We start from the raw sequence: 57671 nt of genomic DNA on the forward strand, positions 1-57671 counted from the left end.
TAACTATTTTATAGAAAGAAAGTAGTAAAATCCTTTACTTATCAACTTTAGTTGATAAGTAAAGGATTTTTATTATATGGATAAAACTAGAAATGATAATTTTTTTCTTATTCTTTTTAATAAAAAATCAACAATGCCTATTAATTTTCTTTTGTATTAAAATGGTTGTTCTTTTAAAATTTTGATATAATGTTTTTATGTTTGATACAAAAAATGAAAAAGAACTCATTGCAATTGGTCAACGAATTGGCCAACAATTACAAAAGAATGATCTAATTATCTTGACTGGTGATTTAGGTTCAGGAAAAACAACTCTTACCAAAGGGATAGCAAAAGGTTTAGAAATTGATCAAATGATTAAAAGTCCAACCTATACCATTGTTAGGGAATATGAGGGCCGCCTACCTTTGTACCATTTAGATGTTTATCGCATTGGTAATGACTCGGAGTCTATCGATTTGGATGATTTTGTTTATGGAAATGGTGTTACTGTTGTTGAGTGGGGAGAGCTGATTTTAGAAGATTTACCCAGTGATTACTTACAAATTACAATCAGTAAGACCAAAGCAGGTAGGAGCTTGGAGTTAACTTCTAATGGAGTCATTTCAGCTAAGCGTTTGGAGGCGATTTTAAATGCCAAAAATTGAGATTGACTTTTCTGTTGCACAATCAAATGATGCTCATTCACTTATCGCTTTTTTAAATCATGTCGGTAAACAAACTGACTATATGACACTGGATGAGACAGGCACTAAGATGTCTTTGTCTGAAATGACTACCTTTATTCAGGAGAGTCAGAATGCTCAAAATAAATTGTGTATACTAGCTAAAGCTAATCAAGGTATTATTGGAATATTAAATATTAGTAATGATTCTCATGAGAGAGTTGCTCATATTGGCGAATTGTTCATAGTGATTGATAAAGATTACCAAGGTTATGGATTAGGTCAACTATTAATGGAAGAAGCTATGGATTGGGCTAAAAATTACAGCCAATTGAGAAGATTGGAATTAACGGTTCAAAAAAGAAATCTAGTTGCAATTCATTTGTATCAAAAATTTGGTTTTATAATAGAAGGTACCAAACAAAGAGGTGCTAAAACAAAGAATGGAGAATTTCTTGATGTTTACCTGATGGGTAAACTGATAGATTAAAAAATATAATGACTATTGGGAAAAAAATCTTTTTAATGCTAAGTGCCATTATCATAATAAGTGTAATAGCGATTGGAGTCTATACGACATCAGCTTTTAATTTTTCAACAGATGCCTTATCAAAAACCTTTAAGGTGTATAAAACTTCTGAAGAAACTAGTCAAGCTATAAAACAAACAAAACCATTTTCTATTTTATTAATGGGGGTTGACACAGGTTCTGCTAGTCGTACTTCTAAGTGGGAAGGCAATAGTGATACCATGATTCTCGTCACTGTTAATCCTAATACTAATAGGACAACCATTACCAGTTTAGAACGTGATATTTTGATTGCTCTAAGCGGTCCAAAAGATAACCCACAAACAGGTGTTGAGGCTAAATTAAATGCTGCTTACGCTTCAGGAGAAGCTCCAATGGCCATTATGACAGTCCAAGATATGCTTGGTATTACTATTGATAATTATATGCAAATCAATATGGAAGGGCTTGTTCAACTGGTTGATGTTGTTGATGGCATTACGGTCACCAATTCATTTGATTTTCCTATTTCTATTGAAGAACAAGAGCCGGAGTTTACCTCTTTTGTTGAACCCGGAACTCATAAAATTAATGGAGATCAGGCTTTAGTTTATGCAAGAATGCGTTATGATGATCCAGAAGGTGACTACGGTCGACAAAAACGTCAAAGAGAAGTGATTCAAAAGGTTATTAAAAAAATATTGGCTCTTGACGGTATTAGTAGTTACCGTAAAATATTATCAGCAGTCAGCGATAATGTTCAAACAGATATTGAAATTAGTGCACAAACAATTCCTAGTCTTCTTGGTTACAAAGATGCCATTAAAAATATAGAAAGCTATCAATTACGTGGTGAGGATGCAATGATAAATGGGATTAGTTATCAGATTGTAACGGCCGAGCATCTTCTTGAAATTCAAAATAATATTAGAAGAGAGCTGGAGTTAGACGAGGTAACAGAGTTGAACACGACAGCTATATTGTATGAAAATATTAATCAATTTGATACTGGAGATGTCTATGGAACTGAAGATTATGCACCACCATATGATGAAACACTTCCTGTGGAAAGTTATTAAATAAAAAACCGACTGAAATGTCGGTTTTTATGATGTTGTTTTTTTAATATTTTCAATATGTGTTTGAGCGTCTTGTTTAAAACCTTCCAATTTATTTTTTAAGTTATGAGTAACGTCATCTAGTTGTTCTTTTTCAACTTTTATGGTTTCTATTTGCTGTTTAATTTTTTCAAGACTTTTTTCACCATTTGACCATAACACTTCCATTTCATCAGCTTCTTTTTTAATTTTATCACGATTTTGATAGATAGAATAAGCGTAGAATCCTAATGCTGCACTCATTAAAAATGTTCTTATTTTCATACGACCACCTCTTTTTGAATTGTTTTTGCTAATTTTGCTAGTTTGACAAAATCAGGTTCATGTTGCACAAATTGAAAGTCGAATTCATCGCCTTCTTGGTATCGTGGGAGAAGATGAATGTGGGCATGAAAAACAGTTTGCCCAGCAACTTTTTCATTATTATTAATAATGTTTAATCCTTGGGCGTCCATTGCTTTTTGGATGGCACGAGCTAATTTTGGAACTCTAGAAAAAAAGGTTTCAGCAGTTTTCTCATCCATTTCAAGCACATTTCTGACATGTTTTTTAGGTATCACTAATGTGTGACCATCTGTTGCCTGCGTGATGTCTAAAAATGCAAGCACATCATCATCTTCATAAACTTTACTTGAAGGTATATCTCCAGAAACAATTTTGCAAAAAACACAATCTTCCATATTATATCTCCTATCATTGAATTTACTAATAGTATAACAAAAAATTGCTAAAATAAGGATGATTAAGATCATATCTTACTACTTTGTCCCTTTAATCATAAATTTCTTGCTCATTTAGTAACAAACACTCAATCTATTTTCTTATTATGAGAAAGGGATGAAATCGATTAGTTCTGTCATTTTAGTCTGAATTAATAATTACTATACAAAAAGATAACCAATCTAAATGATTATACATGATAGGAAGTTATAAACAATTTTAATAAAATCTTTTGATAATAAGTATTTTGGTGTGAAATGACATAATCACCACAATTGTTTCAGTTGTTATAAACGATATCTTTTTTGATGTTAGGTGCCATGTCAATTGTGATACTGCAACATTATAATTAATCTTAATTAATTATTGCTTTTTATTATATGATTTGTTATAGTTTGTGATAAGAATCTAATTAGGAGAAGCCAATGAAGTTTTTAGGAAAATTTATAGCTAATAAATTATTAACTATTGCTATTATATTAGCTTTAGTTGGAGGGATACTTTTTACGTTTAAGAATTCTCTAATGAGCATGTTCAACGGAACCAATAGTGCGGACTACGAATTTGTTATTGAACGATTTTCCAGACAAACAAAATTAGTTGTGGCTGATGCAGATGTAAAAACTACTAGAAATCAAAAATTTGAGAATGATAATTTAAAAGATTGGCCAGATTGGACTAAACCAATTACAAAAGTATTTGTTGGTAGAAATTTAGTCGTAGATATTCCTGTCAAAACCGAGTTTAAAATTGATTTAAATGATATTAGTTCTAATAACATCACCATTAAAAATAATGTGTTAACATTCAATAAAAAATTATTAATAGAAGTAGACTCACAACAAGAGGGAGACATTACGATTTCTAAACAGAGTAATGGTGTGGTAGATAAAGTTGTTGATGCCTTTACATCGGGTACAAAAGCTCAAGAATTTCTAAGTGAAAAAACAAAGGAGACAGTTCATAAAACATCTAAATATGTTTTAGATGAAAAGAAAAATAACGTAATAGAACATGCTGAAGAATCTTTAGAGCAAGTTATTAATTTAGACTCTGAACGAAATATTGATGTAGTTTTAAATGAAGATGATATTGAATTCAAAATTGTCGATAAAAAATAATATTTGTTTTTATTATCAATTTTATGATATATAACTAAATCCATTAAGAAAGGAATATTTCTTAATGGGTTTTTACATTCATAATAAATTTTAATTTTTTCTATGTTATGTTTCTATGTTATAATAGATGAAATAACATCTCTGTTATCTTTGTCTTATTATTTTTGATGATTTCGAAGTAGAAAATTAGAATAGGAAAACACATGTTAAAAGTTGAAAATGTCACTGGAGGTTATTTAAATTTACCAGTATTAAAACGAATTAGTTTTGAAGTAAAAAATGGTGAAATGGTTGGATTGATTGGTTTAAATGGTGCAGGCAAATCAACAACTATAAACGAGATTATTGGTTTTTTAATCCCTTATGAAGGCACGATAAGTATCGATGGATTAACTTTGGCTAAGGATCAAAAAAATTATCGTCAAAAAATAGGATTTATTCCTGAGACACCAAGTTTGTATGAGGAATTAACCTTGAAAGAACATATTGAAACGGTTGCAATGGCTTATGATATTGAGATTGAACTTGCCTTTAAGCGAGCAGAAAAATTGTTAAAACAGTTTCGTCTCAAGGATAAATTAGATTGGTTTCCAACAAATTTCTCTAAAGGGATGAAACAAAAAGTTATGATTATTTGTGCTTTTATTGTTGATCCAACACTTTTTATTATTGATGAACCTTTTTTAGGTCTTGATCCTCAAGCTATTGAGGATTTAACGCAATTAATGGCTGATGAAAAGGCCAAAGGAAAAGCCATTTTAATGACAACTCACGTCTTAGATGCTGCTGAAAAAATGTGCGATCGTTTTGTTATTTTGCATCAAGGAGAAGTCCATGCTTTTGGTAGTTTGATTGAATTACAAGAAAAATTTGCCATGCCAAATGCCCGTCTAACCGATATTTATATGATGCTTACAAAAGAGGTTTAAGATGGAACAATTATTTAATAATCGTCGTCGAGAATTTTTTGACAAAACCAGCAGATATCTTCGCTATGTTTTAAATGATCATTTTGTTCTAGTACTTCTTGTTTTACTGGGATTTATGTTAGTACAGTATCGTTATTTACTCAATCATTTACCAGAAAATACTTTTGCTATTTGGATTGTTATTGGTTTCATTTTTACTATATCTCTTAACCTTGGCAGTATTGCTACTTATGTTGAACCAGCTGATAAGCAGTTTTTAATTGTTAAAGAAGACTATATGATGGTGATTATTCATCAAGCAACGCATAGGGCTTTCTTTTTTTGGGGAGCTATTCAACTGATTATTCTTATAATAATGGTTCCAATTTTATTAGCTTTAGGTCTTTCTCATCTTCATCTTGGGGTTCTGGTCGTTTTGCTACTTCTTATTAAATATGTTATTGTTAAGAAAAAAGCCTCACGTTTTTTGAATCATGATCGTCTGAATTGGGATGATTTAATTACTTATGAGTTAAAGCGAAAACAAAATATTTTGAAGTTTTATTCTTTGTTTACTACTGTCAAAGGATTAACAACTAGTGTTAAAAGACGTTCTTATCTTGATGGATTACTTAACAAATTACCAAAACATCATAAGAAAATTTGGCTTTATCTATTTATGAGAGCTTTTTTAAGAAGTGGTGACTATCTTGGTTTAGCTATTCGTTTACTTATTTTAAGTACGATAAGTCTTCTTTTTGTACCAAACCCAATTATTAGTATTGGTCTAGCTCTTTTATTTAATTATTTATTATTATTTCAGTTGTTAACTCTTTTCAATCATTTTGATTACCATTATCTTACAAAAACCTACCCTATTGATAGCTCTTTAAAAGCACAGAATATGTTTTTCTTTTTAAGGGGCTTAACTCTTAGCCTTTTAGTCATTGAATTACTCTTATCTTTTTCTGTCTTAGGAGCTTTGTTATTGATAGGTGGTAATTTGTTAATTAGTGAATTATATTTACGTTACAAAGTTAAACAGATGATTGACTAAGTATCTTAAAACGAGTAAAATAGTAGGCAACGATATCAAAGGAGGGGGAAAAGTGACTTTAATAGATAAAGATTTAACATTAAAACCATTATTAGGGAAGAGTGGACAAGCTTTTTTAGGGATTTATCCAAATGGTGATCGTATTTTTGTAAAAAAAAATACTACCCCTATTTTAGCAGCACTTGCAAAAGAGCAAATCACACCTCAATTATTATGGGCAAAACGTTTGAGTAATGGTGATATGATGAGTGCTCAAGAATGGTTAAATGGTAGATTATTGACAAAACAAGATATGAACAGCAAACAAATTTGTCAAATTTTACAAAGAATGCATAAATCACGTTCATTAGTTAATCAATTATTACAATTGAATTTTCAAATTGAAAATCCTTATGATTTACTCATTGACTGGGAAAAAAATGCACCTCTTCAATTACAAAAAAACACTTATTTAAAATCAGTTGTTGAAGAATTAAAACAAAACTTACCAGAATTTCGTGCAGAAGTTGCAACAATTGTTCACGGAGATGTAAGACATAGTAATTGGGTAATTACAACTAGTGGTTTAATTTATCTTGTTGATTGGGATTCAGTACGTTTAACAGATCGCATGTATGATGTTGCTCATATTTTAAGTCATTATGTTCCAAGAGTTCGTTGGGAAGAATGGTTGATCTATTATGGTTATAGGTATAGTGAAAAAGTGTTGAATAAGATCAAATGGTATGGGCAATATACTTTCTTATCACAAATTTTGAAATTTTTCAATATGAGAGATATGGAGCATGTCAATCAAGAAATTTATGAGCTTCGTAATTTTAAAGCAATGTTTTAGAAAGGTCACATGAGAGTCAGAAGAAGAAAAGGTGCGCAAGAACATTTAGAAAATCATCCTAATTATGTTGTTTTAAAGCTTGAAGATAGTAAAGGCAAATGGGCAAAGATTTTTGGTAACAATAATCCAATTCATGTAGAAGTAGGTAGTGGCAAAGGTCGTTTTATTACAAAAATGGCTGAGAAAAATCCAGATATCAATTATATTGGTATTGACATTCAGATGTCTGTTTTAAGTTATGCCTTAGACAAAGTTTTGGCATCTAAGTTACCAAACATCAAATTATTGTGGGTGGATGGTTCTGAGTTAACTAATTATTTTGAAAAAGGAGAAATTTCACTCCTCTACCTTAATTTTAGTGACCCTTGGCCCAAAACAAGGCATGAAAAACGTCGATTAACATACAAATCCTTTTTAAAAATCTATGAAATGATTCTTCCTAAGCATGGTGAAATTCATTTTAAAACTGATAATCGAGGTTTATTTGAATATAGTTTAGCAAGTTTTTCTCAATATGGGATGACCTTAAAGCAAGTTTGGCTAGATTTACATGCTAGTGATTATGAGCAAAATGTGATGACTGAATACGAAGAAAAATTTTCAAATAAAGGCCAGGTTATATACCGTGTTGAAGTACAATTTTAATTTGCTATATTGGTGGGTAACCACCTTATGGAGAGGTCGCATAGTGGCTGAGTGCGCTGGCTTGGAAAGCCAGTAGTGTCTGTATGGGCACTCGTGGGTTCAAATCCCATTCTCTCCTTATATTGTGTTGATATGATAATATTTTTTGCTTTTATCTGCGAAAGTCATTAATTTAAAACTGTTTTTAATTTTTTTAAAATAGTATATACGAAGAGTTTCTATTGATAAATAGTTTGCTTAACAAGCTTTAATCCTTGCAATTTCTAAGGATAGGTGTTATAATGAATTAAATAATACAAAGAGGGGCGAAGAAGAACTTCGCCTCTTATCTGTGTAAGGAGGTAACTACCATCACATCTATTATTGAATTAGTAACAAATGCTATCGTACCCGCTATTAAGGATCCTTTTGAATTAATTGATATTGAGTATGAAAAGATGAGAACAGACTATGTTCTTCGTGTTTTAATTGATAAACCAGGAGGAATTACGGTTGAAGATACATCACTGCTATCAGAAACTATTAGTCCGCTGCTTGATAATATTAAGCCCGACCCCTTTCCTGAGCAATATATACTGGAGGTTTCAAGTCCTGGTTTGGAACGGCCCTTAAAGACCAAAGAAAGTCTTTTAAAAGCAATTAACCAGTACATTAATGTTAGTTTATACCAAGCTATTGATAAAATGAAGGTCATTGAGGGTGTTTTAACAGATTTCGATGGTGAAACACTAACATTAAATTACATAGATAAGACACGTAAAAAAACAATAACTATCCCTTACAAGGTTGTTGCAAAAGCACGCCTTGCCGTGAAACTTTAAGAAAGGAACTCTCTTTGCCTAGCAAAGAAAAAATAGATATGAGCAAAGAAATGCTAGAAGCTTTCCGAATTTTGGAAGAAGAAAAACATATTAATAAGGAAGATATCATTGACGCTGTTAAAGAATCTTTAAAAGCAGCTTACCGTCGTCGTTATGGACAATCAGAAAGTGCTGTCATTGAATTTAATGAAAAAACTGGAGATTTTAATGTCTTTACAGTTCGTGAGGTTGTTGAAGAAGTTTTTGATAGTCGTTTAGAAATTAGTTTAAAAGATGCTTTAGCTATTAATTCAGCCTATGAATTAGGTGATAAGATTCGATTTGAAGAATCACCAAAAGAGTTTGGAAGAGTGGCTGCACAGAATGCTAAACAAACGATTATGGAAAAAATGCGTTATCAGTATAGAGAAGTAACATTTAACGAATTTAAACAACATGAAAATGAAATTATGACTGGAACGGTTGAAAGATTTGATGATCGTTTCATCTATGTTAATTTAGGTAGCATTGAAGCACAATTATCAAAACAAGATCAAATTCCTGGTGAAATTTTTAAATCACATGACCGTATTGAAGTTTTTGTTTATAAAGTTGAAAATAATCCTAAAGGTGTCAATGTTTTTGTAAGTAGAAGTCATCCAGAATTCATCAAACGTATTATGGAGCAAGAGATTCCGGAAGTTTTTGATGGGACTGTAGAAATTATGAGTGTGGCACGTGAAGCTGGGGACAGAACAAAAGTTGCTGTTAGAAGCCACAATCCAAACGTTGATGCTATTGGAACTATTGTTGGTAGAAAAGGTGCTAACATTCAAAAAGTCATCAGTAAATTCCATCCTAAACGCTTTGATTCAAAAACGGGGACTACTGTACCAGTAGAAGAAAATATAGATGTTATTCAATGGGTTGATGATCCAGCTGAATTTATCTATAATGCTATTGCTCCTGCTGAGGTTGATCAAGTTATCTTTGATGATATTGATCCAAGACGTGCTTTAGTTGTTGTCCCTGATGATAAATTATCACTTGCTATTGGACGTCGTGGTCAAAACGTGCGTTTAGCAGCACATTTGACAGGCTATCGTATTGATATTAAATCTGCTAGTGAATTTGAAGCATTAGAAGAAGAACTAACCATCAATGAGGAGTTGGATTTAGCAGAAGCTTCTCTTGAAGATACTGAGTAAAAGAAACGAGGTGCTCATGCCAAAAAATAAGAAAGTGCCTTTAAGAAAATCAGTTGTTTCAGGTGATATTATTGATAAAAGAAACTTACTTAGAATTGTTAAAACTAAAGATGGTGAAATAGCAATTGATCCAACTGGTAAAAGAAATGGTAGAGGTGCATATATCAAATTAGATAACCAAGAAGCATTGATTGCTAAGAAAAAAAGGATTTTTAATCATAGTTTCTCAGTGGATGTTCCAGAGAGCTTTTATGATGAGCTTATTAGTTATGTTGATCATAAAGTCAAAAGAAGAGAGTTAGGTCTTGAATAATAGTAAACAATTATCCAATTTGTTAGGTTTAGCACAAAGAGCAGGAAAGCTTATTTCAGGAGAAGAATTAGTCGTTAATGCGATTCAATCCCAAAAAGCAATACTTATTTTTCTTGCAAATGATGCTGGTCTCAATTTGGTAAAGAAAATAAATGATAAAAGTCATTATTATAACGTAGAAGTCTCCACAGTGTTTTCTACACTGGAATTAAGCGCTGCTATCGGCAAACCTAGAAAGGTTATAGCTGTCTGTGACGCTGGATTTTCAAAGAAAATGAGGACTCTTATGAGATAAAGGATAGGAGGACAAGATTTGTCTAAGAAAAGATTACATGAAATTGCAAAAGAAATAGGGAAAACGAGTAAAGAAGTTGTTGAACAAGCAAAATCACTTGGATTTTCTGTTAAAACACACTCAAGTACCCTAGATGAAGCAGACGTTAAAACATTGGTTTCAAGCTTTTCTAAACCATTTAATAAACCGTTAGAGAAAAAAGAAACAAATGCTTCTGTAAAAGAACAAAGTACAAGTAAAAACAAATTAGTGAAAACAAAGGAATCTGGTGACCAAAAATCTAACCAACAGGTTAAAGAGGTTGACAAAAAAGAAGTTGTTCAACAAGCGACAAATCAACTAAAACCCAAGAGTAGAAATTTTAAGGCTGAACGTGAAGCAAAAGCAAAAGCAGAAGCAGAACGTCGTAAAAAAGCTAAAGAAAATACGCATCAAAGAGATATGTCAAATTCTTCTAATCGACCAAAAAATAGAAATCAAAACAAAGTTAAGTTTAATAATAAACGTTTTGATAATCAAAAATCTGGACGAAACGAAGAAGTGAAGATTGAAAAACCAACGACTCCTAAGGTAGATTTTAAAGCACGTGCTGCAGCTTTAAAAGCTGAACAAAATGCTGAGTATTCTCGTCAAAGTGAAAGTCGCTTTAGACAAGAACAATTGGCAAAAATTCAGAAGGCAAAACGTGAAAAAGAAGAAATAGAAAAACGATCAAATGAAGTAAAAACTGAAACTATTAAGGTTCAAGAAGTTAAACCAGTTTTAGAGCCTAAAACTAGTGTAGGAGTTGTTGTTGCACCTCCAAAACAAAATGTTGATACGAGACGTAAAAAACAAGCTCGTCAAGAAAAACTTCGTCATGAAGCTGCTAACCTTGAAGATGGACCAAAACAAGGTAAAAATAAGAAAAATTGGAATAATCATAATCAAGTGAGAAATCAAAGAAATAGTAACTGGAATACTAAAAAGAAATCTAAAAAAGGTAGAAATAACAAAGATGTTGCTCCAAAACCAGTAACAGAACGTAAATTTCATGAATTACCAAAAGAATTTGAATATACAGCAGGAATGACTGTTGTTGATATTGCTAAAAGAATTAAGCGTGAACCAGCTGAAATTGTTAAAAAACTCTTTATGATGGGTGTTATGGCAACACAAAATCAATCTCTTGATGCTGATACTATTGAACTTTTAATGGTTGATTACGGTATTGAAGCACATCAAAAAATTGAAGTGGATAATGCAGATATTGAACGTTTCTTTACAGAAGATGGCTATCTTAATCCTGGGAAGATGATTGAAAGGGCACCGGTTGTTACAATTATGGGGCACGTTGACCATGGTAAAACAACTCTATTAGATACCCTTCGCAATTCTAGAGTAGCAACAGGTGAAGCAGGAGGGATTACACAACATATTGGTGCTTACCAGATTGAAGAAAATGGTAAAAAAATTACTTTCCTTGATACCCCTGGGCATGCTGCGTTTACAAGTATGCGTGCTCGTGGTGCTTCTGTTACTGATATCACTATTTTAATTGTTGCCGCCGATGATGGTGTGATGCCTCAAACAATCGAGGCTATTAATCATTCAAAGGCTGCTGGTGTACCTATTATTGTTGCCATTAATAAAATTGATAAACCAGAAGCTAATCCAGAAAGAGTTATTGGTGAATTAGCTGAGCATGGTGTTATGTCAACTACTTGGGGTGGTGATTCTGAGTTTGTTGAAATTTCGGCAAAATTTGGTAAAAACCTTGATGAACTACTAGAAACAATTCTACTTGTTGCTGAAATACAAGAATTAAAAGCAGACCCTACTGTTCGTGCAATAGGTACGGTAATTGAAGCTCGTCTTGATAAAGGAAAAGGAGCAATCGCAACATTACTTGTTCAACAAGGGACACTTAATGTTCAAGACCCAATTGTTGTTGGTAACACATTTGGACGTGTACGTGCTATGACAAATGATTTAGGTCGTCGCGTAAAAACTGCACCACCTTCTACTCCAGTTTCAATCACGGGTCTAAATGAGACACCAATGGCAGGAGATCATTTTGCCGTTTACGAAGATGAAAAAGCAGCTCGTTCAGCTGGAGAGGAGCGCGCTAAGCGTGCACTGATTAAACAACGTCAAAATAATCATCGTGTTAGTCTTGAAAATCTTTTTGATACACTTAAAGAAGGACAAGTTAAATCAGTAAATGTCATCATTAAAGCAGATGTTCAAGGTTCGGTTGAGGCTCTTGCTGCATCACTTGTCAAAATTGATGTGGAAGGTGTTAAAGTAACTGTGGTACATGCTGCCGTTGGTGCTATCAATGAATCAGATATTACTCTTGCCGCAGCAAGTAATGCTTTAATTATTGGATTCAATGTTCGACCTACACCACAAGCGCGCCAACAAGCTGAAACTGATGAAGTAGATATTCGTCTTCATAGTATTATCTATAAAGTGATTGAAGAAGTTGAAGATGCAATGAAAGGAATGCTTGATCCAGAATACAAAGAAAAAATTCTTGGTGAAGCTATTATCCGTGAAACCTTTGCTGTCTCTAAGGTTGGAACAATTGGTGGGTTCATGGTAACTAGTGGTAAGATTACTAGAGATTCTAGTGTTCGTGTTATTCGTGATAGTGTTGTTGTTTTTGATGGTAAACTAGCTAGTTTAAAACATTTCAAAGATGATGTCAAAGAAGTGACAAATGGTCGCGAAGGTGGTCTCATGATTGAGAAATATAACGACTTACAAGTAGACGATTTAATTGAAGCTTATGTGATGGAAGAAATTAAACGTTAATAGAAACGAGGTCATAAATGGGAAAATCATTTCGTATTGATCGAGTAGGTATGGAAGTTAAACGTGAGATTAATGAAATTCTTCAAAAGAAGGTTCGCGATCCACGGGTTAATGGTGTAACCATTACTGATGTTCAAATGCTTGGAGATTTATCGGTTGCCAAAGTTTACTATACTATTTTATCTGGTTTAGCTTCAGAAAACCAAAAAGTTCAGGAAGGGTTGACAAGAGCTAAAGGCACTATCAAACGAGAATTAGGGCATAATCTAACTATGTATAAAATTCCAGACTTGGTATTTATCAAAGATGAGTCAATTGAATATGGTAATAAAATTGATCGGATGCTTAGAGAACTTGATAAAAAGAATTAAAGAGAACTGTTAAACAGTTCTTTTTTATTGACAATGATAAGCAAATTGCATATAATATCTACATATGTAGACGTTGAAAGGAGGAGTTTATGAAATCTATCTCAGATGCTGAATGGGAAGTGATGCGTGTCATTTGGACTTACCGTGAAACAACTAGTAAAGAAATTATCAATGTCTTAGGTCCCAAAAAAGGATGGTCAACATCAACAGTTAAAACACTTCTTGCTAGATTGGTAGAAAAAAAACTTATTTCAAGCTACAGCCAAGGGAAACGTTATGTTTATTTTGCTCTTATTTATGAAGATGAAGCACAATTTCTTGCGTTAAAAAAAGTATTTTCCCGTATTTGTCAAAAAAAACAACCTAGTTTATTGTTAAAACTATTGGATGAAACCTTAATGACTCAAGCAGATGTTCAATTATTTTGTGACAAATTAGTCGAAAAAAACAAACATACTCTTAGTAAAATATATTGCAATTGTGTAGCTGGTCAATGTTTATGTATGCCTCATAGAAAGGAAATCTAATGACAAAAGATATTTTTTTAATTAGTGGTATGACTTGTGCATCGTGTGTTGTAAATGTTGAAAATAGTATTAAAAAAATGGAATCTGTAGATAACGTTGTTGTCAATTTAACCACTGAAAAAATGATAGTTAATTATGATGAAACAGTTCTATCTAAGAATGAAATTATTAGTGCAGTGCAAAGAGCCGGTTATGATGCCAAACTGTTTTGTGATGATAAGAGTGATTCCTTAGAACATCGAGAAAAAAGAAAAATACAAGCTTTAAAAAAAAGACTTGTTGGCTCTATCATCTTTACTATTCCTTTGTTTTATCTTTCCATGGGAAGTATGTTAAGTATGCCAATTCCATTATTTTTATCTCCTGAAAAAAATATAGTCTTTTTTTCATTAGTTTTGTTACTATTAACTATTCCAGTTGTTTTTTTAAATCATCATTTTTATACTAATGGTTTCAGGGCTCTCATTACTTTAAGAGCTAACATGGATTCTTTAGTTGCCTTAGCCACTACTGCTGCATTTTTATATAGTCTTTATAGCACTGTTACTATTTATCAAGGTTATATCCATAGTCATTTTTATTATGAATCTGTTGCAGTGATTTTAACACTGGTTACTTTGGGAAAATATCTTGAATTACTCTCGCGGGGCAAAACTTCTCAAGCTATTAAAAAACTTCTTGCCTTATCTGCTAAAGAAGCAACCGTCTTTGAAGATGGAAAAGAAATGAAAGTGGCAGTTGATAATGTCTTTGTTGGCCAACAAGTTATTGTTAAACCAGGTGAGAGCATTCCACTTGATGGAATTATTCTTAAAGGTCACTCAACTGTTGATGAATCTATGTTAACTGGTGAGAGTTTACCAATTGAAAAAGCACAGGGCCATAAAATTTATGCTGGTACGATGAATGGTAAAGGTAGGCTTATTTATCAAGTTGAAAAAGTATCAAAGGATAGTTTTCTCTCTCAAATTATTAAACTAGTTGAAGATGCACAACAAACCAAAGCTCCCATTGCAAAAATTGCTGATCAAGTATCGGGAGTTTTTGTTCCAGTGGTAATTGCTCTTTCTTTTATCAGTGGGTTTTTTTGGTTCTTTGTTTTCAGAGAAAGTTTTCAATTTTCAATGACAGTTGCCATTAGTGTTTTGGTGATTGCCTGTCCTTGTGCTCTTGGTCTTGCAACACCTACAGCTATTATGGTTGGCACAGGAATGGCAGCTGAAAAAGGTATTTTATTCAAAAGAGGAGATGCTTTAGAGTTAGCTCATCAAGTCGATACGGTTGTTTTTGATAAGACAGGAACGATTACCCAAGGAAAACCAGAAGTAACCTCTCTTTTTACTTATGCACTAGAAAAAAAAGAGGTACTGCGCTATTTAGCCTCTTTTGAAGCCATGTCTGAACATCCTTTAGCTCAAGCAGTTGTAAAAGAAGCTGAAAAAGAACAATTAACCTTGTTAGAAGTTGATCATTTTGAATCTCTAACCGGATTTGGTATTAGGGGTAGGGTTGACTCTTCAGAATTTTTAATAGGAAATGATACCTTAATGCTAAGGGAAGGTATTTTTATAGAGAAAGCTCAATTAGAATTTGAAACTATTACCTCATCTGGTCAGACACCTATTTTTATCAGTAAAGATAGACAACTCATTGGATTAGTTGGTGTGGCTGATAAGATTAAAAAAGATAGCAAAGAAACTATTAGACGTCTTCAAAAAATGGGAAAAGATATTGTGATGCTTACTGGTGATCATCATCAAACAGCACAAGCTATTGCTAAAGAATTGAATATAAAAACAATCTTTAGTCAAGTTTTACCAAATGAAAAACAAGACATTGTGATGGCTTTAAAAGAAAAAGGAAAAAAAATAGCAATGGTTGGTGATGGTATTAATGATGCTCCAGCTCTTGTTACGGCAGATATTGGTATTGCCCTTGGTTCAGGAACAGATATTGCGATTGAATCGGCCGATATTATTCTTGTACGTCCTAATATGCTTGACTTAATCACTTTATTAGATATTAGTCGTTTAACGATTAAAACCATTAAAGAAAATCTTTTTTGGGCATTTATCTATAATGTTCTCATGATTCCAATTGCTATGGGAATTTTTTATGGCATTAGTGGTCTATTATTAGACCCCATGTTAGCAGGACTGGCGATGAGTTTTAGTTCTGTATCAGTTGTTCTAAATGCTTTAAGATTAAAAAGCAGAAAATTATAAATAACATCAAAATGGAGATTAGAATTATGGAAAAAACGTATGAAATCACTGGATTAAAATGTCAAGGATGTGTTGATACAGTCACAGAAAAATTATCTACCTTAAAAAGTGTAGAAAATGTTTTTGTCAATTTGGATGCTAAGAAAGTGACTATTACAGGAAGACCATTAAAATGGTCTTTACAACGTGCTCTAAAAGGTACAAAGTTTGAAATTGGTCAGGAAATAAAAAATAATGATTAATGAGATTAAAATATATGAAAAAGATACCTGTTTTCCTTAATTCATGGTAAACTAATAAGGACAAATGAGTTAGGTGAGGGTATGGAAAATACAATTTGGGAAATTTTAAATATTATCGGGACGGTGGCATTTGCATTTTCAGGTGCCATTGTTGCTATGGAAGAGGATTTTGATGTTTTAGGGATTTTTATTCTTGGATTTTTAACGGCTTTTGGTGGAGGAACCATTAGAAACTTAATGATTGGTCTGCCGATGAGTGCCCTTTGGAGCCAAGGAACAGCTTTCCATTATGCTCTAGGTGCTATTATTCTCATTCTTTTTTTTCCAAATCTTATTTCAATGCATTGGAAAAGAGCTGGTGTTTTTACAGATGCTGTTGGTTTAGCAGCCTTTAGTATTCAAGGTGCTTTATTTGCTAAGAACTTAGATCAACCACTTAGTGCTGTCATAGTAGCAGCTGTATTAACAGGTGCAGGTGGTGGCGTTGTTCGTGATGTCCTTGCTGGTAGAAAACCAGGGGTTTTAAGAAGCGAAATATATGCAGGTTGGTCCATTTTAGCAGCTACTATGATTCATTTTAAAATTGTTAACGATGATTCTGGCTACTACGTATTAGTTTTACTCATCACAGTACTAAGAATGGTTGGCTACAAACAAAACTGGCATTTGCCCAAGGTAAGTTGGAATAATACTAAGGAGTATAAAGAATGATTAAATTAATTGCTATCGATTTAGATGGTACTTTATTAACAGATGACCATAAGATACCAAAAGAAAATATTGAAGCTATTCAAAATGCTGTTCAAAGAGGGATTAAAATAGTTATTTCAACGGGAAGACCTTTATCAGGAGTAAAACCAATTTTTGAACAATTAGGATTAAGTGAAAAAGAATTTGTTATCATCAATAACGGTTCTTCTACCTATGAGACAAGTCAGTGGGACTTGATTGATTATTTCAATCTATCAGATGAAGAAATTAGGTTTCTTTATCATTTGGTTGAAAACGAAAAAGATATTCAGTTAACTGTTTTTGATGAGGATGCTCATTATTTTGTTTTGGCTGAAAAAGCCTTACCGGTTGTAATGTTTGATGCAAATATTGTGTTTGTTAAGCCTACATCAATTACTTTAGAGCAATTATTAAACCGTCAAAAAATTAATTTTCAAGGCATGTATCTAGCAGAACCAACTATTTTAGATGATTTTCAAAAAGAACATCAAGCAATTTTATCATCACGTTTTAGCACAGTTAGAAGCCAAAGCTATATCTTTGAAACCCTACCTCAAGGAGCAACAAAAGCTTCTGCATTAACGAAATTAATTAAAGTATTAAATATTTCTAAAGAAGAAGTTATGGCAATTGGTGATGGTAATAATGATATTGAAATGCTTGAGATGGCTGGTATCAGTGTCGCTATGGGGAATGCTCAAGAAACTGTTAAAAAAGTTGCAAAATATCAAACTGATACCAATAATAATAATGGTCTTTCAAAGGCTATTGAAAGACATGTTTTGAAGTAAGTATATCTTTGTTTATTTTTTAATTGAAAAACCTTTTTGACTAATTTGGTCAAAAAGGTTGATTTTTTTTGAAGGCTAAGGCATTAATGGTAAGCCTATAGCTGCCATTTCCTCTGCAGGTGTAGTCATACCATCATTAATCCAGTTGGCTAAGACAGAAATAATTGCAGTACTAAAAAAATTAGTAGAATAATTTGAGATTTTTCTATTACGGTATTTTTGATAAGCTTTAAAACGTCTAGCAACTAAATCGGTTAAAAAATGATGTAATTGATGTTTTAAAGCTATCTTTATAATATAGGCTTCTTTTTTGGTTTCAGTAAATAAGTAAAGCCAAGCTTGATAAGTTTGTGTTTTTAGATTAAAAGGTTTTATCCCACGAAAAATTTTTCTAACAGTTCGTATAACTAAATTTTTTAGAATATCTTCTTTTGAGTGATAATGTCGATAAAAAGCATTTCTTGATACTCCTGCTTTTGCCACTAATTCAGAAATTGTAATTTGTTTGATAGTTTTATTTTCAAGAAGATATAATAGAGCTATTTCAAGAGATTCTTTGGTAATTTTTTTGGATTCTTGATTGGCTTTTTCCAAATTTTTAATGGATATGGGAGAAATATCTTTTTTTGTCATAACAACTCCTTTTAAATTGTGACATCTGATGAAAAGCAGTCCAATTATTGTTGCTTTCATGTTATAATTCTATTTGAAGATAGATATTTTGTCAACTAACAAAAGTAAAACAATGAATGGAGAATTATTATGACTTGGAAAATTGTAACAGATTCAGGAAGTGATTTCAGGACGTTACCTGATTTGGCTTCAAATACTTTGTTTGAATTAGTTCCTTTAAGTCTAACGATAGGTGATCGTGTTTTTGTAGATTCTAAAGATCTTGATATAGAAGAAATGATGACTACCATGTACTCCCAAAATACAGTGGCTCTTTCTGCTTGTCCTAGTCCAGAAGCTTTTAAAAATTCTTATAAAGGGGCTGATAACATCATTGTTATCACACTAACCGGTACGTTATCAGGTAGTAATAACAGTGCCCAAGTGGCAAAAAAAATGTTATTAGAAGAAAACCCAAGCGCTAAGATTCATGTATTTGATTCTTTATCAGCTGGTGGTGAAATGGATTTATTCTTGCTTGGAGCTAATAGGTTAATCAAAGAGGGACTAGAATTTGAAGATGTTATTACTAGATTAGAGAACTATTTATCCAAAACGCGTCTACTTTTCATTTTATCTAAAGTTGATAATTTAGTAAAAAATGGTCGACTCAGTAAATTAATTGGCACTGTTGTAGGTTTATTGAATATCCGAATGGTTGGAAGAGCTAGTGAAGAAGGTAAGCTTGAATTACTTCATAAACCAAGAGGGCAAAAGAAGGCAGTTGTTGCTGCTTTTGAAGAAATGATTAATTCAGGCTATAATGGTGGACGTGTAATGATTGCTCATGCTAATAATTTAAAAATTTGTCAACAACTGGAAGAAAAGATTAAAAATAGATTCCCTCAAGCAGAAGTTAATGCCATACCAACATCTGGTTTATGTAGCTTTTATGCAGAAGACGGAGGTATTCTTCTAGGTTATGAAATAGAATAAAAACTACTCCCTCTCTTTATTATAAAGAGAGGGAGTAGTTTTTATTGTTCAGTAATTGGTGTGTTTAAAGATTGATTGTAAGCATTGATATTTGCAATCACGATATCTAGTCTTGCTTGCAGTTCAGATTTTTTAGTTTGATCAGTTAAACTATTGATAGCATTTTGAGCTAAATCAACGTTAGATTGAACTTGGTAGCCTTCTGCATTTGAAACAGCAGTCTCGGCATTAGCTTGATTGGTAAATTCAGTAGAAAGAGAATCAAGTATATCTTGTAATTCTTGTTTTTTAGCAACATCATTTATCCCTTCAATAGCTGATTGGGCACTTATTTTTGTTTCATCATTTGGTGTCAGACGATAATTTGTTAATTTTTCATTTGCTAAATTGATAAGTTCATTGTCTTTATTATTTTCAGTTGTTGTTTCATTACTAGTTTCAACTCGAGTTATTTGAGTATCATCAATTTTGGTCATTTGATTGGTTTTACCAAAGACAATATAAATAAAACTAGCAAAGGCAATGACAATGATACTAAGTATTAAGTAGACCAATTCATTTTTTGATGTTTTCATAATTTATCCTTCTAAAATTAATATATCTATTCTATTATAGTCCAATTTCTTCAAAAAACCAAGTCTTTTCAATATATTTCATTGAAAGTAAAAAAAAATAAAAAAGACTTGTTTGTTGACCAACATTGTTTTAAAATGGAAGTATCGAGTATTCGATAATTTATAGTTAATGAGGAGAAAAATGTGTCAGTAAATTGGCAAACGATTGCATTTGATTTTTTTGGAGGTTTAGGGCTCTTTTTATTTAGTATTAAATATATGGGAGATGGCTTGCAACAAGCAGCCGGAGATAAACTTCGTGATTATATTGATAAGTATACTAGTAATCCATTTCTAGGTGTCTTGATTGGTATTGTATTTACTGGTCTAATACAGTCGAGCTCAGGTGTTACTGCTATTACAGTAGGATTAGTTTCTGCAGGTCTTTTAACGCTCAGACAAGCCATTGGTATTGTTATGGGGGCCAATATTGGAACAACAGTAACATCTTTTTTAATTGGATTTAAATTAGGGGATTACGGGCTCCCTATTCTATTTGTAGGTGCTGTTTTATTCTTATTCATTAAAAATCGAAAAATTAACAATCTTGGAAAAATCTTTTTTGGACTAGGAGGATTATTTTTTGCACTTCATTTAATGGGGGATGCGATGACTCCTTTAAGAGAAATTCAAGCCTTTAGGGATTATATGGTAACGCTAGGTGATAATCCTGTACAGGGTGTTCTTTTAGGAACAGGACTAACAGTTTTAATCCAATCCTCATCAGCAACTATTGGTATCCTACAAAGTCTTTATGCTGGAGGCTTATTAGATCTAAGTGGAGCACTTCCTATTCTTTTTGGAGATAACATTGGGACAACTATTACAGCTGTTTTAGCTGCTCTTAGTGGCAATATCTCTGCTAAGCGGGTTGCTGGGGCTCATGTGATGTTTAATGTTATGGGAACCCTAATTTGTGTGATGTTACTAGTGCCATTTATGTCTTTGGTTGAATGGTTTCAAACGAGTTTAAACTTAACTCCTGAAATGACTATTGCTTTTGCTCACGGAACCTTTAACATTACTAATACTATTGTACAGTTTCCTTTTATTGGGTTACTAGCTTATATTGTTACTAAGCTTATTCCTGGTGAAAATGAGACAATTAAATACGAAGCTATCTATCTTGATAAACTTCTTATTACTCAATCGCCATCAATTGCTCTTGGGAATGCTAAGAAAGAATTGGTTCATTTGAGTGCCTACGCTATTCAGTCCTTTGAAGCTGCTTTTAGGTATATCATGACAGCAGATGAGAAATTTGTTGAAAAAGTAACTAAGTATGAAACTGTTGTTAATTCAATTGATGAGGAATTGACTCATTACTTAATTCAATTGTCTAATGAAACATTGAGTGAAAATGAAAATGAAATTTTGGCAAGTATCCTTGATTCTTCTAGAGATTTAGAAAGGATTGGTGATCATGCAGTTAACTTAACCAATCTTTCAAGTTATAATTTTTCAAAAAATATTACCTTTTCACCAGATGCCATTCAAGAATTAGAAGATCTTTATAAAATGACACATGGAATGATTCTAGATGCTTCTCGTGTTATAGCCGATCATGATGTTGAATTAGCAAAAGAACTTCAAGAACGGCATAAGGAAGTTCAACGTTTTGAACGGAAAATTAGAAAAACTCATATTAAACGAATGAATATGGGGATATGTACGCCATTAGCAGGTATTAACTTTATCGATTTAATTACGCCATGTACAAGAATTACTGATCATGCTTTAAATCTTTCTGATAAGGTTTTAGAAAATCAATTATAATAATTAAAAGAAGATTCAATCTTCTTTTTAGTTGGCATAAAATATCTTTTTGGTATATACCGTTTACAAAAATACTTATAAGGAGTATAATATTAGCAAAGAAGGAAAGGTGATTTAAAATGATTAAATATTTTAAGGCAGATAGTTTCTTTTACCCTTACGAGGAAAAAAAAGGAGGCTATTTAACTATTGTTGATGGTAAATTTGGCGATTGGGTAGCCGAAGTTCCTACTGATGCAGAAATTGTTGACTATTCAGGATATGTCATTGCTCCTGGTCTTTTTGATTCTCATGTTCATGGCTATCATGGTTCAGATGTAATGGATAACACACCTGAAAGCCTTGAGACTATCAGTAAAGGATTGCTATCGACCGGTGTGACAAGCTTTTTACCAACAACATTAACAGCTTCTTTTGAAGAATTAGATGATGTGTGTAAGACAATCGCTTCAGTTAAAAACAAGGTGTCAGGTAGTAAAATTAGAGGTATCTATTTTGAAGGTCCATTCTTTACTGAAAAATTTAAAGGAGCTCAAAACCCCACTTATATGAGAGATCCTAAAATTGAAGAATTCGACCAATGGTATGAAAGTTCAGAAGGACTTTTACATAAAATTGCGATTGCACCAGAAAGAGATGGAGTAGAAGAGTTTGTTTCACATGTGACCTCAAAAGGAGGTGTTGTGGCATTAGGACATTCTGATGCAACATATGAAGATGCGTTACATGCTGTTCAAGCTGGAGCTAGTGTTTGGGTTCATGCTTACAATGGCATGAGAGCTCTTAATCATCGTGAACCAGGTATGGTTGGTGCTGTTTATGGTATTCCAAATACCTATGCTGAGTTAATCTGTGATGGTCACCATGTATCACCAGAAGCTTGTCGCATTTTATTAGATCAAAAAGGACCTAATCACGTAGCGCTTATTACAGATTGTATGCGTGCTGGCGGAATGCCTGATGGAGACTATGTTTTAGGCGAGTTCCCAGTAATTGTAGAAAATGGAACAGCTCGCTTAAAAGAAGGTGGAAGTCTAGCAGGGTCAATTTTGAAACTCGATGATGGTGTTAAAAATGTTGTTGATTGGGGTCTAGCTAATCGATTGGAAGCTATTCGTATGGCAACATATATCCCTGCTGTTTCATGTCATTTAGAAGACAAATGTGGTCAAATTAAAAAAGGTCATGATGCAGACTTTATTGTTTTAAATCAAGACATGTCCTTAAAAGCAACCTTCCTTGATGGTAAAAAAGTGTTTGAAAACTGAAATCATTTAACTGATAGTTTATGTCTAATAATCAATAGACAAGTCCAAAAAAATGTGTTAGAATTAGTATTGTAGAAAGCAAATATCAGGTTCTTTTCTAAGCGAGTCTGGGAGGGTGTAAGCCAGACAAAAGTAATGATTGAGGCACTTTCTTGTTTAACATAATAAAACATATTAATGAAGTCAAAAAATAGGGTGGAACCGCGTTTCTAACGCCCCTTTACGTTATTGTAAAGGAGAAGAAATGTGGTTTCACTCTATTTTTATAGTGTAAAGGAGAAAAGATGGCAAAAAAATTAACCTTTCAAGAAATTATTTTAACACTTCAAAATTTCTGGAATGAACAAGGGTGTTTACTTATGCAAGCTTATGACAATGAAAAAGGTGCTGGAACGATGAGCCCGTACACATTTCTTCGTGCTATTGGACCAGAACCTTGGAATGCAGCTTATGTAGAACCAAGCAGAAGGCCAGCCGATGGACGTTATGGTGAAAATCCTAATCGTCTTTATCAACATCACCAATTTCAAGTCGTTATGAAGCCAAGTCCAAGTAATATTCAGGAACTTTATCTTCAAAGTTTGGAGGTTTTAGGGATTAATCCCTTAGAGCATGATATTCGTTTTGTTGAGGATAATTGGGAAAATCCATCAACCGGATCAGCCGGACTCGGTTGGGAAGTATGGTTAGATGGTATGGAGATTACACAATTTACATATTTTCAACAAGTTGGTGGGTTACCAACCAGTCCAGTTACTGCTGAGGTGACTTATGGCTTAGAGCGTTTAGCGTCATATATTCAGGAAGTGACTTCTGTTTACGACATTGAATGGGCAGATGGGGTTAAATATGGAGAAATATTTAAACAACCAGAATATGAACACTCTAAATATAGTTTTGAAGTGAGTGATCAAGAGTTATTACTAACTAATTTTGAGAAATTTGAAAAAGAAGCCAATCGCTGTTTAGTCGACTGTTTAGTCCATCCTGCATATGATTATGTTTTAAAATGCTCTCACACTTTCAATCTTTTGGATGCTAGAGGAGCAGTTTCTGTGACAGAGCGAGCAGGTTATATTGCACGAATCAGAAATTTAGCACGTGAAGTGGCAAAAACGTTTATAGCAGAACGAAAACGCTTAGGTTATCCTCTTTTGGATGATGAAACAAGAAAAGCATTACTTGCAAAGGAGGATAAATAGAAATGACAAAGAATTTATTAATTGAACTTGGCTTAGAAGAGATGCCTGCCTATGTTGTCACATCAAGCATGAAGCAATTACGTGATAAAATGGGACAGTTTTTAAAAGAAAAACGATTAAGTTTTGATAAAATTGAAATGTTTTCAACGCCAAGACGTTTAGCTGTTAGAGTTATTAATTTAGCTGATCGACAAACTGATTTGATTGAAGAATTTAAAGGACCAGCAAAATCAATCGCTTTGGATGAAAATGGTGCATTTACAAAAGCTGCTCAAGGATTTGTAAGAGGAAAAGGGCTAACAGTTGAAGATATTACTTTGCGTGATATCAAAGGCACAGAATATATTTATGTAACAAAAAAAGAGGTAGGAAAACCAGCTAAAGAAGTACTGCAAGCTATCCCAGAACTTCTAAAAAGTTTGACATTTCCAGTCAGTATGCACTGGGCTTCAAATCGCTTTGAATTTATTCGTCCCGTTCATACATTGATTGTTTTATTAAACGATGAGATGTTGACAATGGACTTTCTTGATATCACAAGTAACAGAATTAGTCGTGGTCATCGCTTCCTCGGGAAAGAAGTTGCCATTACGTCTTCTGACAGTTATGAAGATGATTTGAGAAAAGAATTTGTCATTACCAACAGTGTTGAACGTGAAAACATGATTATTGAGCAAATCAAAGCTATTGAAAAAGAAAAAAATATTGTGGTTGAAATTGATGAAAAATTACTTAATGAAGTGCTAAATCTAGTAGAATACCCAACTGCCTTCATGGGAAGTTTTGATATCAAATATCTTGATATTCCAGAAGAAGTTTTGATTACCTCAATGAAATCACATCAACGTTATTTTGTTGTAAGAAATCAAACTGGTCAACTTTTACCACACTTTATTTCTGTACGTAATGGTAATGATCAAGGACTTCAAAATGTCATTCAAGGTAATGAAAAGGTCTTGTTGGCACGTTTGGAGGATGGCGAATTTTTCTGGCGTGAAGATCAAAAATTGAAGATTGACAATTTAGTTGATAAATTAAAACAAGTAACCTTCCATGAAAAAATTGGTTCTCTTTATGAACATATGGAGAGAGTTGAAAAAATTGCTAATCTTATTGGAAGTCAATTGGACTTATCGAGTAATGAACTAGCTAATCTTATTCGATCCAGTAAAATTTACAAATTTGATTTACTAACTGGAATGGTTGGTGAATTTGACGAATTGCAAGGTATTATGGGTGAAAAATATGCTCTTCTTGCTGGTGAAAACTCTGTTGTAGCTTCTGCTATTCGAGAGCACTACATGCCAATTAGTGCTGAAGGTGAATTGCCAGACAGTTTAGTAGGTGCCGTTCTTGCTATTGCAGATAAGCTGGACACTCTTTTATCATTTTTCAGTGTCGATCTTATTCCAAGTGGCTCTAATGATCCATATGCTCTTAGACGAGCAACACAAGGTATTGTTCGTATCTTGGATAAATTCGGTTGGTCTTTATCTTTAGAAGATTTGATTACTAGTATTTATCAATTAGATGTGACTCCTTTTAGCTATAGGAATCAGTCAGAAGTTATGACTTTTATTTTAGCAAGGATAGAAAAAATGATGGGAGCAGATATTTCCAAAGATATTATTGAAGCTGTTTTATCAAGTGAAACATCTGTTGTTCGTACACTTCTTGAGACTAGTCTAGCTATTTCCGAAAAAGCAAGACAAGATAATTTTAAAACATCAGTAGAAAGCTTATCACGTGTCTTTAATTTAGCAGATAAAGCAAATATAGACAAGGTTGATGAGTCCTTGTTTGAAAATTCTTTTGAAGCTAAATTATATCAAGCTATCGAATCGTTAGATTTAGCTAGTGACATTTCAGATAATTTAGATAACTTATTTGCATTAAGTCCAATCATTGATGCTTTTTTTGACAACACTATGGTTATGGTGGATAATCAAGCGTTAAAAGACAATCGTTTAGCAATTTTAGCACAATTAAAAACTAAAGCTAACCAAATCGCTACCTTCAATAAAATTAATACTAAATAGGGAGATTTTATGAAGCAAGAAAAAATTAATCGTATTAATGAATTAGCAAAAAAGAAAAAAATGCAAGGTCTTACTGAAGAAGAAAAAATGGAACAAGCAATTCTTAGAAAAGAATACATTGAAGGCTATCGTCGTTCTATTAAACATCATATCGAAGGTCTAAAATTAGTTGATGAAAAAGGGAATGATGTGACGCCAGAAAAATTAAAAGAAATTCAACGCCAAAAGGGGTTGCATGGTCGAAAATAAAGTTTATGATGATTAAAAAGTCACTAAAACAAGTGACTTTTTAATATTAACCTAATGATAGATTTATGCTATAATGAAAGAGATAAAAAATAGAGAGAGGTCACATTAATGACATTTGACAATATTGATCAGTTGGCAGTTAATACCGTTCGTACCCTATCAATTGATACTATCCAAAAAGCTAATTCCGGACATCCAGGTCTCCCAATGGGAGCAGCTCCAATGGCTTATGTGCTTTGGAATTATTTCTTGAAAGCAAACCCAAAAACTAGTCGTAAGTGGACAAACAGAGACCGTTTTATTTTATCTGCTGGTCACGGTAGTGCTATGCTCTATAGCTTGTTACATTTAGCGGGTTACCAATTAAGTATTGAGGATTTAAAAAACTTCCGTCAATGGGGTTCAAAAACACCAGGTCATCCAGAAGTTAATCACACTGATGGTGTTGAAGCAACAACTGGTCCATTGGGCCAAGGTATTGCAAATGCAGTTGGTATGGCTATGGCTGAAGTTCATTTAGCTGCTAAATTTAATAAACCAGGGTTTGATATTGTTGACCATTATACCTATGTTCTTAATGGTGATGGGGATTTGATGGAAGGTGTCAGTCAAGAAGCTGCTAGTCTTGCTGGACACTTAAAATTGGGTAAATTAATTTTGTTTTATGATTCTAATGATATCTCTCTTGATGGACCAACTTCAAAAGCTTTTACAGAAGATGTTAAAGGTCGTTTTGAAGCATATGGTTGGCAACACCTTCTTGTCACAGATGGTAATGATTTAGAGGCTATTAGTGAAGCTATAAAGCAAGCACAAGCTGAAACCAATAAACCAACTATCATTGAAGTTAAAACTGTTATTGGGTATGGCGCTCAAAATCAAGGAACTAGTGCTGTCCATGGAGCTCCACTTGGTAAAGATGGGGTGAGCTTTGCAAAATCAATTTATGGATGGTCTTATCCAGAATTTACTGTTCCAAAAGAAGTGACTGAACGTTTCCAAACTAGTTTAGGGCAAAGAGGAGAAGAAGCAGAAAACTCATGGAATGACCTTTTTGCACGTTATAAAAAAGAATACCCAGAATTAGCTAAAGAGTACCAACAAGCTTTCTTTGATTCACCAATTGAAGTGACACTAGAAGATTATGACGTAGAGACTAACCTTGCTAGCCGAGTAACTAGTCAAAAAGCCATTCAACAGATTGCTGAACAAGTACCATTATTATGGGGTGGCTCTGCTGACCTTTCAGCATCTAATAACACAATGATTGCTAATGATACAGACTTTCAAGTGGATAACTATCAAGGACGCAACATCTGGTTTGGCGTACGCGAATTTGCTATGGCAGCAGCTATGAATGGGATTGCTCTTCATGGTGGTACACGTGTTTATGGTGGCACCTTCTTTGTTTTTTCTAACTACCTTCTTCCAGCTGTTCGAATGGCTGCTTTACAGGAATTACCAACAATATATGTAATGACTCATGATTCTATCGCTGTTGGTGAAGATGGTCCAACACATGAACCAATAGAACAATTAGCAAGTGTTCGCTCAATGCCAAATCTTAATGTTATCCGTCCAGCTGATGGTAATGAAGTTAATGCAGCTTGGGTGCGTGCCTTAGCTGAAACGAAGCGACCAACAATGCTTGTGTTAACACGTCAAAACCTTCCAACTCTTGAAGGAACAAAAGAATTAGCAAAAGCTGGTGTTGATAAAGGTGCTTACATTTTATCTAAAGAAAAAGGAAACCTTGATGGTATCTTGATTGCCACAGGCAGTGAAGTTAAATTGGCACTTGATGCTCAAAAAGAACTGGAAGAAAAAAATATTTATGTCCGAGTGGTATCAATGCCATCACAGAACATTTTTGATGAACAAGATAAAGATTATCAAGAAAATATTTTACCATCACACATCACTAAACGTTTAGCTATTGAAGCAGCAACAAGTTATGGTTGGGGTAAATATGTTGGTTTATCAGGAAAAACACTAACCATTGATACTTGGGGAGCTTCTGCGCCAGGAAATTTATTATTAGAAGAGTATGGTTTCACAGTTGAAAATGTTTTAAACCATTATCATAGTTTATAAGAATAGGTACTAACCTTCATTATCTCTTTTTAAGAGTTAGTGAGGGTTTTTTATAGGACGTTAACAAAGGTTTTCTTTAAATTTGCTCTTTATAAAGATAATTTATTCTATAATTAAAGAGGTCAATGTACTTTATGTTATTGTTTTTCTGGGAACAACTATTTTAGAGAATCATTCATTATGTTTGTTTTAAAACCAAATTTTAGTAATTCGAAAGTGAATTTATCATAAAATGAGATCCTGATTCAAAGAGTAGAAAAAGTTAAAAGAAAATTTCTTACGCGTTAAAGCTTTTAAATCTTAAAGTCTTTAAAATATTAGCTGTTAGATATGTTTGTGAAAATAAGTGGGGTCCTAATGAAAAACAGTTTATAAAAGACTAAGTTTATGTTAAAATAAAGGTTATGACTAATGATTTTAACCACACAACAGTTCTTTTGCAAGAAACTGTCGATATGTTACATGTTAAACCAGATGGTATTTATGTAGATGCTACTTTAGGTGGTTCAGGACATAGTAACTATTTACTTTCAAAGTTGAATCTCAATGGACATTTGTACTGTTTTGATCAAGATCAAACAGCTATTGATAATGCTAAAAAAGAACTTGCAACTTTTATTTCAAATGGTCAAGTGACTTTTATTAAAGATAATTTTAGAAATCTCAAACAAGCCTTATTAGCTCATAATGTTAAAGAAATTGACGGTATTCTCTATGATTTAGGAGTGTCAAGCCCTCAACTTGATCATCGCGAACGAGGCTTCTCCTATAAAAAAGATGCACCCCTTGATATGCGTATGAATCAAGAAGCCAAACTATCAGCATACCATGTTGTTAATCACTATGATTACCATGACCTAGTTCGTCTCTTTTTTAAATATGGGGAAGACAAGTTTTCAAAACAAGTCGCAAGAAACATTGAAAAATCTAGACAAGTAAAACCTATTACAACAACAACAGAATTAGTTGATATCATTAAAGCTAGTAAGCCGGCTAAAGAATTAAAGAAAAAAGGTCATCCGGCCAAACAACTTTTTCAAGCGATTCGTATTGAAGTTAACGATGAGTTGGGTGCAGCTGATGAGTCTATTCAACAAGCTTTGGAGATGTTGGCTGTTGATGGCTATATATCTGTTATCACCTTTCATTCTTTAGAGGATCGTTTAGTCAAACAATTATTTAAAGATGCAAGTACTGTTCATGTACCAAAAGGTCTTCCTTTTATTCCTGAAGGAATGAAACCACAGTTTGAATTGGTTAACAAAAAACCAATCTTGCCGCAACCAAAAGAATTAGAAAAAAACAATCGCTCCCACTCGGCTAAATTGCGAGTGGCAAGAAGAATTTGGAAAAAAGCTAATGAATGAAAAAAAGAATGAAGTCATCATTAATGTGATTCAAAAAAGAATAAAAACATTTACGAGAATTGAAAAAGCCTTTTATGGTGCCTTGATTATCACAGCTATTATTTTATCTGTTGGTATTGTTTATATTCAAAGTCGTAATTTTCAGCTACAGCAAGAAATTTCACAACTGAATAAAAAAATTAATAACCAAAGGGATGAATTTGATAATGTTAAACAAGAAGTTAATGAGCTAACACGTTACGATCGCATTTCTGAAATTGCTGAAGAAGCTGGTTTAACTATTCAAGGTGGAAATAGTCAAAGGGTGGAATGACATGAAAAATTTGAAAAAGCGATTTTTACAATTTGTTACCAAAAACAGAAAAATTCCTGCTGAAAATAGAGAGCATGTTGGTCAAAACATGATGATTTTAGCCATTTTTATTTTTCTAGTCTTTATGATTAATTTTATTATTATCATTGGAACTGACAGTAAATTTGGGGTAGATCTTTCTGAAAAAGCAAAAACTGTTTATCAAACTACCCAAAAAGTTCAGGCGAAAAGAGGTTCAATACTTGATAGGGTTGGTGAGGTAATAGCAGAAGATTCAACAACCTACTCTATTTATGCTGTTATTGATAAAAATTATATCTCAATTAATGATGAGAAATTATATATACAATCTTTTCAATATGATAAGGTTGGGGATATCTTAAAAGATTATCTTGATATTGATAAAGACTATGTGATTGAGCAACTTAAAAGAGATGCCTCACAGGTTTTATTTGGTCCAAAAGGAGACAATATTAGTTATGGTGTAATGACAAAAATTACTAAAGCCATGCAAGAAGCTAATATTCAAGGGATTGGGTTTACTACTAGCCCAGGAAGAATGTATCCAAATGGTGTTTTTGCTTCTCAGTTAGTTGGTTATACAACGGTTAAAGAAGATAAAAATGGAGGTAAAACCCTTACAGGGTCCGGAGGATTAGAGTATACTTTAAACGATATTTTATCAGGGACAGATGGCATCGTGACCTACCAAAAAGATAAAAATGGCAATACTCTTCTTGGGACAGCAACGACAGTTAAAGAAGCTCTAGATGGTAAAGATGTCTACACGACTTTATATGCACCTCTACAAACTTATCTAGAAGCTCATATGAATATTTTTCAAGAAAAAGCCAATGGGGTTAATGCGAGTGCAACAGTTGTTAATGCTAAAACTGGAGAAATTTTAGCAACAACACAAAGACCAACCTATGATTCTGACACAAAAGAAGGTTTTGGTGTTGAAGGTTTTGAATGGCAAAATCTACTTTACCAAACTAGTTATGAACCAGGTTCCACTCTGAAAGTGATGACAGTTGCTTCTGCGATTGATAATAAAACCTTTAATCCAAATGCTACCATTGACAACAGTAAAGGTATAACAGTTGCTGATACAACAATTCAGGACTGGGATATTAATGATGGCAGTTCTCAAGGAACAATTAGAAATTTTGTTCAAGGATTTGCCCATTCTAGTAATGTTGCTATGACACAATTAGAGCTTAATATGGGACATGACACTTGGTTAAATTATTTAGAGAAGTTTCGTTTTGGTATCAGAACACGCTTTGGTATGGGATACGGCGATGTTCAAGAAAACCCAGGAAAAGTCAATTCTGACAATGTTGTTACAACAGCTATGAGTTCGTTTGGTCAAGGAATAAATGTTTCTCAAATTCAAATGTTAAGAGCTTTTACAGCTATTTCTAACGATGGGATTATGCTACAACCAAAATTTATCAGTCAAATCTATGACCCAAATACTGATACATCGCGTGTTGGAAAAACTGAAATTGTTGGGAATCCTATTTCTGCGCTAGCTGCTTCTCAAACACGTCAATATATGGTAACTGTTGGTACTGATCCTATTCATGGAACGCTTTATAGTCAAGATTATGGGCCAGTTATCCAAGTTGGTAATGAGTCAGTTGCAGTTAAATCAGGTACTGCTCAGATTGCTAAGGAAAATGGCGCTGGTTACTTAGAAGGTGAATTAAATAATATATATTCAGTTGTAGCAATGGTTCCTTCTGACGAACCTGATTTTATTATGTATGTTACATTGCAACAACCTGAACATTGGTCGTTTCTTTTTTGGCGAGATTTGGTCAATCCTGTTTTAGAAGAAGCAATGTCTATGAAACCAATTTTAACAGAGCCAGTTGTTTCTGTTTCAAATAAAAAAATGACTTACAAACTTCCAAAAGTTATTGGCGAAGACCCTGGTACTATTTCTGATGAATTACATCGTAATCTGGTTAGCCCTATAATTTTAGGACTTGGCGATAAAATTGAAAAATCTTCTGTTTTGAAAGGCAAAGAGCTAAAAGAAAATCAACAAATTTTATTATTGACAAATAGTTTTGAAACTTTACCAGATATGTATGGGTGGACTAAAAAGAATGTTGAACAATTTGCTAAATGGTTAGACATTGAAATCACTTTTAAAGGAAGTAAAGAAGGAACTGTTATCAAACAAAGTAAAGATGTTGGTACGAGTTTGAAAAAATTAAAAAAATTAACAATTACACTAGGAGATTAGTATGTTACTAAGTCTAGCAGCGAGTTCTCTCGCTTTTCTGGCAACTACTTTATTAACACCTCATTTTATACGTTTTTATCAGTTGAAAAAAATTGAAGGACAACAAATGCATGAAGATGTTAAACAACATCTTGATAAAGCTGGAACACCAACAATGGGTGGAACTGTCTTTTTAGTAATTTCTTTTATCATTTCAACATTTTTAACTTTATTATTTTTGAGAGGAGATAAAGTTGATACAAATGCAGTTCTTGGTATCTTATTAGTAATACTAATCTATGGAATGATTGGTTTCTTTGATGATTTCTTAAAAATTTTTAAAAAAAGAAACGAAGGTTTGAAAGCCTGGCAAAAATTATTGCTTCAACTTTTAGGGGGTACCATTTTTTATGTTTTGTACATACAAGGAAGTGGTACAAATGCTTTAAATATATTAGGATTTTCCCTTCATTTAGGAATTCTTTATGTGATATTTGTTTTATTCTGGTTAGTTGGCTTTTCAAATGCTGTCAACCTAACAGATGGTATTGATGGGTTGGCTTCTATATCAGTTGTTATTAGTCTATTAACATACGCTGTTATTGCTTATAAACAAGGACAAATGGGAATTTTACTTGTTATTGCAACGATGGTTGGAGCTTTACTTGCATTTTTTGTCTTCAATAAGAAACCTGCTAGGATTTTTATGGGAGATGTGGGAAGTTTAGCATTAGGAGCAATGTTAGCGGCCATTTCAATTGCTTTGCACCAAGAATGGACACTCTTATTGATAGGTATCGTCTATGTTCTTGAAACTAGTTCTGTCATACTTCAAGTTGCTTATTTTAGATGGACAAAAAAAAGAACCGGACAGGGGAAACGAATTTTTCGAATGACTCCACTTCATCATCATTTTGAATTGGGTGGTTTTACAGGACGAGGTAAAGCTTGGTCAGAATGGCGAGTGGATATTGTGTTTTGGGGAATAGGTCTACTTGCTGGTCTTATTACCTTAGTGATATTATATGTTTAAAACAAAACAGCAGATAACTGCTGTTTAATTTGTTATGATATAGGTAATAAGAAAAGAGGAAAAAATGTTATTTAAAGAATTTAAATTTAAAGATTATATTAATGAAGCCTTGATTGATTTAGGTTTTAAAGAACCAACAGAGGTTCAAAAACAGTTAATTCCAATCGTGAAATCAGGAAAGGATTTAGTTGGAGAATCTAAAACTGGATCAGGTAAGACACACACTTTTTTACTTCCAATTTTTGAAAAAATTGATGAAACAAATAATACTGTCCAAGTTGTCATTACATCTCCAAGTAGAGAACTTGCAATACAAATATATGATGCGACACGTCAAATTGCTCAATTTTCTAAGATCCCCATTCGTATTGCTAATTATGTGGGTGGAACAGATAAACTTAGACAAATTGATAAGCTGAAGAATAATCAACCACATATTGTTATTGGAACACCAGGACGTATTTATGATTTGATCAAATCAGGAAGTCTTGATATTCATCTAGCTCAAACACTGGTGATTGATGAAGCTGATATGACTTTAGATATGGGTTTTTTAGAAACAGTTGATCGTATTGCCAGCCATCTACCAAAATCAGTTCAAATTTTAGTTTTTTCAGCTACAATTCCTGAAAAATTAAAGCCTTTTTTAAAAAAGTATTTGACACAACCAGTGATTGAAAAAATAAAAACTAATACAGTTATTTCTGATACTATCGAGAATTGGTTGATTTCAACCAAAGGACGTGAGAAAAATAACCAACTTCTAACGATGATTAAAGCTCTTCAACCATACATGGCTATGATTTTTGTTAATACGAAGGAACGGGCTGATGAACTTCATACTTTTTTATCATCAAATGGCATGAAAGTTGCTAAAATTCATGGTGGAGTGCCTCCGCGTGAACGAAAGCGATTGATGTCACAAATCAAAAAATTAGATTATGAGTACATTGTAGCAACTGATCTTGCGGCAAGAGGTATAGATATTGAAGGTGTTAGTCATGTGATTAATGATGCGATTCCTCAAGATTTATCCTTCTTTGTTCATCGTGTTGGACGAACAGGTAGAAATAAGTTGAAAGGGACTGCTATTACACTTTATCAGCCTAGTGATGATTCTGATATTCGTGAACTTGAGAAAATGGGTATTCGCTTTATCCCTAAAGTCATTAAAAATGGTAGTTTTGAGGATACTTATGATCGGGAGCGACGTCAAAATCGTGAAAAAAAGCAAGAAAAATTAGACATTGAAATGATTGGTCTAGTAAAGAAAAAAAAGAAAAAAATTAAACCTGGTTATAAAAAGAAAATCAAATGGGCAGTTGATCAAAAACGTCGTAAAGAAAAACGAGTTGAAGCACGTACCAAGAATAGAAATGCTAGGAAAGCTAAAAAACAGAATTTTTAATCAGATATTTTTCCGATTAAAAAAATAGTGATAACTAACGAAATATTATAAAATAAAATTTAGGACAGATTGATAGCTAAAGCAATTAATATCTGTTATAATTTGAAATTGAATGAGGAACTAGTTTAGGTGAAAATATGCTAATAGAAGTATTTAGTCTTTATTTACAAGGCTTAGCAGCAGCAGTCATGATGGTTTTTTTATTGCTAGTAATATGGATGCTTTTTAGAGTTTTAAAACGAAAAGATAAAACAGCAGTTGATCGGCAAGCTGCTTTATATGATGCTTTTTTAATAGCTATCATTACCATTCCAATCTTATCATTTGCTTTTATGACTGTGATTTTAATGGTTAAAGCTTAGAAACCTCATTACAAAAAACAAGAAATTTATAGAAAGAATTATAGGTAAAGATATGTATGATTTAATTGTCATCGGTGCCGGTCCTGCAGGAATTACTGCTGCACTTTATGCAGCTAGAAGTAATTTAAAAGTAGCTACAATTGAACAAGGAGCACCAGGTGGTCAGATGAATAATACCGCAGACATTGAAAACTATCCGGGATTTGAATTAATTTCTGGCCCAGAATTATCAATGAAAATGTATGAACCACTTGCTAAAATGGGAGTTGAAAATATATATGGTATCGTGACTTCTATCGAAGATAAGGGTAGTTACAAAATTGTAAAAACAGATGATAACATTTATGAAACAAAGACAGTGATTATTGCAACTGGTGCTAAACATCGTTTGTTAGGAGCACCAGGTGAGGACACTTTTAGCAGTCGAGGTGTATCTTACTGTGCTATTTGTGATGGGGCATTCTTTAGAGATCAAGATTTATTAGTTGTTGGTGGTGGAGACTCTGCAGTTGAGGAATCTATCTTTTTAGCACGATTGGCTAAAAGTGTTACTATTGTTCATCGACGGGATGAATTACGTGCTCAAAAGGTGCTTCAAGAAAGAGCGTTTACAAACGATAAAATTAAATTTATTTGGGATACAGTGGTTAAAGAAATTAAAGGAGATAATGTTAAAGTTAAAAGTGTTGTTTTTGAAAATGTGAAGACCAAAGAAATCACAGAACAAGAATTTGGAGGTGTTTTTATTTATGTTGGTCTTATTCCAGTTTCAAGCATAGTTTCTAACTTGGGTATTACTGACGAATCTGGTTGGATTATCACAGATGAAAATATGAAAACAAAAATTCCAGGAATATTTGCTGTTGGTGATGTGCGCCAAAAATCCTTCCGACAGATTACTACTTCTGTAGCAGATGGAGCTATTGCAGCACAAAACGTTTATCAATATGTGATAGAAAATAGCTAATTATTATTAAAGAGCAAACAATTATTTTTCTTAATTAAAGATTTAATAAAGACTAAAAACACGGGATTTCCGTGTTTTTTTGTTCTTATGTTATAATAGAAAGAAGATAAAAGAGGAGAAAAATATGTATTCAGACGATAGTTTAAGTTTACACACTGATTTATATCAAATTAATATGATGCAAGTTTATTTTGAAAGAGGCATCCAAGATAAAAGAGCCGTTTTTGAAGTCTTTTTTAGGAAACAACCCTTTAATAATGGGTATGCTATATTTGCTGGTCTTGAGCGAATTGTTAACTATTTAAAAGATCTTAAATTTTCAGAGAGTGATCTAGCTTATTTAAAACAATTGGGATATCCTCAAGATTTTTTAGATTATCTTTCAAATTTTGAGTTGAAATTAACGCTTAGATCTGCTAAAGAAGGTGATTTAGTTTTTGCTAATGAACCAATTATTCAAGTAGAAGGACCACTTGCACAGTGTCAACTTATCGAGACAGCGCTTTTAAATATTGTTAATTTCCAAACTCTAATTGCTACAAAAGCAGCTCGTATAAAATCGGTGATTGAAAATGAACCACTACTTGAATTTGGTAGTCGTCGTGCTCAAGAAATGGATGCTGCTATCTGGGGGACGAGAGCAGCAGTCATTGGTGGGGCTGATGCAACAAGTAATGTTCGTGCAGGTAAGATTTTTGATATTCCTGTTTCAGGGACTCACGCGCATTCATTTGTTCAAGCCTATGGTAATGACTATGATGCTTTCATAGCTTATGCTAAGTCACATAAGGATTGTGTTTTCTTAGTAGATACTTATGATACTCTTCGACTAGGAGTTCCTTCGGCCATTAGAGTTGCTAAAGAACTTGGTAATAAGATTAATTTTAAAGGTGTTCGTATCGACTCTGGAGATATGGCTTATCTTTCCAAAAAAGTTAGACAACAATTAGATGAAGCTGGTTTTTCCAATGCTAAAATTTATGCTTCTAATGATCTAGATGAAAACACTATTTTAAATTTAAAAATGCAAAAAGCTAAAATTGATGTTTGGGGTGTTGGAACCAAACTTATCACAGCCTATGATCAGCCAGCTCTTGGTGCTGTTTATAAAATTGTTGCTATTGAAGATGATAATGGACAACTACGTGATACTATTAAGCTATCAAATAATGCTGAAAAAGTGTCAACGCCAGGTAAAAAACAAGTTTGGCGTATTACAAGTAGGGCTAAAGGCAAATCTGAAGGAGACTATATTACTTTTGCAGAAACAGATGTGAACCAATTAGATAAAATTGAAATGTTCCATCCCGTTTATACCTATATTAGAAAAACTGTTAAGGATTTTAAAGCAGTACCATTATTGATTGATGTCTTTAAAGAAGGTCGACTTGTTTATGACTTACCTAGCTTAGCAGACATTAAAAACTATGCTAGAAAGGAATTTGAACAACTTTGGGATGAGTATAAACGTGTGCTTAATCCTCAAGATTATCCGGTTGATTTGGCATTAGATGTGTGGCAAAACAAAATGGACTTAATTGATTATGTGAGAACAGAAGCTTTTTCCAAAGGAGTTGATAAATGAGTTTACAAAAAGATATTATTAAACAACTTGGTGTTAAACCACAAATAGATCCTAAAGCTGAAATCAGAATATCAATTGATTTTTTAAAAGACTACTTAAAAAAACACGATTTCTTGAAAACCTATGTTTTAGGTATTTCAGGAGGTCAAGATTCTACACTTGCAGGTCGTTTAGCTCAAATGGCAATAGAGGAATTGAGGCAAGAAACAGGTGATGCAAATTATCAATTTATAGCTGTCAGATTGCCATATGCTATTCAAATTGATGAAGCAGATGTTCAAATTGCTCTTGATTTTATCAAGCCAGATAAATTAATTACTGTTAACATAAAAGAATCTGTTGATGCTCAAGTCAATGTATTAAAAGCAGAAGGTGTCAGTATATCAGATTTTAATAAGGGGAACATCAAAGCACGTCAGAGAATGATTACCCAATATGCTATTGCTGGAGAAACTTCCGGAGTTGTTATTGGAACAGATCATGCAGCAGAAAATATTACTGGTTTTTTTACTAAATTTGGAGATGGTGGTTCAGACATCTTGCCTCTTTTTCGTCTTAATAAAAGGCAAGGCAGAAGTCTTCTAAAAGAATTAGGAGCTAATTCTATCTTGTATGAAAAGATACCAACTGCTGATTTGGAAGATAATAAACCAGGCCAATCAGATGAAGTAGCGCTTGGTGTTACTTATGATAACATCGATGATTATCTTGAAGGTAAGAAAATAAATAAAGAAGCTCAAGATAAAATAGAAGATTGGTGGCAAAAAACAAAACATAAAAGACACCTACCAATCACAATTTTTGATGAATTTTGGAAATAAAAGATTTTAGTAGATAGATTATAACTTCTTATGATGTACTTATGTGAGACATGCTGATTGATACTATTAATTTACTAAGCATAAGTTTTAATTTCAGCAACTGTCTCTTGATGGTTTATCAGGTAAATTTTATCAGAAAGAAGATTTTTCCTTTTTATTTTTAGTGGATTTACTATTTATGATTGGTTTGTTATAATGTTGATTGCAGTTCAATTTATTAAGGAGTTAATACTAGTGAAAAAATTCATTGCAAGTGTAACATTTTTAATGTTACTATTTTCTACCATCACATTTGTTTTTGCAGATGATACTACAGAGGATCTTGTGACACTTACAAGGCAGGCTGGCTATGAAGTAGATGAAAATAATAAACCTAAGGCTTCTATTACAATGGATGCTGATACAGGTGAGGTTTTATGGGCAGAAAACGCTGATGTTCAAAGAGACCCGGCAAGTATGTCTAAAATGATGACTCTTTATTTATTATTTGAAGAGTTACAAAAAGGTGATTTAACTCTTGATTCAACAATTGTAGCAACTGAGACAGATCAAGCAATCAGTCAAATTTATGAAATTAGTAATAATACTATTGTTGCTGGCGTTGCTTATCCGATTAAAGATTTGATCACAATGACAATTGTTCCCTCTTCAAATGCTGCTACCATCATGATTGCTAATTATCTTTCAGAAAATAATGCCTCTAATTTCATTGATAAAATGAATGCTAAAGCTAAAGAATTGGGAATGACAAACACTCAATTTAATAATGCTAGTGGTGCTGTGGCATCTGCTTTTAATGGCTATTATAGTCCTGATCGATATGATAATGAAGCAACCAACCTAACAACCGCAAAAGATTTTGCGACTCTTGCTTACTACTTTTTGAAAAATTTCCCAGAGATTGTGAATTATACCAATCAAACTAATGTAACAGTAATGGTTGGAACTCCATATGAGGCTTATTTTACCTCTTATAATCATTCTTTACCTGGTGGTGTCTACCCTTTTGAAGGTGTTGATGGTCTTAAAACAGGTTCAAGTCCTTCAGCAGGTTTTAATGCAATGACAACAGCCAAACAAGGAGATAAACGACTGATAGTTGTTGTTATGGGAGTTGGAGATTGGTCTGACCAAAATGGAGAGTTTTACCGTCACTCTTTCATCAACACCTTATTTCAACAAGGTTTTATTGAAACACAAAAAAAAGAAGAACTAGCACAGAACACAACAAAAAAGACCCCTGATAATGATCAAATGACTCAAGAAAATACTTTTTTAGAACAATCATCCTTTGATTATCTATTACCTGTTTTATTTATTGTTGGAACAGCCATCATTTCTCTTTTAGGAATTCTTATTTATCTTTTAATAAAAAAATAACACAATAAAAAAGTCATTATAATGACTTTTTTATTGTGTTTCTGTTATTTGTTCACTTGAAAAAGTAGTTTCTTGGGATTCCTCAGTAGTAGTTTCCTCGGAGGTTGTTTCTTCAGTAGTAGTTTCCTCAGAGGTTGTTTCTTCAGTAGTCGTAAAGGTATTGGTATTATAGCTTCCTCTTAGATAGAGAAAATCACCACTACGATATAGTCCGGTTGGCATCTGCCAGTCTTCATTTCCATTTTGAGTCAGATAAGTCATCATATGACGATAAACTCTAGCTGCAATATTTAAACCATCACCATACACAGGCATTAACCGATCTTTATAACCTGTCCAAACGGCCATAGCATACTGTGGTGTGTAACCAACAAAGTTTTCATCAGGAGCCATAGTACCAACTGAATAAGGATTGATACCTAATCTTTCTTCAATAACAGCTAGCTCTTCATCGGTATAGTTAGAAGTCCCCGTCTTACCAGCTTGATAAATTCCTGGTATAGCAGCTTCTGTTCCTGTTCCATAAGTGAGAACTTTTTTCATCATATCAGTCATCATATAAGCAGTAGTCTCTTCCATAGCTTTACTGCCACTATCTTCATAAGTTTTAACGGTACCATCGTTAAATTCAATTTTATTAATATATTGTGGTTTGTAATAAATACCTCCATTAGCAAAAGCTGCATATGCTGCGGCCATTTTCTCACTACTAGCACCATACTTTGCTTCTCCACTACTTGTATTACTAGAAATGGCATTAGAATAATGCATTTGAGGATAATTAATGTTGAGTTTTTCTAGAAAGTCTTGAGTTTTTTTCAGACCAGTTGCTTCTAAGGTTTTAACCGCAGGAACGTTTCGTGATTGAACAATAGCTGTTTGCATCGTCATCCAACCATAATATTGTCTATCCCAGTTGAATAATTGATCAGAAGTACCAGGCCAATAATAAATTGAATCATTTAGTGATTGGGCAGTTGAAGTGTAGACTCTATTTTCAATGGCAGGTGCATAGGCAGAAATAGGTTTCATCGTTGAACCCCAGTCTCTATCTGTTAGGACAGCTTGATTTGTTCCAAATGAGACATTTGGATCTTGGTTACGTCCACCCAACTGAGCAATAACTCTTCCATTTGTCACATCAATAATTGTTGCTGCAACTTGAAACTGTGCATCAGGGTAATTAATATAGGTGTCTGAATTGTAGATATCCCAAAGATAGCGTTGAGCATCTATGTCTACGTTAGTGTACACTTTTAGACCAGCTGAAAAAATATCTTGTTGCGTTTCTTTTTCAACTTCTGTGATAACTTCTTTTAGATAGTTATCAAGATACTTAGGATAACTACTATTTTCTTTTGCTTCTTGAAGACCATCGGTAACTGGTGTGGCTATAGCGTTTTCATACTCTTCTTTAGTAATATGTTTTAGTTGATACATTTGACCTAAAACAATATTTCTTCTTGATTGAGCTGCTTCTGGATTACCGTAAGGGTCATATTGACTTGGAGCTTGGGGAATTCCAGCTAAAAGAGCTAATTGAGGCACACTTAATTCAGTCAAATCTTTTCCAAAATAAGATTTAGCTGCAGTCAACATACCATAATTACCATTTCCCATATAAACTTTATTGATATAAAAGGTTAAGATTTCTTCTTTGGTATATTGTCTTTCCATCTGAAGAGCTAACCACGCTTCTTGAGCTTTTCTTTTCAATGTTTGATCAGCTTCACTGGTTGAAAAATAGGCTAGTTTGATTAATTGTTGGTCAAGGGTAGATCCTCCTTGAGTGGTAGAACTTGTTAAGTTGTGTAGGGCTGAGCCAACAATACGGTAAATATCAATTCCCCTATGATTAAAGAAACGGTGATCTTCAATAGCAGTAATCGCATTGACTAATCCGATTGGAATATTATCAGAAGATACACTTTCTCTTTTTTCTGCCCCTAAATCAGCAATAAGATTGTCATTTTTGTCAAATACTAAACTTGAACTTGTTGCATTGAGTTTTTCTTCTGACAAAGTAGGGGCACTACTAACGTAGTATGCAAATAATAGCCCACCAGCAACAATAGCCAAGATAACAAGACTGACACCAATGCTGATTGCGTATTTTAAAATTTTAATAATTTTTTTCTTATTAATGGGAATCACCACCTAAAATAAAATGTTCAATAATATCTAAATAAGGAATTTGAGGAAAAGCCTTTGTTTCAATCTGAAAACCATTTTTTTTGATATAATCAAGAGGCATAGATTTACTTCCGTTATCAATTTCATAAAAATCAATAAGATAAGTTGCAGGCAGATAGTAGGTTTCCTTAAGAGATGAGAAATGAAGAAGGACAAAACAAATACCATCTTGCTCAATCACTTTTTTCATATGAAGAATTTGATGTCTATGAAAATTTTTCATAGGCATAACCGATTTTTGCCTAGTTTCCTTAGCTTCAAAGTCGATATAATGTCCTTTGTAGACACCAGAGTAATCAGTTGTTGAGGCTTGTCTAAAATAAGCTTCAACAATTTTGGCTCGACTTCTTTGAGGATAATCAACCTTAACAATTTGAACTGGTGTTGGTTTTTTATGTATCACCGCCAGATGATGTGCTAGGTAATAATTATTTGTACTGTTTATAGCAGATTCAAAAGACATCCCTCTATTTGCAAAGTTAACAGTTTTAAGAGTCTGTTTTTTTGTAGATGCCTTACGAATAAGTTTATGAGGAAAGTTAACCATGAGACTCCTATACCTAGTTCTAGATAAATGATAACATAAGTTACTAATATTATAACATAAATTTAAATAAGGAGACAAATGATGACTGTGTTTCTTGTGACCGGCTATGGAATGACTGAATTAGGGATTTTCAAAGATAAGGATATTCGGATAAATATTATTAAGAAAGTAATAAAAAAAGATTTTATTGATTTTTTAGAAAATGGAGCAAATTGGTTTGTTTTTACAGGACGATTAGGGTTTGAATACTGGGCTTTAGAAGTTCTTAAAGAATTACAACAAGATTATGATTTTAAGATTGCTACTCTTTTTGCTTTTGAAAATCATGGGAATCAATGGAATGCTATTAATCAAGAAAAATTGCAAGATTTTAAAAAAGTTGATTTTCTAAAATATAGCTTTCCTAGTTATGAAAATCCTCAGCAGTTGTCACAATTTAACCATTTTTTACTACATCATACCAAGAGTGCTTATCTTTTTTATGATGAGGAAAAAAAGTCAAATTTAGATTATCTTTATCAGTTGATGAAAAAAGAAAAAAATTATACTATTCACCAAATTACCTTTGAAAGACTAAATAATATTGTTGAGGATTTAGAGTAAATACTTGCTTTTTAATCTAATTTTCGGTATGATTGAATTGATAAAGAATTTAATAATTCTTATAAATATAGAGATGTTTGGAGAAAGATATGGCTGGTATAAAGTTAAGTCCTAAAGATATATTTGAACAAGAATTTAAAACGAGTATGCGTGGATATGATAAGGATGAAGTCAATGAATTTTTAGATGATATTATTAAAGATTATGAAAATTTCATGGCTCAAATTCAGGCATTACATAAAGAAAATGAAAAATTAAAAGAACAAGTAGCTCAAAGTAAAATTGCTGAAGCATCTTCTACTCATTCTGATTTGTCACGTGTTTCAACTTCTGCAACCAATTTTGATATCCTAAAACGGATTAGTCGCCTTGAAAAAGAAGTTTTTGGAAAACAAATTATCGAGTAGTTTAAACATTAAAATAGACAAACAATATATAATGATTTGCAATTTTTGGATAATCGCATGATTTTATAAAATTATGAGGAAAGTCCATGCTAGCACTGGCTGTGATGCCAGTAGTGTTTGTGCTAGGTGAAACAATAAGCCTAGGGATGTCTTTTGACATTACGGCAATCAAAATAGCTAAGTCTAAGATATGCTAAAGTAGATTTGAAAGTGCCACAGTGACGTAGTTTTTGCGGAAACGTAAAAAATGGAACGCGGTAAACCCCTCAAGCTAGCAACCCAAACTTTGGTCGGGGCACGAGATAGATGGAAACAGAACGTACTATCTTGACTGTTTAACAGTAGACAGATGATTATCGAAAAAGACAAGACCTAGTTGTCTTTGGAACAAAACATGGCTTATAGAAAATTGCATAATAGGTTAGACTAGCTTATGCTAGTCTTTTATTTAATATAAAAAGAGGAATTATGAAAAATCAATTTGAGTTAATCGCGACTTGTGCAGCTGGGATAGAAGCAGTTGTCGGAAAAGAAATTAGAAATTTAGGAATAAATTGTCAAGTTGAAAATGGTCGTGTTCGTTTTTCAGGAGATTTAAAAACAATTATTGAAACCAATATTTGGCTTAGATCAGCAGATCGTATCAAAATTATTGTTGGTGAATTTTCTGCCAAAACCTTTGAAGAATTATTTCAAGGCGTATATGCTCTTGATTGGGAAAATTATTTACCTCTAGGAGCACGTTTTCCAATTTCAAAAGCAAAATCTGTCAAATCAAAGCTACATAATGAACCAAGTATCCAAGCCGTTTCTAAAAAAGCAGTTGTTAAAAAATTACAAAAACATTTTCATAGACCAGAACACGTGCCTTTAATGGAAACAGGTGCAGAATTTAAAATTGAAGTATCTCTTTTAAAAGATAAAGCGACGATTATGATAGATACAACGGGTTCCAGTCTTTTTAAAAGAGGCTACCGTGTTGATAAGGGTGGTGCTCCTATTAAAGAAAATATGGCGGCAGCTATTATTATGCTTAGCAATTGGTACCCCGACAAACCTTTTATTGATCCGACATGTGGTTCTGGGACATTTTGTATTGAAGCAGCCATGATTGGAATGAATATTGCTCCTGGTTTTAATCGTGATTTTGCTTTTGAGTCTTGGGATTGGGTTGATAAAGATTTAATTCAATCGGTACGTGATGCAGCTGATTTAAAGGCAAATTATGAGATAGAACTTGATATTTCAGGTTTTGACATTGATCATCGTATGATTGAAATCGCTCAGCAAAATGTGATTGAGGCTGGTTTTTCAGATGTCATTAAATTGAAACAAATGAGGCTTGAAGACCTACATACCAATAAATTAAATGGTGTTATTATTTCAAATCCACCTTATGGGGAGCGATTAATGGATGACGAATTAGTGACAAAATTGTATAATGATATGGGGAAAACGTTTCATCCGTTGAAAACATGGAGTAAATTTATCCTCACCAGTGATGAGAACTTTGAAACAAAATATGGTAGTCAAGCCGATAAAAAGCGTAAACTTTATAACGGTACTCTAAAGGTTGATCTTTACCAATATTTTGGAGAGCGTGTTAAACGGACTGTAAAATAGAAGAGGTGATTTTTTGTCTAATAAAAATAAAAAGAATTTGGATTTTGATGATGCTAAAAACATGACGGTTGAAGAAGCTATTCGTAAAGATTCAGAAATCAAGGCTGGTATCGACGAAAACGATAATATCTTAGATAGGTATATTAAGCAACATCGAGATGAAGTTGGAAAACATAAATTTGAAAATAAAGTAAAAGCTTCGCAAGAAGCACCAGAAGAAATAGATGATTTTATTCAAGAGAAAAGAGAAGAAGTCAACCCTTCTCAAGAAAATTTAGATTTTGATCATATTAAGCCAGAAGAGTTACCAGAAAATCAAGATTTGTCCGATAATATTATTCTTGGCGAAACAAAGAAGTTTTCAAATAGTAAGAGTCTTATTATTGGTGGGTTAATTGCTTTGTTACTAGCAATTTTTGCTTTTGGCTATATTTTAAATCATTTAAATAGTTCATCAACAATTGACAAAGAGACAACTGTCACTAAAGAAAAAGATACAAAGGCTAATGATGAAGATATTAAAGCCTTTAACGATATGTATGCAAGTTATTTTGTTGACAAGGAGTTGACAAAACTTAAAAATAGTGAATTTGAACGTTTATCTGAATTAGAAGTTGCTTTAAATAAACTTAAGGGAACCTCAACTTATACATCAGCAAAAGAAAAATATGATTCTTTGAAAAAAGCCATTGATGCCATTAAAGTTGTTAATGAACAATTCACTGATCCTGTTATCGTAGATGGTGAAAAGGTTTCGGGCACCATTAAAGAATCTGCGAATTTTGATACTTTATCTACTACTATGTTAAACACTGGAAAAGCGAATCTTGATAATTTATTGCAAAATGCTGTTTCTGAAGGTCGAAAACAATTAACAGATAAAGCAGAAAAAGAAAAAATAGCTTCAGCAAATCAAGCAGCTACTGAAGCTTCTGTATCACAACCTTCAAATGGTACTGAAAATAGTGCACCTCCTGCTATAAATAATGCAACAGTTACTAATAATGCTGCTTCATTATTTGGTATTAGTAATTATGATCCAGCTAGTTTACAACGTGATTTGAGTCGTGTGCCTTATAATAATGATATGATTGCTGATGTTAATAATCCTTCTTGGTTATTTAATGATGGTATTTTAGAAAGAATTGTTGCCGTAGCACAAGAAAGAGGTCTTATTTCTGGTAACAATTATATATTAGAACGTGTTAATATCATTAATGGAAATGGTTACTATAATATGTTTAAGCCAGACGGCACTTACTTATTCTCGATTAATGCTAAAACTGGGTATTTTGTTGGAAATGCACCAGGAAGAGCAGATGATCTTGATTATTAAATAAGCAAAAACACTTCAGTATTGCTGAAGTGTTTTTTATATGAGTAAACAAATTTAGGATATTCATTAAGCTATTTTTTCAAGCCAGTCTTTGGCTTTTTTTAATGATTCTAGGTTAATTTCATGGCTATTAACCCAAAAAGTATCGACATTAGCACCACGCTTTTCAAACTGTTCCACGACATTACGACTATCTTCTAAGGAACAGATAGGGTCTTCTTCTCCCATAGAAATGAAAACATATGTCTTGTCTTTTAACTGTGTTAAATGATCAGTATCTACTGGATACATTGGTGCAAATAAGATGCCCTTATGAAATGGTGTATGATCTGCCAATAAAAGATTAATGGCCATATTAGAACCATTTGAAAAACCAACTAAAACAACATCTTTTAAACCAAATTGATAGTTTTCTGCCATTTCTTCAATAAATTTTCGAATGACACCACCACGATAATTAAGGTCATCAACATCATAGAGGCCTTCTTCTAAACGTTTAAAGAATCTTAGCGCTCCATACTCATTAACCTCACCACGCAAACTCAAAACAGAAGCTGCGGGATTAAGAAATTCTGCGATAGATAATAAGCTGTGTTCATCCCCACCGGTGCCGTGTAATAAAACAAGCACTGGTGCATTGTTTAACCCTTTTTTAAAAATATGTTCCATTGATTTCTCCTAAGGTCTTTTTAGGTCAGTCAACTTACCAAGTTCAGCATAGGTTATTCCAGCCAAACGACTCATGGGTTGTAAGTTTTCAGGAATGATATAAGTATTTTGATAAACCTTGTCGTCTAAATGATAATGAAGTACTTTTAATAAGAGTAAATCAGAAATCACTTCATTGTTTTTATTTTTAATTTCAATATGATCATAAAGAGTCGTTTCAAATCTTGTTTTAGCTTCATTGACTCCGGGTGTTTTAATAGCACTAGAAGGGGCAAGCGTCATACCTGTAGCTTCTAATTCACTTTCTTCATAAGGAAGTTGAAGAGCTGCTTGATTAACCATTGATAGATTATCAAGACTAACACTATGAATAACTGCCTCTTTTTGTTCGAGAATGTTTCTTGCGGTATCTTTCATTTGACCATCCACTCGTTGAATACTTAATGATAAAATGGCCGGTCTATGAGAAACAATATTATAAAAACTAAAAGGGGCTAGATTAACAACGCCATTTTTTGTCATGGTTGAAACCAAGGCAATAGGTCTTGGAATAACACTTCCAATTAGAATCTTATATTGTTCTTTATCAGTTAGCGCTTCTTTAGCAATAGAAATCATTTTATCTCATCCTTAAATTCTAGAGGTTTTAAATTTGCTGAAATTTCTTCACGGCGTTTTTCATACATATGAGGAAGTTGTAATTTTCTTCCTAAAAATTCGTATTCCTCATCAACAGTCATACCAGGTCCGTCTGTAGCAAATTCAAAGATAACTTTACCTGTTTCACGAACATAAATTGATTTGAAGTATTTACGGTCTCTAACAGATGTAACATTGTAATCTTTTTGAATAAGGAACTCCCGCCAAGCTAATTCAGTTTCATCATCTGGTAATGACCAAGCAATATGGTGAACAGTTCCAGGTCCCCAAGAGCCACGGTCATCAGAGACATTAGGAATAACTAAATCGTGTTTTTCCATACCAACTGTTTGAAGACGGTAAGTATCATCGTTTTCAGTCAGGTCATCTAACCCCATAAATTCTTTTAGAAAATTGCGACTACCAGCTGGGTCATTTGAAAGGAGGATAGCACCGTGGAAACCGATAATATCAGGTTTAACATTTGCTTTTCCAGACTCAACCATAGCCAAATCTAAACCATGAATATCTTGGAAGTAAAGAGCATTGAATTCAAACCAAGGTTTTTCTTCAACTGTAATATTGTTGGTAGTAAGACGTTTTTTCCAAAATGCAAGTGAACCTTTAGGAATTCTAAAAGCAATACGTCCTACTTGACCACTTCCTTTTTCTCCAGGATCAGCATTTTCCCATGGGAAGAAAGTAATTAGTGTACCTTGATCATAGTTTTGATTTGAGAAATAAAGATGATAAACACTAGGATCATCAAAATTGACAGTTTGTTTCACTAATCTTAACTTTAAAAGATTGTGATAAAAATCTAAGTTTTCTTGAGCACTACCAACAATAGCAGTAATGTGATGAATACGTTTAATAGCTTCCATGATATATGATCTCCTTTTAATTAATGACGTTTTGTATTGAATGGACGAATAGTATTTTCAATTATTTCTCTTTGTGACTCTAAAAATGGTGGCAAAGAAAGTATGATAAGTATGGTTATCATCTTGCTTAACTATTTTTTAACCAAACACATTCCTAAAATTTCTGTAAAGATTTTATAATTACACTCCACATCGTCAGTCATTGCGCTCACGTGGTGAATTCCAATTAAGTTAGTGTCTATCATAGTTATCCTCTTCGATTATTTCTGTTTCGAAATATTTAGCAATAGATTAAGTGCCTATAAGCACTTGAATCCTTTTAGCAACTAGATAATTTTTTTAAAAGATTATTTAAAGTTTTGATTTCTTCATCTTCTAAATTATCAAATAGTTTAGTTAGCATCTCAGCATGCTTTGGAAAAGATGATGCGATTAGCTCTTTACCCTCAGACAATAAATAAACTTGAGTAATACGCTTATCTTCAGGATTTGTTCTACGTTCAACTAATTTCTTTTGACAAAGCTTATCTAAGGTATACGTTGTACTGCTGTTTGCGACTAAAATTCTTTCCTTGATTTCTTGCATTGTTTTAGGACCTTTGTGGTATAACAACTCTAAAACAGCAAACTCACTAGAATTTAAGTCATAAGCTTGTACGTCATGTTTAACAGCTTGCTCAAATTTATCAGATATTCTTTTTAAGCCAATAAATGTTTTTAAAGCTAATTCTTGACGTGTCATACTTCCTCCTTTATTTAAAATTCGAAATAATTTTAACAGAGAAAAAGTTGGTTGTCAATCGTTTTGCTATAAAAATAATTTAAGAATAGAAATAAAGAAATATTACCATGAAAGGTTAAACAATGTGACGTTCAAAAGGATCATCAGAAATGCCTCTTGATAAAATCAGTTTTGACCATTCCTTAGCAGAAAATAGACTGTGATCCTTGTAATTTCCACAAGATTCAATAGTTGTACCTGGAACATCTTCCCAAGAAATGCCATCAGCAATCTCTTCTAATGATGCTTTGATCACTGTAGCAATATCTTTGGTTGTATGTTCACCCCACATAATCATATGAAAACCAGTTCGACAACCAAATGGTGAACAATCAATCATTCCATCAATTCGTTTTCTGATAAGTTTGGCTAATAAATGCTCTATAGTATGTAGTCCTGAGGTTGGAATAGCATCATCATTTGGCTGAACTAAACGAATATCATAATTACTGATAACATCCCCTTTAGGTCCAACTTCTGTAGAAATTAAACGAACATAAGGTGCTTTAACAATAGTATGATCAAGCTCAAAGCTTTCAACAATAACATCTTTGGTCATAATTTTCTCCTTTAACTCTTCTTTAATCATATCATATTTTTTTTGGTTCTGTTGTTTTTTGGATTGTGAAAACTTTCTTTTTATGGTAAACTAAAATAGGTTTTCATAAGAAAATCGAATAAATAAAATAAAAAATTTGAGGTAAAAACATGACAAACATTTTTATAATGATTGCTTGTGCCCTCATTGGTTTGGTTATTGGTTATGTAGCAATTTCAGTAAAAATGAAATCTGCTAAAAATGCTGCAGAACTAACTCTTTTAAATGCAGAACAAGATGCTGTTAATTTACGTGGTAAGGCTGAAGAAGAAGCCATCCACATCAGAAAAACAGCAGATCGTGAAAGTAAGGCTTATAAAAAAGAATTACTTATAGAAGCTAAAGAAGAGGCTAGAAAATATCGGGAAGAAATTGAACAAGAGTTTAAGTCTGAAAGACAAGAACTTAAACAAATGGAGAATCGTTTAAGTGAACGTGCTTCAACTCTTGATCGTAAAGATGAAAATTTAACAAGTAAAGAAAAAACACTTGATTCGAAAGAGCAAAGTCTTTCTGATAAATCTAGACATATTGATGAGCGTGAGCAAGCAGTTGCTGCTTTAGAACTTAAAAAGACAGAGGAACTTGAAAAAGTAGCTTCTCTAAGTCAAGAAGAAGCTAAGGAAATAATCTTGGCAGAAACAGAAAAAAATCTAACTCAAGATATTGCTAACCGTATTCGTGAAGCAGATAGAGAAGTTAGAGATCGTGCTGATAAGACAGCTAAAGAACTGCTAGCTCAAGCTATGCAACGTTTAGCTGGTGAGTATGTAACTGAACAAACAATTACGTCTGTCTCTCTTCCAGATGATAGCATGAAAGGTCGTATTATTGGTCGGGAAGGTCGCAATATTCGTACACTTGAAAGCTTAACTGGAATTGATGTGATTATTGATGATACACCAGAAGTGGTTGTTCTATCAGGATTTGATCCTATTCGTCGAGAAATCGCTAGAACAACTCTTGAAGCTTTAATTCAAGATGGACGAATTCATCCAGCTAGGATTGAAGAATTAGTTGAGAAGAATCGTCTAGAAATTGATAATCGTATTCGTGAATATGGTGAGGCAGCTGCCTATGAAATTGGTGCACTTAACATGCACCCTGACTTGATAAAAATTATGGGACGCTTACAATTTCGTACTAGCTTTGGCCAAAATGTTCTTCGTCACTCTATTGAAGTGGGTAAATTAGCAGGTCATCTTGCTAGTGAAATGGGTGAAAATGAAGCGCTTGCCCGTCGTGCTGGTTTTATGCATGATATCGGAAAAGCAATTGACCGTGAAGTTGAAGGAAGTCATGTTGAAATTGGTATGGAGCTTGCTCGTAAATATAAAGAGCATCCAGTAGTTGTAAATACCATTGCTAGTCACCATGGTGATGTTGAACCTGAAAGTGTAATAGCTGTTTTAGTAGCAGCAGCAGATGCTCTTAGCTCTGCTCGACCAGGTGCTCGTAACGAATCGATGGAAAACTATATCAAGCGATTACGTGATCTAGAAGAAATTGCTAATGGTTTTGATGGTGTTCATCACAGTTTTGCTTTACAAGCTGGTAGAGAAATTAGAATTATGGTTCAACCAGAAAAAATTTCTGATGACGAAGTCACTATTTTAGCACACAAGGTTCGTCAAAAGATTGAAAATAATTTGGATTATCCTGGAAACATTAAAGTGACGGTTATTCGTGAATTAAGAGTTATTGATTATGCTAAATAACATAAAGTAAAAAGGCTTGGGCTTCCCCCAAGTCTTTTTGATTAGTAATATAATAATTCTTTGGATGTTTTGGTAAAAAGTTCAAAACCATTTTTTGTGACATGACCACAGTCCTCAATACGAACCCCCACTTTACCAGGAATATAAATGCCAGGTTCAACTGAGAAGCACATCCCCTCAACGATGGTCATATCATTACCAGCCATAATAGAAGGAAATTCATGAACACTCATTCCAATACCATGACCAAGTCGGTGATTAAAGTATTCACCATAACCTGCTTTTTCAATAATATCACGAGCAGCGGCATCTACTTGGCTAGCAGTAACTCCTGGTTTAATAAAATCAATGGCAGCTTGTTGAGCCTCGCGACAAAGATTGTAAATATCTTTTTTAAACTGGTCAGGCTTTCCAACCGCAACCGTTCTTGTCATGTCACTAGTATAACCAAGTGCTTCAACACCAAGATCAAACAATAATAAAGAATCATTTTCAATCTTATTAGTTCCTGGAATCCCATGAGGATTGGCAGCATTATTACCTGTTAAAACAAGAGTATCAAAACTCATTTTTTGGATACCTTGTTTTTTCATACCAAATTCAATTTGACTAATGATATCTGCTTCTGTTTTGTCAAGTGAAATATTATCAAATCCAATTTGAACTGCTTTATCGGCATAATCACCAGCAATGAACATTTTTTTGATTTCATCAGAAGACTTGATTAATCGCATGTGATTAATTGTGGGTGTTAAATCAACAAATTCACCAGTAAAGACTGTTTCCAAACCTTTTAGTTTAGAAATATTTAAGTTTTCAAATTCTACAGCAACTTGTGGATAGTCTATTTTTGGAAGAATAGCTTTCATTTTTTGCCAAGGGTGCTCAGAATCAACATAACCAATAACTGGGAAATCAAGGACTTCTTCTGCCCGTTTAGCATCTAATTGAGGAAGAAAAAGAAGTGGTTTTTTATCAGCAAATAAAAATAGGAACATCAAACGTTCATGAGGATCACTGTAAAAACCTGTTAAATAGTTGATAGATACCGGATCAGAAACAATAGCAACATTTATCATTTTTTCGGTTAAGGTATTAGTAAGTTGAGTAATTTTTGTCATTAGATTCACCTTTCTTTTTCTTATATTTTTTCAAAAAAAAACTAAAAAAGCAAGATAAAATATCAATTTGTTTAAAAAAATTGATAAGTTGCTTTAAAAAAAATATTTTTATGGTTGAAAGTGTTTTCAATTAGTGCTAAAATATTCTTGAAAGCGTCATTTTCAAAAAGAAAGGAAGTACTGTGAATGAATACTGATGATACTATCACGATATATGATGTTGCACGTGAAGCTGGTGTATCAATGGCAACTGTCAGTCGTGTTGTAAATGGTAATAAAAATGTAAAAGAAAATACTAGAAAAAAAGTATTAGAAGTTATTGAACGTCTTGATTACCGTCCAAATGCTGTTGCTCGTGGTTTAGCTAGCAAAAAGACAACAACTGTTGGAGTTGTGATTCCTAATATTTCAAACAGTTATTTTTCAATTCTAGCAAAAGGAATTGATGATATTGCATCAATGTATAAATACAATATTGTTTTAACCTCTAGTGATGAAGATGATGATAAAGAAATTAATGTTGTTAATACTCTTTTTTCAAAACAAGTTGACGGCATTATTTTCATGGGTCATCATCTCACCGAAAAAATTCGTGCAGAATTTTCAAGAACAAGAACACCAATTGTACTAGCAGGTACAGTTGATTTAGAACATCAATTGCCAAGTGTCAATATTGATTATCGTAAGGCTGTCCAAGAAGTAACAGATATTTTAGCTGAAAATCACCAAGAAATTGCTTTTATATCAGGACCATTGGTTGATGATATTAATGGTAAAATTCGTTTAAAAGGCTACAAGGATAGTTTGAAAAAAAATAACTTGCCTTATAAAGAAGGTCTTGTATTTGAAACAAAATATAACTATGAGGATGGCTTCCAATTAGCTAACCGAATTATAACATCTGGTGCTACAGCTGCTTATGTTGCTGATGATGAGCTTGCTGCAGGTCTATTAAATGGTTTGTTTGCAGCAGGGAAAAAAGTTCCTGAAGACTTTGAAATTATTACCAGTAATGACTCACCCATTACCAAATATACACGTCCAAATATGAGTTCAATTAGTCAACCGATTTATGATTTAGGAGCTGTTAGTATGAGAATGTTGACCAAAATTATGAATAAAGAAGAATTGGAAGAAAAAGAAATTATTCTTAATCATGGGATTAAAAAACGTCAAACGACAAAATAAATTATAAAGATAAAAAGCTTTACTTATTCAGCTCAACATCAAGTAAGGCTTTTTGTATGCAAAAATAAATAAACTAAATTTTATTTAAGTGGGAAATGATTAAATTAAGTTTAAAGGTATTTATTTGCTTGTGAAAACCTGCTTTCTATTAGCAATAACACTTAGAAAGCTAAAATTATATCAGTGAAATATAGCATTATCTAAACAATGAAGCTGTGTCTTGAGACAAGTATCAATTGGGATAATTTGACATCGAATATTATTTAATAAATTTTCAATATTAAACCTCCATCACTTTTTCTTGTGGAGAGTATTTTAAAAATTTTTATATAATTTTCTAGTTTTGACAAATCATAATATGTTTTCTTTAATCGTTTCAACTGTTTTTTATCTTTTAAAATATTATATCTTCATGGAAATCCTTAGAAAAGGTTAATCATTTGGTTATCGTAAAATTATCATCCTTAAAAACATTATTTATTAATTGTTGGATGAAAAATAAAATAAAATAAGATATAATAGAGCTATGAAAGTATTATTGTATTTAGAGGCAGAAAATTACTTAAGAAAATCAGGAATTGGTAGAGCTATTAAACATCAAGAGAAAGCTTTAAAAATGGTTAACCAATCCTATACGACAGATATTAATGACACCTATGATTTGATTCATATGAACACTTATGGTTACAATAGCTGGAAACTAATGAAAGAAGCTCAAAAAAAAGGTAAGAAGGTGATTATGCATGGCCATTCTACTGAAGAAGATTTTAGAGATTCTTTTATATTTTCTAATTTAGTTAGCCCCTTGTTTAAATGGTATCTTTGTCAATTTTATAAAAAAGCAGATGCCATTATTACACCAACAGAGTATTCAAAAACATTAATTGAAAATTATGGCATTAAAACACCAATTTTTGTTTGTTCAAATGGTATAGATTTAAAAAAATATGGTAAAAATCCTAAAAAAGAAACAGCGTTTAGAAATTATTTTAACATTAAAGACAATGAAAAAGTAATTATGTGCGCTGGTCTTTATTTCAAACGAAAAGGAATTGAAGATTTTGTCAAAGTAGCTGAAAAACTCCCAAATGTTCGCTTTATTTGGTTTGGTGAAACTAATAAGTGGGTTGTACCTCATTCTGTTAGAAATATCGTGACAAAAAATCATCCTCCAAATGTTACCTTTGCTGGATATATCAAAGGTGATGTTTTTGAAGGAGCAATGACAGCTAGTGATGCTTTCTTTTTCCCTAGTAAAGAAGAGACAGAAGGCATAGTTGTTTTAGAAGCTCTAGCAAGTAAACAAAAAACAATTCTTCGAGACATACCTGTTTATGACAGTTGGATAAATGAAAATGCAGTAGAATTTGGCAAGAATGTTCCAGAGTTTGTGGCAGCCATTCAAAGAGTTTTAGATGGAAAGAGTCACAAAGAAGATGAAGGATACAAAGTTGCTGAGACAAAAAGTATTGATAAAATAGGTCAAAGGCTTGTATCAATTTACGAGAAAGTGATGGCACTAAAATAATGAGAATAGGTCTTTTTACTGACACCTACTTTCCACAAGTATCTGGTGTTGCAACAAGTATTCGCACCTTAAAAACAGAGTTAGAAAAATTGGGTCATGATGTTTATATTTTTACAACAACTGACAAACATGTTAAGCGTTTTGAAGACCCAACTATTATTCGTTTACCAAGTATTCCTTTTGTATCATTTACAGATCGTCGCATTGTTTATCGTGGTCTTTTTTCTGCTTATAAGATTGCTAAAAAATATGATATCGAAATCATTCATACACAAACTGAATTTGGGATGGGTTTACTTGGAAAAATGGTTGGTAAAGCCTTAAGAATTCCGGTTGTTCACACTTACCACACACAGTATGAGGATTATGTAGGCTACATTGCTAAAGGGAAAGTGATTCGACCAAGCATGGTTAAATATATTGTTCGTGGTTATCTCAATGATTTAGATGGAGTAATTTGCCCAACTAGGATTGTCTACAATATATTAGATGACTATGATATTAAAATCCCTAAACAAATTATTCCAACTGGGATTAAGTTGGATCAGTTTGTTAATAGAGAAGTTTCTAAGGATTCGACTGCTGTCTTACGAAAGCAATTAGGAATCCTATCAGACGAAACCATGCTTCTTAGTCTATCTCGAATTTCCTATGAAAAAAATATTCAAGCTATTATCCAACAATTTCCTCTTGTATTGGCTGAATATGATAAGATTAAATTAGTGGTTGTAGGGGATGGTCCATATCTAGGCAATTTGAAAGATTTGGTTAATCAACTTAATATTCAAGACCATGTTATTTTTACTGGGATGGTTAGTCATGAAGAGACTGTTCTTTACTATAAATCTTGTGATTTTTTTATAAGTGCTTCAACTAGTGAAACACAAGGGCTAACCTATATTGAAAGTTTAGCTAGTGGAAAACCTGTTATTGCTCATGGTAATCCATATCTTGATGACTTAATCAATGAAAAAATGTTTGGTACCCTTTATTATCGTGAAACAGACTTGTCAGATGCCATTTTAGATGCTATAATTAATACTCCTAAAATGACTTCTAAACACTTAAGAGATAAACTTTGCGAAATATCAGCTGAAGAGTTTGGTAGATCTGTTTACACTTTTTATTTAGATGTTATCATTGCAAAGAAAATGGCTTCAAAAGAAAAGCTTTCCTTATCAGTTGAGGGTAGTAAAACAGATACATCAATCAAATTAGTTAAAAACACGATGTCATTACCCGTTAGAGCTATTAAATTAACGGCAAAAACTTCGGTTAAAGTCGTTAAAACACCTAAAAAAATTATCAATCGTATCAGAGATTTCTTGGAGTAAAGCCTTGAAATATTTATAAATCATGCTATAATGTCAATTAGAGACACGTTTTATCTCATCCTTTCTTTCTAGAGAGCGCTTGGTGCTGAAAAAGCGTAAGAAAAGAGATAAGATACTACTCTGTATCTTTTTATGAAAACATAAAACGGTGGCCACGATATAGCCAATTAGAGGTGTAGAGTTTTCTACATAAACTAAGGTGGAACCACGTTACGACGTCCTTTTGGATGTCGTTTTTTTGTTTTGATAAAGTTATATCTATTTTATATTAAAAGGAGAATCAAATGATTAATATTA

General features: G+C 32.9%; 58 protein-coding genes, 1 tRNA gene, 1 other RNA gene and 1 pseudogene (2 of these 61 cut by a window edge). 48 read left to right on the forward strand and 13 right to left on the reverse strand.

Annotated elements, in window-relative coordinates:
• The 4 genes from A3I1_RS0100285 to lytR all read left to right on the forward strand — a co-directional run.
• Positions 1–14 carry the 3' end of an NCS2 family permease gene (locus tag A3I1_RS0100285; RefSeq protein ID WP_018369316.1) on the forward strand. The gene continues 1408 nt to the left of window position 1, outside the view, so the window shows 14 of its 1422 coding nt (coding positions 1409–1422); its start codon lies beyond the left edge, outside the window; it ends in the stop codon at positions 12–14.
• Between the two features lie 183 nt (positions 15–197).
• Positions 198–647 carry a tRNA (adenosine(37)-N6)-threonylcarbamoyltransferase complex ATPase subunit type 1 TsaE gene (gene tsaE, locus A3I1_RS0100295; RefSeq protein WP_018369317.1) on the forward strand — a complete coding sequence of 150 codons (450 nt, stop codon included), beginning with the start codon at positions 198–200 and terminating at the stop codon, positions 645–647.
• The gene (locus tag A3I1_RS0100300) at positions 634–1155 is read left to right on the forward strand and encodes a GNAT family N-acetyltransferase (protein WP_018369318.1); all 522 of its coding nucleotides are present in this window, start codon (positions 634–636) and stop codon (positions 1153–1155) included. The genes tsaE and A3I1_RS0100300 overlap by 14 nt, the downstream gene beginning before the upstream one ends.
• An 8-nt stretch (positions 1156–1163) precedes the next feature.
• Positions 1164–2252 carry a glycopolymer--peptidoglycan transferase LytR gene (lytR, locus tag A3I1_RS0100305; RefSeq protein WP_018369319.1) on the forward strand — a complete coding sequence of 363 codons (1089 nt, stop codon included), beginning with the start codon at positions 1164–1166 and terminating at the stop codon, positions 2250–2252.
• Positions 2253–2279: 27 nt separating this feature from the next.
• Here the strand turns inward: lytR and A3I1_RS0100310 are convergent, their stop codons facing one another.
• Complete coding sequence (locus A3I1_RS0100310) at positions 2280–2555, reverse strand: hypothetical protein (protein WP_018369320.1); 276 nt, start codon at positions 2553–2555, stop codon at positions 2280–2282.
• Positions 2552–2971, reverse strand: a complete 420-nt coding sequence (locus tag A3I1_RS0100315) for an HIT family protein (RefSeq protein ID WP_018369321.1) — start codon at positions 2969–2971, stop codon at positions 2552–2554. Before A3I1_RS0100315 ends, A3I1_RS0100310 begins: the two co-directional genes overlap by 4 nt.
• Before the next feature lie 465 nt (positions 2972–3436).
• On the opposite strand from A3I1_RS0100315, the gene A3I1_RS0100320 reads away from it, so the two are divergent.
• From A3I1_RS0100320 to A3I1_RS0100400, 17 genes are all read left to right on the forward strand, one after another.
• Positions 3437–4132, forward strand: coding sequence for a hypothetical protein (locus tag A3I1_RS0100320; protein WP_018369322.1), 696 nt, complete (start codon positions 3437–3439; stop codon positions 4130–4132).
• Between the two features lie 203 nt (positions 4133–4335).
• A complete protein-coding gene (locus tag A3I1_RS0100325) occupies positions 4336–5061 on the forward strand; it encodes an ABC transporter ATP-binding protein (RefSeq protein ID WP_018369323.1) in 726 nt (241 codons plus the stop codon).
• A 1-nt stretch (position 5062) separates the two neighbouring features.
• The gene (locus A3I1_RS0100330) at positions 5063–6097 is read left to right on the forward strand and encodes an ABC transporter permease (RefSeq protein WP_018369324.1); all 1035 of its coding nucleotides are present in this window, start codon (positions 5063–5065) and stop codon (positions 6095–6097) included.
• Between the two features lie 52 nt (positions 6098–6149).
• The gene (gene ccrZ, locus A3I1_RS0100335; protein WP_018369325.1) at positions 6150–6932 is read left to right on the forward strand and encodes a cell cycle regulator CcrZ; all 783 of its coding nucleotides are present in this window, start codon (positions 6150–6152) and stop codon (positions 6930–6932) included.
• A gap of 9 nt (positions 6933–6941) precedes the next feature.
• Entirely contained in the window at positions 6942–7577 is a 636-nt protein-coding gene (gene trmB / locus A3I1_RS0100340; RefSeq protein ID WP_018369326.1) for a tRNA (guanosine(46)-N7)-methyltransferase TrmB, read from the forward strand.
• A 29-nt stretch (positions 7578–7606) separates the two neighbouring features.
• Positions 7607–7695: transfer RNA gene (locus tag A3I1_RS0100345), tRNA-Ser, on the forward strand.
• Between the two features lie 211 nt (positions 7696–7906).
• A complete protein-coding gene (gene rimP, locus A3I1_RS0100350) occupies positions 7907–8398 on the forward strand; it encodes a ribosome maturation factor RimP (RefSeq protein WP_051069662.1) in 492 nt (163 codons plus the stop codon).
• Positions 8399–8436: 38 nt separating this feature from the next.
• The gene (nusA, locus tag A3I1_RS0100355; protein WP_026216707.1) at positions 8437–9585 is read left to right on the forward strand and encodes a transcription termination factor NusA; all 1149 of its coding nucleotides are present in this window, start codon (positions 8437–8439) and stop codon (positions 9583–9585) included.
• Between the two features lie 16 nt (positions 9586–9601).
• Positions 9602–9898, forward strand: a complete 297-nt coding sequence (gene rnpM / locus A3I1_RS0100360; protein ID WP_018369329.1) for an RNase P modulator RnpM — start codon at positions 9602–9604, stop codon at positions 9896–9898.
• On the forward strand, positions 9891–10193 hold the full coding sequence (locus A3I1_RS0100365) for a YlxQ-related RNA-binding protein (RefSeq protein WP_018369330.1): 303 nt from the start codon (positions 9891–9893) through the stop codon (positions 10191–10193). Before rnpM ends, A3I1_RS0100365 begins: the two co-directional genes overlap by 8 nt.
• A gap of 18 nt (positions 10194–10211) precedes the next feature.
• The gene (gene infB, locus A3I1_RS0100370) at positions 10212–12992 is read left to right on the forward strand and encodes a translation initiation factor IF-2 (protein ID WP_018369331.1); all 2781 of its coding nucleotides are present in this window, start codon (positions 10212–10214) and stop codon (positions 12990–12992) included.
• A 17-nt stretch (positions 12993–13009) separates the two neighbouring features.
• The gene (gene rbfA / locus A3I1_RS0100375; protein ID WP_018369332.1) at positions 13010–13363 is read left to right on the forward strand and encodes a 30S ribosome-binding factor RbfA; all 354 of its coding nucleotides are present in this window, start codon (positions 13010–13012) and stop codon (positions 13361–13363) included.
• An 89-nt stretch (positions 13364–13452) separates the two neighbouring features.
• Positions 13453–13890, forward strand: coding sequence for a CopY/TcrY family copper transport repressor (locus A3I1_RS0100380; protein WP_018369333.1), 438 nt, complete (start codon positions 13453–13455; stop codon positions 13888–13890).
• Entirely contained in the window at positions 13890–16115 is a 2226-nt protein-coding gene (locus A3I1_RS0100385) for a heavy metal translocating P-type ATPase (protein WP_018369334.1), read from the forward strand. The genes A3I1_RS0100380 and A3I1_RS0100385 overlap by 1 nt, the downstream gene beginning before the upstream one ends.
• A gap of 26 nt (positions 16116–16141) precedes the next feature.
• Positions 16142–16357, forward strand: coding sequence for a heavy-metal-associated domain-containing protein (locus A3I1_RS0100390; RefSeq protein WP_018369335.1), 216 nt, complete (start codon positions 16142–16144; stop codon positions 16355–16357).
• A gap of 81 nt (positions 16358–16438) precedes the next feature.
• The gene (locus A3I1_RS0100395; protein WP_018369336.1) at positions 16439–17068 is read left to right on the forward strand and encodes a trimeric intracellular cation channel family protein; all 630 of its coding nucleotides are present in this window, start codon (positions 16439–16441) and stop codon (positions 17066–17068) included.
• Positions 17065–17880 (forward strand): Cof-type HAD-IIB family hydrolase, encoded by an 816-nt coding sequence (locus tag A3I1_RS0100400; RefSeq protein ID WP_018369337.1) that lies wholly within the window; start codon positions 17065–17067, stop codon positions 17878–17880. The genes A3I1_RS0100395 and A3I1_RS0100400 overlap by 4 nt, the downstream gene beginning before the upstream one ends.
• 75 nt (positions 17881–17955) lie before the next feature.
• Here the strand turns inward: A3I1_RS0100400 and A3I1_RS0100405 are convergent, their stop codons facing one another.
• Complete coding sequence (locus tag A3I1_RS0100405) at positions 17956–18513, reverse strand: TetR/AcrR family transcriptional regulator (protein ID WP_018369338.1); 558 nt, start codon at positions 18511–18513, stop codon at positions 17956–17958.
• 129 nt (positions 18514–18642) lie between these two features.
• Here A3I1_RS0100405 and A3I1_RS0100410 point away from each other — a divergent pair, with 129 nt between their 5' ends.
• Positions 18643–19488, forward strand: coding sequence for a DegV family protein (locus tag A3I1_RS0100410; RefSeq protein WP_018369339.1), 846 nt, complete (start codon positions 18643–18645; stop codon positions 19486–19488).
• Between the two features lie 41 nt (positions 19489–19529).
• Here the strand turns inward: A3I1_RS0100410 and A3I1_RS07640 are convergent, their stop codons facing one another.
• Positions 19530–20063, reverse strand: coding sequence for a hypothetical protein (locus tag A3I1_RS07640; RefSeq protein ID WP_018369340.1), 534 nt, complete (start codon positions 20061–20063; stop codon positions 19530–19532).
• Positions 20064–20246: 183 nt separating this feature from the next.
• Between A3I1_RS07640 and A3I1_RS0100420 the strand changes: the two genes are divergently transcribed.
• The 16 genes from A3I1_RS0100420 (at position 20247) to A3I1_RS0100495 (ending at position 40205) form a co-directional block, all read left to right on the forward strand.
• Positions 20247–21878 carry a Na/Pi cotransporter family protein gene (locus A3I1_RS0100420; RefSeq protein ID WP_018369341.1) on the forward strand — a complete coding sequence of 544 codons (1632 nt, stop codon included), beginning with the start codon at positions 20247–20249 and terminating at the stop codon, positions 21876–21878.
• 119 nt (positions 21879–21997) lie between these two features.
• A complete protein-coding gene (gene nagA / locus A3I1_RS0100425) occupies positions 21998–23146 on the forward strand; it encodes an N-acetylglucosamine-6-phosphate deacetylase (protein ID WP_018369342.1) in 1149 nt (382 codons plus the stop codon).
• 284 nt (positions 23147–23430) lie between these two features.
• Positions 23431–24348 (forward strand): glycine--tRNA ligase subunit alpha, encoded by a 918-nt coding sequence (gene glyQ, locus A3I1_RS0100430; protein WP_018369343.1) that lies wholly within the window; start codon positions 23431–23433, stop codon positions 24346–24348.
• A 2-nt stretch (positions 24349–24350) separates the two neighbouring features.
• Positions 24351–26387 carry a glycine--tRNA ligase subunit beta gene (gene glyS / locus A3I1_RS0100435; RefSeq protein ID WP_018369344.1) on the forward strand — a complete coding sequence of 679 codons (2037 nt, stop codon included), beginning with the start codon at positions 24351–24353 and terminating at the stop codon, positions 26385–26387.
• A 9-nt stretch (positions 26388–26396) separates the two neighbouring features.
• Positions 26397–26636, forward strand: a complete 240-nt coding sequence (locus A3I1_RS0100440; protein WP_018369345.1) for a DUF896 family protein — start codon at positions 26397–26399, stop codon at positions 26634–26636.
• A gap of 108 nt (positions 26637–26744) precedes the next feature.
• Positions 26745–28730 (forward strand): transketolase, encoded by a 1986-nt coding sequence (gene tkt, locus A3I1_RS0100445; protein WP_018369346.1) that lies wholly within the window; start codon positions 26745–26747, stop codon positions 28728–28730.
• 404 nt (positions 28731–29134) lie between these two features.
• On the forward strand, positions 29135–30097 hold the full coding sequence (gene rsmH / locus A3I1_RS0100450) for a 16S rRNA (cytosine(1402)-N(4))-methyltransferase RsmH (protein ID WP_018369347.1): 963 nt from the start codon (positions 29135–29137) through the stop codon (positions 30095–30097).
• Positions 30090–30410, forward strand: coding sequence for a cell division protein FtsL (ftsL, locus tag A3I1_RS0100455; protein WP_018369348.1), 321 nt, complete (start codon positions 30090–30092; stop codon positions 30408–30410). The genes rsmH and ftsL overlap by 8 nt, the downstream gene beginning before the upstream one ends.
• Position 30411: 1 nt before the next feature.
• A complete protein-coding gene (gene pbp2x / locus A3I1_RS0100460; protein WP_018369349.1) occupies positions 30412–32670 on the forward strand; it encodes a penicillin-binding protein PBP2X in 2259 nt (752 codons plus the stop codon).
• Between the two features lies 1 nt (position 32671).
• Positions 32672–33682: a phospho-N-acetylmuramoyl-pentapeptide-transferase gene (gene mraY, locus A3I1_RS0100465; RefSeq protein ID WP_018369350.1), complete on the forward strand. Its 1011-nt coding sequence runs from the start codon at positions 32672–32674 to the stop codon at positions 33680–33682.
• 64 nt (positions 33683–33746) lie between these two features.
• Positions 33747–35090: a DEAD/DEAH box helicase gene (locus A3I1_RS0100470; protein ID WP_018369351.1), complete on the forward strand. Its 1344-nt coding sequence runs from the start codon at positions 33747–33749 to the stop codon at positions 35088–35090.
• A 137-nt stretch (positions 35091–35227) separates the two neighbouring features.
• Positions 35228–35452 (forward strand): DUF4059 family protein, encoded by a 225-nt coding sequence (locus A3I1_RS0100475; protein WP_018369352.1) that lies wholly within the window; start codon positions 35228–35230, stop codon positions 35450–35452.
• Positions 35453–35504: 52 nt separating this feature from the next.
• A complete protein-coding gene (trxB, locus tag A3I1_RS0100480) occupies positions 35505–36419 on the forward strand; it encodes a thioredoxin-disulfide reductase (protein WP_018369353.1) in 915 nt (304 codons plus the stop codon).
• Between the two features lie 124 nt (positions 36420–36543).
• Positions 36544–38004, forward strand: coding sequence for a nicotinate phosphoribosyltransferase (locus A3I1_RS0100485; RefSeq protein WP_018369354.1), 1461 nt, complete (start codon positions 36544–36546; stop codon positions 38002–38004).
• The gene (gene nadE / locus A3I1_RS0100490) at positions 38001–38825 is read left to right on the forward strand and encodes an ammonia-dependent NAD(+) synthetase (protein ID WP_018369355.1); all 825 of its coding nucleotides are present in this window, start codon (positions 38001–38003) and stop codon (positions 38823–38825) included. Before A3I1_RS0100485 ends, nadE begins: the two co-directional genes overlap by 4 nt.
• 195 nt (positions 38826–39020) lie before the next feature.
• The gene (locus tag A3I1_RS0100495) at positions 39021–40205 is read left to right on the forward strand and encodes a serine hydrolase (protein WP_051069663.1); all 1185 of its coding nucleotides are present in this window, start codon (positions 39021–39023) and stop codon (positions 40203–40205) included.
• Positions 40206–40235: 30 nt separating this feature from the next.
• Here A3I1_RS0100495 and pbp1a read toward each other — a convergent pair whose 3' ends face one another.
• Both pbp1a and recU read right to left on the reverse strand, forming a co-directional pair.
• The gene (gene pbp1a / locus A3I1_RS0100500; RefSeq protein ID WP_419756764.1) at positions 40236–42356 is read right to left on the reverse strand and encodes a penicillin-binding protein PBP1A; all 2121 of its coding nucleotides are present in this window, start codon (positions 42354–42356) and stop codon (positions 40236–40238) included.
• The gene (recU, locus tag A3I1_RS0100505) at positions 42346–42945 is read right to left on the reverse strand and encodes a Holliday junction resolvase RecU (RefSeq protein WP_018369358.1); all 600 of its coding nucleotides are present in this window, start codon (positions 42943–42945) and stop codon (positions 42346–42348) included. Before recU ends, pbp1a begins: the two co-directional genes overlap by 11 nt.
• Positions 42946–43023: 78 nt before the next feature.
• Here recU and A3I1_RS0100510 point away from each other — a divergent pair, with 78 nt between their 5' ends.
• From A3I1_RS0100510 to A3I1_RS0100530, 5 genes are all read left to right on the forward strand, one after another.
• Positions 43024–43548: an SLOG family protein gene (locus A3I1_RS0100510; protein WP_026216708.1), complete on the forward strand. Its 525-nt coding sequence runs from the start codon at positions 43024–43026 to the stop codon at positions 43546–43548.
• Between the two features lie 89 nt (positions 43549–43637).
• The gene (gene gpsB / locus A3I1_RS0100515; protein WP_018369360.1) at positions 43638–43955 is read left to right on the forward strand and encodes a cell division regulator GpsB; all 318 of its coding nucleotides are present in this window, start codon (positions 43638–43640) and stop codon (positions 43953–43955) included.
• A gap of 41 nt (positions 43956–43996) precedes the next feature.
• An RNA gene (gene rnpB, locus A3I1_RS08285) (RNase P RNA component class B) lies at positions 43997–44362 on the forward strand.
• A gap of 61 nt (positions 44363–44423) precedes the next feature.
• On the forward strand, positions 44424–45578 hold the full coding sequence (locus A3I1_RS0100525; RefSeq protein ID WP_018369362.1) for a THUMP domain-containing class I SAM-dependent RNA methyltransferase: 1155 nt from the start codon (positions 44424–44426) through the stop codon (positions 45576–45578).
• A gap of 61 nt (positions 45579–45639) precedes the next feature.
• On the forward strand, positions 45640–46914 hold the full coding sequence (locus A3I1_RS0100530; RefSeq protein WP_169332627.1) for a cell division site-positioning protein MapZ family protein: 1275 nt from the start codon (positions 45640–45642) through the stop codon (positions 46912–46914).
• A gap of 66 nt (positions 46915–46980) precedes the next feature.
• On the opposite strand, the gene A3I1_RS0100535 is transcribed toward A3I1_RS0100530, so the two are convergent.
• The 6 genes and pseudogenes from A3I1_RS0100535 to A3I1_RS0100555 all read right to left on the reverse strand — a co-directional run bounded on the left by A3I1_RS0100535 (position 46981) and on the right by A3I1_RS0100555 (position 50446).
• Positions 46981–47583 (reverse strand): alpha/beta hydrolase, encoded by a 603-nt coding sequence (locus A3I1_RS0100535; protein WP_018369364.1) that lies wholly within the window; start codon positions 47581–47583, stop codon positions 46981–46983.
• A 9-nt stretch (positions 47584–47592) separates the two neighbouring features.
• A complete protein-coding gene (locus tag A3I1_RS0100540; protein WP_018369365.1) occupies positions 47593–48201 on the reverse strand; it encodes a flavin reductase family protein in 609 nt (202 codons plus the stop codon).
• A complete protein-coding gene (locus A3I1_RS0100545) occupies positions 48198–49106 on the reverse strand; it encodes a VOC family protein (RefSeq protein WP_018369366.1) in 909 nt (302 codons plus the stop codon). Before A3I1_RS0100545 ends, A3I1_RS0100540 begins: the two co-directional genes overlap by 4 nt.
• A 90-nt stretch (positions 49107–49196) precedes the next feature.
• A pseudogene (locus A3I1_RS08570) lies at positions 49197–49351 on the reverse strand (VOC family protein); the annotation flags it as partial.
• 74 nt (positions 49352–49425) lie between these two features.
• Complete coding sequence (locus A3I1_RS0100550; RefSeq protein ID WP_018369368.1) at positions 49426–49848, reverse strand: MarR family winged helix-turn-helix transcriptional regulator; 423 nt, start codon at positions 49846–49848, stop codon at positions 49426–49428.
• A 115-nt stretch (positions 49849–49963) separates the two neighbouring features.
• Positions 49964–50446, reverse strand: a complete 483-nt coding sequence (locus A3I1_RS0100555) for an S-ribosylhomocysteine lyase (protein ID WP_018369369.1) — start codon at positions 50444–50446, stop codon at positions 49964–49966.
• A gap of 149 nt (positions 50447–50595) precedes the next feature.
• Between A3I1_RS0100555 and A3I1_RS0100560 the strand changes: the two genes are divergently transcribed.
• Positions 50596–52203: a ribonuclease Y gene (locus A3I1_RS0100560; RefSeq protein ID WP_018369370.1), complete on the forward strand. Its 1608-nt coding sequence runs from the start codon at positions 50596–50598 to the stop codon at positions 52201–52203.
• Between the two features lie 41 nt (positions 52204–52244).
• On the opposite strand, the gene A3I1_RS0100565 is transcribed toward A3I1_RS0100560, so the two are convergent.
• Positions 52245–53324, reverse strand: a complete 1080-nt coding sequence (locus tag A3I1_RS0100565; protein WP_018369371.1) for a M24 family metallopeptidase — start codon at positions 53322–53324, stop codon at positions 52245–52247.
• A 186-nt stretch (positions 53325–53510) separates the two neighbouring features.
• On the opposite strand from A3I1_RS0100565, the gene ccpA reads away from it, so the two are divergent.
• The 4 genes from ccpA to thrS all read left to right on the forward strand — a co-directional run.
• The gene (ccpA, locus tag A3I1_RS0100570) at positions 53511–54512 is read left to right on the forward strand and encodes a catabolite control protein A (RefSeq protein ID WP_018369372.1); all 1002 of its coding nucleotides are present in this window, start codon (positions 53511–53513) and stop codon (positions 54510–54512) included.
• A 526-nt stretch (positions 54513–55038) separates the two neighbouring features.
• Complete coding sequence (locus A3I1_RS0100575; RefSeq protein WP_018369373.1) at positions 55039–56040, forward strand: LTA glycolipid anchor biosynthesis glycosyltransferase, IagA/BgsA family; 1002 nt, start codon at positions 55039–55041, stop codon at positions 56038–56040.
• Positions 56040–57374, forward strand: coding sequence for a glycosyltransferase family 4 protein (locus A3I1_RS0100580; protein ID WP_018369374.1), 1335 nt, complete (start codon positions 56040–56042; stop codon positions 57372–57374). Before A3I1_RS0100575 ends, A3I1_RS0100580 begins: the two co-directional genes overlap by 1 nt.
• 284 nt (positions 57375–57658) lie before the next feature.
• Positions 57659–57671 carry the 5' portion of a threonine--tRNA ligase gene (gene thrS, locus A3I1_RS0100585; RefSeq protein ID WP_018369375.1) on the forward strand. 1928 nt of this gene lie beyond the right edge of the window, so only the first 13 of its 1941 coding nucleotides appear in the window; the start codon lies at positions 57659–57661; the stop codon falls past the right edge of the window.

It is taken from the genome of Streptococcus marimammalium DSM 18627 (assembly GCF_000380045.1).
GTDB classification, from domain to species: Bacteria; Bacillota; Bacilli; order Lactobacillales; family Streptococcaceae; genus Streptococcus; species Streptococcus marimammalium.

Bases quoted from the DNA above. Each gene is read 5' to 3' on its own strand.
- glyQ (WP_018369343.1), top strand. From the start codon at position 23,431: ATGGCAAAAAAATTAACCTTTCAAGAAATTATTTTAACACTTCAAAAT.
- tkt (WP_018369346.1), top strand. From the start codon at position 26,745: ATGACATTTGACAATATTGATCAGTTGGCAGTTAATACCGTTCGTACC.
- recU (WP_018369358.1), bottom strand. From the start codon at position 42,945: ATGGTTAACTTTCCTCATAAACTTATTCGTAAGGCATCTACAAAAAAA.
- A3I1_RS0100535 (WP_018369364.1), bottom strand. From the start codon at position 47,583: ATGGAACATATTTTTAAAAAAGGGTTAAACAATGCACCAGTGCTTGTT.
- A3I1_RS0100530 (WP_169332627.1), top strand. From the start codon at position 45,640: ATGACGGTTGAAGAAGCTATTCGTAAAGATTCAGAAATCAAGGCTGGT.
- trxB (WP_018369353.1), top strand. From the start codon at position 35,505: ATGTATGATTTAATTGTCATCGGTGCCGGTCCTGCAGGAATTACTGCT.
- A3I1_RS0100550 (WP_018369368.1), bottom strand. From the start codon at position 49,848: ATGACACGTCAAGAATTAGCTTTAAAAACATTTATTGGCTTAAAAAGA.
- rsmH (WP_018369347.1), top strand. From the start codon at position 29,135: ATGACTAATGATTTTAACCACACAACAGTTCTTTTGCAAGAAACTGTC.
- A3I1_RS0100495 (WP_051069663.1), top strand. From the start codon at position 39,021: ATGTTGATTGCAGTTCAATTTATTAAGGAGTTAATACTAGTGAAAAAA.
- A3I1_RS0100410 (WP_018369339.1), top strand. From the start codon at position 18,643: ATGACTTGGAAAATTGTAACAGATTCAGGAAGTGATTTCAGGACGTTA.
- gpsB (WP_018369360.1), top strand. From the start codon at position 43,638: ATGGCTGGTATAAAGTTAAGTCCTAAAGATATATTTGAACAAGAATTT.
- A3I1_RS0100560 (WP_018369370.1), top strand. From the start codon at position 50,596: ATGACAAACATTTTTATAATGATTGCTTGTGCCCTCATTGGTTTGGTT.
- A3I1_RS0100470 (WP_018369351.1), top strand. From the start codon at position 33,747: ATGTTATTTAAAGAATTTAAATTTAAAGATTATATTAATGAAGCCTTG.
- A3I1_RS0100440 (WP_018369345.1), top strand. From the start codon at position 26,397: ATGAAGCAAGAAAAAATTAATCGTATTAATGAATTAGCAAAAAAGAAA.
- A3I1_RS0100390 (WP_018369335.1), top strand. From the start codon at position 16,142: ATGGAAAAAACGTATGAAATCACTGGATTAAAATGTCAAGGATGTGTT.
- A3I1_RS0100325 (WP_018369323.1), top strand. From the start codon at position 4,336: ATGTTAAAAGTTGAAAATGTCACTGGAGGTTATTTAAATTTACCAGTA.
- A3I1_RS0100575 (WP_018369373.1), top strand. From the start codon at position 55,039: ATGAAAGTATTATTGTATTTAGAGGCAGAAAATTACTTAAGAAAATCA.
- A3I1_RS0100300 (WP_018369318.1), top strand. From the start codon at position 634: ATGCCAAAAATTGAGATTGACTTTTCTGTTGCACAATCAAATGATGCT.
- ftsL (WP_018369348.1), top strand. From the start codon at position 30,090: ATGAATGAAAAAAAGAATGAAGTCATCATTAATGTGATTCAAAAAAGA.
- A3I1_RS0100380 (WP_018369333.1), top strand. From the start codon at position 13,453: ATGAAATCTATCTCAGATGCTGAATGGGAAGTGATGCGTGTCATTTGG.
- A3I1_RS0100485 (WP_018369354.1), top strand. From the start codon at position 36,544: ATGTATTCAGACGATAGTTTAAGTTTACACACTGATTTATATCAAATT.
- rbfA (WP_018369332.1), top strand. From the start codon at position 13,010: ATGGGAAAATCATTTCGTATTGATCGAGTAGGTATGGAAGTTAAACGT.
- nusA (WP_026216707.1), top strand. From the start codon at position 8,437: ATGAGCAAAGAAATGCTAGAAGCTTTCCGAATTTTGGAAGAAGAAAAA.
- mraY (WP_018369350.1), top strand. From the start codon at position 32,672: ATGTTACTAAGTCTAGCAGCGAGTTCTCTCGCTTTTCTGGCAACTACT.
- A3I1_RS0100315 (WP_018369321.1), bottom strand. From the start codon at position 2,971: ATGGAAGATTGTGTTTTTTGCAAAATTGTTTCTGGAGATATACCTTCA.
- A3I1_RS0100525 (WP_018369362.1), top strand. From the start codon at position 44,424: ATGAAAAATCAATTTGAGTTAATCGCGACTTGTGCAGCTGGGATAGAA.
- A3I1_RS0100510 (WP_026216708.1), top strand. From the start codon at position 43,024: ATGATGACTGTGTTTCTTGTGACCGGCTATGGAATGACTGAATTAGGG.
- nagA (WP_018369342.1), top strand. From the start codon at position 21,998: ATGATTAAATATTTTAAGGCAGATAGTTTCTTTTACCCTTACGAGGAA.
- trmB (WP_018369326.1), top strand. From the start codon at position 6,942: ATGAGAGTCAGAAGAAGAAAAGGTGCGCAAGAACATTTAGAAAATCAT.
- A3I1_RS0100540 (WP_018369365.1), bottom strand. From the start codon at position 48,201: ATGATTTCTATTGCTAAAGAAGCGCTAACTGATAAAGAACAATATAAG.
- A3I1_RS0100565 (WP_018369371.1), bottom strand. From the start codon at position 53,324: ATGACAAAAATTACTCAACTTACTAATACCTTAACCGAAAAAATGATA.
- rnpM (WP_018369329.1), top strand. From the start codon at position 9,602: ATGCCAAAAAATAAGAAAGTGCCTTTAAGAAAATCAGTTGTTTCAGGT.
- A3I1_RS0100555 (WP_018369369.1), bottom strand. From the start codon at position 50,446: ATGACCAAAGATGTTATTGTTGAAAGCTTTGAGCTTGATCATACTATT.
- A3I1_RS0100405 (WP_018369338.1), bottom strand. From the start codon at position 18,513: ATGACAAAAAAAGATATTTCTCCCATATCCATTAAAAATTTGGAAAAA.
- A3I1_RS0100400 (WP_018369337.1), top strand. From the start codon at position 17,065: ATGATTAAATTAATTGCTATCGATTTAGATGGTACTTTATTAACAGAT.
- A3I1_RS0100395 (WP_018369336.1), top strand. From the start codon at position 16,439: ATGGAAAATACAATTTGGGAAATTTTAAATATTATCGGGACGGTGGCA.
- nadE (WP_018369355.1), top strand. From the start codon at position 38,001: ATGAGTTTACAAAAAGATATTATTAAACAACTTGGTGTTAAACCACAA.
- pbp2x (WP_018369349.1), top strand. From the start codon at position 30,412: ATGAAAAATTTGAAAAAGCGATTTTTACAATTTGTTACCAAAAACAGA.
- glyS (WP_018369344.1), top strand. From the start codon at position 24,351: ATGACAAAGAATTTATTAATTGAACTTGGCTTAGAAGAGATGCCTGCC.
- lytR (WP_018369319.1), top strand. From the start codon at position 1,164: ATGACTATTGGGAAAAAAATCTTTTTAATGCTAAGTGCCATTATCATA.
- tsaE (WP_018369317.1), top strand. From the start codon at position 198: ATGTTTGATACAAAAAATGAAAAAGAACTCATTGCAATTGGTCAACGA.
- A3I1_RS07640 (WP_018369340.1), bottom strand. From the start codon at position 20,063: ATGAAAACATCAAAAAATGAATTGGTCTACTTAATACTTAGTATCATT.
- A3I1_RS0100330 (WP_018369324.1), top strand. From the start codon at position 5,063: ATGGAACAATTATTTAATAATCGTCGTCGAGAATTTTTTGACAAAACC.
- A3I1_RS0100475 (WP_018369352.1), top strand. From the start codon at position 35,228: ATGCTAATAGAAGTATTTAGTCTTTATTTACAAGGCTTAGCAGCAGCA.
- A3I1_RS0100580 (WP_018369374.1), top strand. From the start codon at position 56,040: ATGAGAATAGGTCTTTTTACTGACACCTACTTTCCACAAGTATCTGGT.
- A3I1_RS0100310 (WP_018369320.1), bottom strand. From the start codon at position 2,555: ATGAAAATAAGAACATTTTTAATGAGTGCAGCATTAGGATTCTACGCT.
- A3I1_RS0100385 (WP_018369334.1), top strand. From the start codon at position 13,890: ATGACAAAAGATATTTTTTTAATTAGTGGTATGACTTGTGCATCGTGT.
- ccpA (WP_018369372.1), top strand. From the start codon at position 53,511: ATGAATACTGATGATACTATCACGATATATGATGTTGCACGTGAAGCT.
- A3I1_RS0100545 (WP_018369366.1), bottom strand. From the start codon at position 49,106: ATGGAAGCTATTAAACGTATTCATCACATTACTGCTATTGTTGGTAGT.
- A3I1_RS0100320 (WP_018369322.1), top strand. From the start codon at position 3,437: ATGAAGTTTTTAGGAAAATTTATAGCTAATAAATTATTAACTATTGCT.